The organism is Burkholderia sp. HI2500 (assembly GCF_002223055.1).
GTDB lineage: Bacteria > Pseudomonadota > Gammaproteobacteria > Burkholderiales > Burkholderiaceae > Burkholderia.
The window spans coordinates 1,477,926-1,532,948 of the sequence record NZ_NKFL01000004.1 but is presented as its reverse complement, the minus strand read 5'-3'; the positions used below and the strand labels follow the sequence as shown (position 1 = coordinate 1,532,948).

Genomic DNA, 55,023 nt, shown 5'->3' with positions numbered 1-55,023 from the left:
CGCTCGGGCATCCGCTGCTGCTGGTGTCGCGGCGGTTGGCGGAGCTGCAGGCGCTCGATTTGCCCAACGCCGCATGCGTTGCGGCGGACGTGACCGACGAATGTGCGGTGCGGGCCGCGGTGCAGGCCGCGCAGGCGCAGTTCGGCGGTGTCGACTGCCTCGTGAACAGCGCGGGAACGATGCTGCTCGGCGAGCCGCTCGAACAATCGGCCGACGAACTGCGAACCATGCTGGACGTGAACGTCGTCGGGACGATGAACGCGATTCAGAGCGTGCTGCCCGGCATGATCGAGCGGCGGCGCGGCAGCATTTTCAACGTCAGCTCGATCACCGGCCGCCAGGCCTTTCCATTTCATTCGGCGTATTGCGCATCGAAATTCGCGGTGCACGGCATGTCGGCCGCGCTGGGCGCCGATCTCGGCCAGCACAATATCCGCGTGTCGACCATCGCGCCGGGCGTGGTTGACACGCCCCTGCTCGACGCCACCACGTCGGAGTCCGCCAAGACGATGTTTCGCGAGTGGATGAGTTCGCTGGCTTCGGTGCTGCATCCCGACGACGTCGCACGCGCGGTGTGCTTCGCCTATGCGCAGCCGCAGCACGTCTGCATGAGGGAGATCTTCCTGACGTCCACCGCGCAAACGTCCTGAAGCCAACCCGCTCGCGATTCGTCGTGAGGTGTCGGGCAGGCGGATCGGGTGTCGGCTGCCGCAATCGTGAGGGAACTGCCGGCGGAGGTTGCCGGCTGGTCCGATCCTGCCAGTCGAAAACCCTCGAAACGCGACTCGATGAACTGCGCCCCAAAGGCCGGATAGCGATCCGGCTTTCGGGGCGCTTTTCGTGGAGCGCTGTCTGCCGGTCGCGGACAGGTGCCCCGCTCGCCTGCCGCCTCGCAAAGTATCCGGCGGGCGATGCTGACCGCGGCATGCTCGGCTACCGAGACTGACGCGTTTGCCGACTGGTCAGTTTTGAAATGAAATGACGCTATTGTGATAAGAAAAGTTATCTTGTCGGGCGTGAAATCTCTCGTATTCGCCTTGTTTCCGGCGACTCAGCATGACCTGCGCTGCCCGGATTTGCCCCAAGTATTCGGCAGCGGCGCCACTGAGCGGTGCTCACGGACGGCGCAACGGCGTTAAGATCGGGGCCGCGCATTCACCGGAGCCCTGCTCTATGCGATTTTTTCTCTTGATCATCGTGACAGCGCTGCTTGCGGCCTGTAGCCACGCTCCGCAAGTGGCCACGAAAGCAATGCCGCCAGCACCCGGCGCGGACCGCGACCGGACAGCCTTGATCGACGCTTTCGTGAAGCGGTTGGCCGATGTTGCGAATTCAGGAGAGATGTTTGACGTTGATGCGACGATGCACCGGCTCGATCTGCGCTACCAGGCGGACACCATCGGTAGTGCCCCGTTAGCACCGAACTGTCATGGCGACTGCAACGCCAGAAGGATCAATCGCACGACCGTCATCGCGGATACGCCAAATTGGTATCAACCCACCCAATTCACGTGGCTATCGAACGAATCGACCGTAAATGCGGCGCTTCCGCCAGCATTCGAATATGCCGTCGACCATCCACCGCAGGACACGACGCGTGCCATGCTGAAATTCGCGTCCCTGAGCCGGTTCGCCTGCATCACGGAGGCCGATGTCGTTCATGCACTGCCCACCGCTCATCAGACTGGCGGCAGCATTGGCGCACCGTTCGCAGTCAAGTTTTTCGGGACACAGGGGCTAACCAACGACGATTTCGGTACATGGCTCACCTTCTGGTTTGAGCGGGGTTCGCCATGTGCGCAAGAGGTCAAGATCGAGCAAGATCAGAAGCAGGGAATGCGGTTCAAGCGGGCAGTGTGGAATCACGACCTGTGTGTCGCAGAAGAACAGCATGACTATTGTGTGGCACACGGCGGCCTCGATGTCAGCGCAGCCGACCTTAAAGGGATCGACGCATACGTGAACGCGCATTGCCCGACCATCCAGGCAATGTACGCGAAGGAGCCGCACACCGGTCAGCCGCCGCCGAGTGGGCGGGTCGGAAACTGGAATCGCCGGAATCCATGCGGTTTTTAGCGGATGGTCACCGACACTGAGTTGGCGGGATCGCGTTCACGGTGGGCGGAGCAAGGTTGCTCGACCATGCGTATGTTGACAGTAGCGAAATGCGGCCTGATCAACCAGAGGACGCGTTCGATCCCGTGGTTTCCGGTCTAGTCAACGATCCGGATCCTCCGCAGTTAAGTTGAGAATATCGCCGGCATTTCGGCCGGTCTCCCAGTAAAGCGGCCGAGCTCGTACATCGGTCGGGCGACGCCAGGGCAATGCCCGACCTTGGTTCGTCCGAGTGAGCCACCCTGGCTGCCCCCTCCCCGCATTTGTTCCCCCGACGCAAGACTGTTGCTCCACGGTGGGTGTTCGAGATCGCAACCGGCGCGCCTACAGTTCGCCCATCGGATTCACGGATCCGGTCGGCACCGAAGCCGAGAACCCTTCACTTATCGAGGCAAATCATGAGCGCATCCAGAGTCATCATCGTCACCGGTGCATCGCAAGGCATCGGCGCGGCAACGGTCGACGCATTCCGGGCCCGCGGCCATCGCGTCGTCGCAACGTCACGTTCGATCGGGCCGTCGAACGATCCGGACCTCGTCACCGTCGCGGGCGACATCGGCGACGCGGCCGTCGCACGGCGCGTGGTCGACGCCGCGATCGAACGCTTCGGCCGCGTCGACACGCTCGTCAACAACGCGGGCATCTTCATCGCGAAGCCGTTCACGCAGTACACCGCGGACGACTACGCGCAGATCACGAACGTCAACCTGAGCGGCTTCTTCCACGTCACGCAGCATGCGATCGCCGCGATGCAGAAACACGGCGGCGGCCACGTGGTCAGCATCACGACGAGCCTGGTCGATCACGCGAACAGCAACGTGCCGTCGGTGCTTGCGTCGCTGACGAAAGGCGGATTGAATGCGGCGACGAAGTCGCTCGCGATCGAGTATGCGAAGGCCGGCATTCGCGTGAATGCGGTATCGCCCGGGATCATCAAGTCGCCGATGCACGCGCCCGAAACGCACGCGACGCTCGCGTCGCTGCATCCGGTCGGCCGCATGGGCGAAATGAGCGACATCGTCGACGCAATCCTGTACCTGGATTCGGCGCCGTTCGTCACGGGCGAGATCCTGCATGTCGACGGCGGCCAGAGCGCCGGGCATTGAGACGCGGCGTCGACACCGCGAGCCGGCGCGCCTAACGCGATGCGCCGGCTCGTTTGGCGCGTTTCTCGGCCGGCTGCCCGGCCGGCGCGCGCGCCAGATGCTCGACGAGAAAGTCGACGAACACGCGTACGCGCGACGACAAAAAGCGCGCATGCGGATACAGCAGCATGAACGGCAGCGACCGCCCGCCGAGGCCGGGCAGCACTTCCACGAGCGTGCCGGCCCGCAGATCCTGCTCGACGACGAAGCGATAGGTCTGGAACAGGCCCGCGCCGCTGCGCGCGAGCGTCACACCGGCGAGATAGTCCCCCGACGTGCCGTAACTGCCGGTCGTCGTGACGTCGATCCCCTCCGATCCATCGATGAACAGCCACGGAATCGTCCGCCCGCTGCTCGGCAGCTCGAACTGGATGCATTCGTGTGCATGCAGGTCGTCGACGGCGGTCGGCATGCCCGCGCGCTTCAGGTAGCCGGGCGCCGCGACGATCACGAGTTCGGCATCCTCCAGCTTGCGTGCGATCAGGTTCGAATCGGCCGGCGCGCGGCCGCGGATCGCGAGGTCGTAGCCTTCCTCGGCGAAGTCGATGTTGCGGTTGCTCAGGTGGGTGTCGACGCGCACGTCCGGATAGCGCTCGCGAAACGCTGGCAGCAGCGGCAGCACGCGATAGTGCCCGTACGGTGTCGGCATGCTGATCCGCAGCACGCCGGCGGGCGTTGCCTGCTGGCCGGTCGCCTCGCGCTCCGCGTCGACCAGTTGCGACAGCGCGTCGCGACATTGCTCGAAGTAGCGGCGGCCGGAATCGGTCAGGCGGATCTGGCGTGTCGTGCGCACGAACAGCCGCACGCCGAGACGCGCCTCGAGCCGCGCGACCGACCGGCTGACCGCGGCCGGCGTGACGCTCGCCGCGTTCGCCGCCAGCGTGAAGCTGCCGAGTTCGGCGGCGAGGCAGAACAGCTCGATGCTGCCCAGCAGCAGATCGTCGAATTGTCGTTGCATGAGGCGATTCCTGCCGTCTGCGGCGCGTGGCGCGCGATGACGCCGAGTGTGCATGAATCTCGTGGCGGAAACCAGCGGGCGCACACGACGCGATTCGTTACACCGCGTCGTGAATCAATTGCGCGGCTGACATTTACCGGCTTCGGCCGCCTGGCTACAGTGACTCACAGGCCGGACCGATCGCCGAACCCCTTTCCTGCAAGGAGCACGACATGACCGTCGAACAGAAACTGGCCGACCTCGGCCTCGCGTTACCCGAGCCGCCGAACCCGCTCGGCAGCTATACGGCCGCCAGCGAAGCCGGCAACCTGCTGTTCGTCTCCGGACAACTGCCGCTGGTCGACGGCAAGATTGCCTATACCGGCCGCGTCGGGGAGCAGTTGAGCGTCGACGAAGGCAAGCATGCCGCCCGGCTCGCGGCGCTGAACGTGCTCGCGCAGATTCGCCGGCACCTGGGCGGGTTCGAGCGCCTGCGCAAGATCGTGCGCGTCGAGGGGCACGTGAGTTCGTCCGACGGCTTTGTCGGGCAGCCGGCCGTGATCGACGGCGCGTCGGACCTGTTCGCCGCCGTGCTGGGCGAAAAGTCGGGCCACGCGCGCTCGGCGTTCTCCCAGCGCCAGTTGCCGGCCGATGCGGCCGTGATCCTCGTCGTGATCGCCGAGATCGACCCGGCCTGACCGATCGGCCGCCCTGCGCGGCGGCCAGCCGTTCCCGGGGCGTTTTCACCCGCCCTGCCCGGATGCGTCGCGCGTCGAATATCGGGGAGCGATCGCCGGAATGCCTTCTCCCGCAAGGCTGTACACGTTCCAGATACATTGAAATACAAAATATCGCATGCGATTTAATCGAATACGCTTGACGTGGGTGGTCGTCTCGACGAAACTCCATCGCATGCGATCGAATCGCATCTGAAACAAACCACCCAACTGACGGAGCAAATGATGAGCAAGATCGAAAAAGTGCTGTACACGGGCAAGACGCATACGACTTCGGGCGGCCGCGACGGCGCGGCGCGCAGTTCCGATGGCCGCCTCGACATCCAGTTGTCGTCGCCGGGCAGCGCCGGCACCGGCACCAACCCGGAGCAGCTGTTCGCGGCCGGCTGGTCGGCCTGCTTCATCGGCGCGATGCAGCTCGCGGCGCGTGCCGCGAAGGTGACGCTGCCGGCCGATCTCGCGGTCGACGCCGAAGTGGATCTCGGCACCGCCGGCAATGCGTACTTCCTGCAGGCCCGGCTGAACGTGAGCGTGCCGGGGCTCGATCGCGACGTCGCGCAGCGCATCGTCGATGCGGCACACCAGACCTGCCCGTATTCGAAGGCGACGCGCGGCAACATCGACGTCGACATCCGTATCGCTTGAACGATGCATCAGGCGGCCTGGCGCCGCCTTGCCGAATGCCCGATTTCCTTTCTTTCCTTTTGAGGTGAATGATGAATACCCGACTGATCGCCGCCCTTCTCGTCGCTGTTTCGGCCACGGTTGCCGCACCGGCGTTCTCCAGCGAATCCACCGTGACGCGTGCGCAGGTGCGCGCCGAGCTCGCGCAGTTGCAACAGGCCGGCTACCCGCTGAATCGCGCGACCGACGCCACCTATCCGAATGATCTCCAGGCTGCACTCACGCAGATCCATGCCACCGATGCGGTCGCCAGCAACGAGCAGGCGTCCGGCTACGGCAGCAACGGCGAGGCGGCAACGCAATCGGGCCGCCGGCATGCGGTCAGCGTGGCCGACCGCTCGGTGTATTTCGGTCATTGAGCGCGACGCATCGTCAATACGTGAACCCTGAATCCCTTCTATTTCTCTTCTGTCGAGGTAAATGATGAAAACCCAACTGATCGCCGCCCTTCTCGTGGCCGTTTCCGCCTCCGCTGCCGCACCGGCGTTCGCCGATGCAGCCGGCGTATCCCGCGCGCAGGTGCGTGCCGAGCTCGTCCAGCTCGAACAGGCCGGCTATCGGCCGGGCCGCGCGAACGATCCGCACTATCCGGACGATCTGCAGGCCGCACTGACGCGCATTCATGCGAACGACACCGCGGTGGCCGACGCAGCGACGTCCGGTTACGGCAGCGATGCCACCGCCGCGACGCAGTCGGGCAGCCGGCACGCGACGCGAATCGCCGAACGCTCGATCTACTTCGGTCATTGAACGACACCGCGAACGGCGCCGGTGGCTGGCGCACGATGCGTAACCCCTGAACTCCACTTTCTTGTCGAGGTAAATGATGAAGACCCAACTGATCGCTGCCCTTCTCGTTGCCGTGTCGGCTGCCGTTGCCGCGCCGGCGTTTGCGGGTGACAGCACCGTGACGCGCTCGCAAGTGCGTGCGGAACTGGCCGCGCTGCAGCAGGCCGGCTACCTGCCGAACCGGCCCAACGACCCGAACTATCCGGACAATCTCCAGGCTGCGCTGCGCCGGGTTCACGACAACACTGCGGTCGCGGTCGATTCGCAGGTGTCCGGTTACGGCAGCGACGCCGGCAGTGCAACGCAGTCGGGCAGCCGCAGCGCGGTTCGCACGGCCGAGCGGTCGATCTACTTCGGCCATTGAGCATGGCGCGTCGGAATCGTCGCGCAAGGCGGGGCAACGTATGGGAAACGGGGGCGCACGAGCACGGTGCGTTCCTCGTCAGCCAGCGATGGAACGTAGCGTCATTGACATGCCCTGCGCGTTTGCGTCCGTGCGGGATTCGACAGCGCGCGGCGCCCACGCCGATCCCGGTTTTCGCGACCAGCGGCCAGCCAGACAGTAACCCCTACCCGAACGCGCTCATGATGCTGGACGTCCATCCGTCGATGGCCCGACGCCGCTCGAATGGCGTGATGGCGTATGGGGAAACCGGGTGATATCGATGCCGCGCAACGTGGTTGTTTCCGCAATCACATCGAGCTGCGGCCGTGCACCCGGCCACTGAGGTCGGGTCGTGTCGATCCGGCGTTCGAACCGATACACGATGGCGGGCGGCAAGTTCATCCACGCGACGCCGACCCGGACGGCACGAATACGCATGGCCTCCAGATAGCGTGCCGGAATCGGGCAGCGCGGCACATAGGTGAACTGGTAGAACGCGCCGTCGGCAGCCAGATGACGCGCGAACGCGCCGTGAACGATCGCGACGGCCTGTTCGACCGGCATCGCGACGAGTGGCAGCCCGCTCACGATCGCATCCGCGCGCGCCCCGCCGAAGAAATCCCCTGTCATGCCGAGCTGCGCCGCATCCATCCGCATGATCCGCAACGCGGGAAACCGATGTCGCAACGCGTCCGCGAAAGCCGGATCGGCTTCCACCAGCACGAGCCGGTCGCTCGCGACACCGCGCGCGAGCAGCGCCCGTGTGAACACGCCGGTGCCCGCGCCGAGTTCGATCACGGCGGCGCCGTCGCGCGGGATATCGGCGGTGATCAGCGCGGCGAGCGCGGGGCTGGATGGCGCAAGCGCGCCGACCCGGCGCGGATTGCGCAACCAGGTACGCAGGAACAGCATCCATTCAGGGATTCGCATCGACAGGCTCCAGGCGGGATCGATCGGTCAACGACATGTCGGGCTAGGCGGCCGCTTGCGCGGCCAGGTAGCCCGCCGTGATGAACAGCGTGTTCCAGAGCGCGATGCCGGCTGCGGCGCCGGACGCGAATCGCACGAAACTCGTTTCCAGCAAGCCGGCGAGCGCCGGCGCGACGAGCCGGACGAACGGCACCAGTTGCGACCAGAGGGCGAGCCGCGTGGGCCGCGCGCGGATGCCGTCGATCAGCGCGTCCATTCGCGCGGGCTGCAGCCTGCCCAGCGGCGCGACGCGGCGCAGCAGGGCCAGCACGCTGTCTTCCGGCCACAGGTTGCCGAGCGCGTAATGCAACAGGCAGCCCGCGAAGCTGCCGAGCGCCGTGACGACGATGGCTTCCGGCAGTGTCCATGCGCCCTGCGCGCTGGCGACGCCGATCGTCGTGAGGAGCACGTGGGACGGCAGCACCGGAATCAGCCGCTCGATCAGCGACAGGCCGACGAGGCAGGCGATGCTGTTGGCGCCGGCCACGCTGAGCGCGACGCCGAACGGGACGAGCGTGGTGAGCTGGTTCATCGCGCCGCTCCCGCGCGGCGAGTGCGCAACGCGTACAACGCGCACAACGTGCACGACCTTCCATGCCAGAATGGCCCGCACCCGCACGGCGCGCAGGTGGAGCCTCGCGCCGCATTGCATTGCAGCAACGGAATTGATGGGTATGACACGGTCATCGCGAGCCTCTCGATAAAACGCCAGATGCATTGCACCGGCAATGCGGCGAATGGCACGCATCGTGGCCCCCGGGCTTTAAGAAGTTTTTAATCGCGGTCGGTCAGGCTGGCGACCTCGACAGTCGAGGAGCGAAACCGATGGATATCCTGCTGGTGGAAGACGATGTCATGCTGGCCGACGCCGTTTGCGCGGGCCTCAGGCAGAACGGCTGGCGCGCGGACTGGTCGGCCGACGTGCCGGCCGCGCGGCTCGCGCTCGTCGGCCACGACTACGACGCGGTGCTGCTCGACCTGCAACTGCCAGGCGCATCCGGCTTCACGCTGCTTGCTGCGATGCGCGCGAACTACGACCCGACGCCGGTATTGATCGTGACCGCGCGCGATCAGCTGAGCGACCGGATCCGCGGCCTCGACGCAGGCGCCGACGACTATCTCGTGAAGCCGTTCCAGCTCGACGAGCTCTATGCACGGCTGCGCGCGCTGACGCGCCGCAGCCAGGGCCGCGTGTCGGAGCGCCTGGTCTACCGCGACGTGCACGTCGATCCGGCGCGCAAGGAAGTCACGCGCGCCGGCGAACCCGTTGCGCTCAGCATCCACGAGTACCGCACGCTGCTCGCGCTGATGGAGCGGCAAGGCCGCGTCGTCACGCGCACGCAGCTCGAAGCGCGCGTCTACGGCAACGACAGCGAAATCGAAAGCAACACGATCGCGGTGTATATCCACCAACTGCGGCGCAAGCTTGGCGATGAGCTGATCGTGACGGTGCACGGCTTCGGCTATCGCGTCGGGGAGAACCCGGCATGAAGTCGCTACGCGTGCGCCTGCTCGCGACCGTGATGGCAGCGGTCGTCGTGTTCTGGGCGAGCTGGGGGGCGTTTCTCGGCATCGGCCTGTGGCGCGAGCAGCGCGGCTGGCGCGACGGCATGCTCGAGAGCGCCGCGCAACTGCTGCTGCTGTCGTTGCCGGATGCGATCGATCGCCTGCCCGAAGCGAACGCCCAGGCGGTGGTGCCGAACACCGCGTATGGCAAATACGACGTCGCGTTCCAGGTCTGGGTCGATGGCCGCAACGTGATGCACAGCGCGGATGCGCCGGGGCCGGCGCTCAAGGCGGACCTGCGGGACGGATACGGCGTGAGCACCGGGCGCGGCGCCGCGCAAGACGAGACCTGGCGGGTCTATTCGCTGTCGGATCCGGCGGGCCGGATTCACGTTCAGACGGGCGGCCCGGCCACGACCTGGCAGGAGAAGGCGAGCAACGCACTGCAACTCGGCCTGTTCAATACGGCGGTGATGCTCGGGATGCTGGGCGTCGTGATCTGGTGGGTGATCCGCTGGTCGTTCGGGCCGGTGCGCGAGGTCCAGCGAGCGATCCAGCACAAGGCCGCGTTCGATTTCTCGCCGCTGCCGCTGGTGACGCTGCCGCGCGAACTCCGCCCGCTCGTCGAGTCGTTCAATCGCCTGCTGGCGCGGCTGAGTCAGGCCGTCGACACCGAACGCCGCTTCATCGGCGATGCCGCGCACGAGTTGCGCACGCCGCTGGCAGCGTTGTCGGCCCAGGCGGAAGTCGCGTTGCAGGCGGATAGTCTGGCGGACAAGAACGCGGCATTGCGTCGGCTCGCCATGGGCGTCGAACGCAGTGCGCGGCTCTCCGGGCAATTGCTCGAGCTGGCGCGGCTGGATGCCGGATCGCGCGTCGACCAGCACGGGCCGGTAGACCTGTCGCGACTCGTTGCGCTGATCGCGAGCGACTTCGACGCGGGCGCGCATGCACGCCGACAGACGGTGCGGGTCGCGGTCGAACCGGTGCGCGTGTGGGGCGATCTGGACGAGATCGCGATTGCGGTGCGCAACCTGATCGACAACGCGCTGCGTTACGGCCGTGACGGCGGGCAGGTCGAGATCACGTGCGACGTCCCCGCCGATGCGGGCGGGACGCGGGTCAGGCTGCGGATCGCGGACGACGGGCCCGGCGTGCCGATCGGCGAGCGCGAGCGGATCTTCGAACGCTTTTATCGCGTACCGGGGACGGTGCAGCCGGGCAGCGGCATCGGCCTGTCGCTCGTCGCGCGAATCGCCGCGTCTCACGGCGGGTCGGTCGAGGTGACAGCCGGAATCGGGGGAAACGGGCTGGCGGTCGTCCTGTCGTTCCCGATATGGGTGGATCCGGAGCGCTGGCAGCGGTAGCGCGGGCCGCGGCAAGTCGCGCTGTGCAGGCCGTGCCCGGCCCGCCCGATCCCGGTCTATGCTGTGCGATCGAAACCTTCAATCGAGGAGCAGCCGATGTCCGATGCAACGACCGGAACCGCGCCGGGCCGTGCGCACCCGCTCGACCGTGTGGTGTGGAATGCGCTGACGGGCAGGCAGCGCCGCTTGGCGGTCGGCCACGACCGTGCATGGCGGTTTCCGGCGGCGGTCGCGCCGTTTGCCGCGACGGAGGATACGAGCGCGGCGTCGTTCGATGCATTGCGTACACTGATCGCCGCTCACGGGCCGGCGGCACTGGTCACGCCGGACGAGATCGAGCCGCCGGCGGGATTGTCGGTGATCCGGCGCGCGAACCTGTTGCAGATGGTCTGGCAGCGGACGCGCGACCCGGCGCCCGAATCGGGTTACGTCACGCTCGGCGAAGCCGATGTGCCGGACATGCTCGCGCTGACCACGGCCGCGCAGCCCGGCCCGTTCGGCCCGCGCACGTTCGAGCTCGGCCATTACATCGGCATTCGCAGCGACGGCAGGCTGGCCGCGATGGCCGGCGAGCGGATGCAGGTCGACGGGTATACGGAAATCAGCGCCGTCTGCGTGGATGCCGCATTCCGCCGGCAAGGGCTGGCGGCGCGGCTGATGCGGGCGTTGATTGCGGAGATCGATGCGCGCGAGGATACGCCTTTCCTGCACGTCCTCACGTCGAACCAGGTGGCGATCGAGCGCTATCTCGCACTCGGTTTCGTCGTCCGCCGCGACATGAACCTGCTGGTGCTGGGCGACGGGCACGCATGACGACGCGGCCGGCACGCGGGTCGTGTCGGCCGCAGTGTAACCGGGCGTTTATTCGTCGGTCGACCGGATCAGGTTGCCGCGCAGCGTGACGATCGCCTTCTGCATCTTCGCGAATTCGTCCGGCTTCAACCCGGTGGCTTCGACCAGGTTCATGTCGAGCCCCTTCTCGCGCACGCGGCGGCCGCTTTTCGTCAGGCTGACGAGCACCTGGCGTTCGTCCGACGGATCGCGGTGCCGCTCCAGGTAGCCCAGCGCCTCGAGCTTCTTCAGGATCGGCGTCAGCGTATTGGATTCGAGGAACAGCTTCTCGCCGAGCTGGCCGACCGTCTGGTTGTCCTGCTCCCACAGCGCAATGATCGTGATGTATTGCGTATACGTGAGGCCGAGCGATTCGAGGATCGGCTTGTACGCCTTGCCGAACGCGAGGTTCGTCGAGTAGATCGCAAAGCACAGGAACTCGGACAACTTCGGTGCGGTGTCGGATGGGGTTTCGGTCGGTTTCATGAACGTCCTCCAGCGACGCGAACGGCCGCAGATGGACGCATTATATATCGCGTGCGATCTTATCGGAAGCATGATAATCGGTCTCGATGAACCGGCGCGCCGTCAGGCCGCCCTGCGGCGCTTGCCGGTCGGTGGACGGCTGACCGACAGCAGCGTGCATTGCACCGGATGCGCGATTTCGGTCGCGAGCCCGCCCGCGGCAAACAGCAGGATCATCAGCCAGCGTTTCATGCGTCCTCCACGACCGAGAGGCTCGCGCCGTCGGCGACCGTCGCGTCGAGCGCATACGGGTCGACGCCATCGAGGCAGCCGAGATTGACGCGCCAGCAGGCGGGATCCTTGCGCGTCTGATGGAACGGATAGATGCCGCAATGGCTGCAGAAATAGTGACGGGCCGTGCGCGTGTTGAACTGGTAGCACGTCAGCGCGCCCTCGCCTTCGACAATCTTCAGTTCGCTGGCGGCGAACATCGGGCTCATCAATGCGCCGCGCCGGCGGCACAGGCTGCAGTTGCAGCGCGTCGCCGGCGTAATGGCCGTTCGGACTTCGAATTTGACGGCCCCGCAATGGCAGGACCCTTTGAACCAGGTTGCAGACATGGCGCACTCCCGAAGAGGTCATGCCTGCTTTATAGCGGACGCCCGAACTTGCGTTGTATCGCGATGTATCCGCAGTTCGTGCAGATACAGAACATTGCAAATTGACGGCGGGCGGCGACGTATCGGCGCGGCGACCAGGGTGCGTTCCCCGATCGCCGGCATGGGGCCGCGGCCCCATGCCCGCGAATCGTGCGATCAATCCAGCACGTGCTGCATCCGCTCGATCGCCGCCCGCGTTTCGCGTTCGAGCGCGGCGAACAGCTCGGCCGCCGGCAGCGGCCGCACGAGCGGCGCCGCCTGCCCGGCCCACTGCGCGCCGTAGCCGAATTCACCCTTTGCCTTCGCGGCCGCATGCAGTGCCTTGCCGGCGTCGTACGCGATTGGGTATGCGGGTATGGCCGGCACGCGCGGGTCGTCGCCGAGCGCGGTGAAGCGATTCGCGAGGCCGCGTGCGATCCGGCCCGAGATCGCGGCGGTGAACGTCGTATGGCGTGCCGCATCGCCCAGCAGCGCGCGGCGATAGCCGTCGTCGATCGACGTCTCCGGGCACGCGACGAACGCGGTGCCGAGCTGGGCGGCCTGCGCGCCGAGCGCGAGCGCGGCGGCGATGCCCTCGCCGTCCATGATGCCGCCGGCGGCGATCACCGGCAGCGCGCACTCGCGCACGATCAGGCGCGTGAGTGCGAACGTGCCGAGGCGATCGTCATGCGCGGTCGAATCGAACACGCCGCGGTGCCCGCCCGCTTCGATCCCCTGCGCGACGATCGCGTCGATGCCGGCGGCGGCGATCTGGCGTGCTTCGTCGAGGTTCGTCGCGGACGCGAACAGCGTGACGCCCGCGCGCTTCAGCGCGGCGATCACGTCCGCGGACGGCAGCCCGAAATGGAAGCTGACGACGGCCGGCTTTTCTTCGACGAGCAGCGCCTGCATGGCTTCGTCCGCGACGAAGCTCGTATAGATCTCCGACAGCGTGGCGGGCGGCGTCGCGCCGTATTCGCGGAACACCGGCGCGAGCCAGTCGAGCCACGCGCGTTCGACGGCCGCGTCGGCGTGCGCCGGCTGGTGGCAGAACACGTTGATGTTGAACGGCCGGTCGGTGAGCGCGCGCGTGTCGCGGATCATCTTGCGGGCGCCGTCGGCGTTCGTCGCGCCCACGCCGAGCGAGCCGAGCCCGCCCGCATTCGACACGGCGGCCGCCAGCGCCGGCGTGCTGACGCCGGCCATCGGCGCCTGGACGATCGGGGCGCGCATGCCGAGCGTGCGCAACAGCGTCCGGTGGTCGGTCGATGGATTCATGTCGCTTGTCTCCTGCAAGATTCGTCGTCGAAATGCGTCGGCCGGATGCGGGCCGACGCGCGTGGGTCGGGTTCGGATCGGTGCGCGTTCGTCGCGCGTTGCACGCGACCGGTCACGTGAGCGTCATGTCGGAAACGATGGGTAGCCGTGCGGTGCGGCGGTGTCTGCAATGCCGGCGACGCGACGGTGCTCGTTGTCGCCGCTTCCCGGTGCGGCACCGGTCACTGCGCCCATCCTACGCCAGCCCGCGCTCCGCCGGCCAGCCGCTATCGGCCGCGCGCCCAATGCGCAAGCCCCGCGCAGGGCGCCAGCAGCACGCCCGTCACGGAGAATACCGAATGCAGCCCCGGCGCGACGCCGATCTGCCCGCTGAACTGCGCGGGCCACGGCCGGATGGTGTTCGATGGTGACGCGCTTTGCCGGGGGATACTGCGCTTGTCGTTTTGGCCCTACAATGCGCAGGCGAAGAAACCGCATGATCGGCCGTCAGGGTGCCGCGTTCATCGAACGCAGCGTCCGACATTCAAGCGGTTCCGCTGAATAACCAACAACATCCAACAGCACACATGAAAAGAAGAACATTTCTCGCGCTGCCCGCCGTGGCAGCGTCCGGCATGCTCGCCGGCTGCGCCGACGCCGACATCGGCCCCATCACCAATCGCATGATGAAGGATCCGGAATACCATGAAACGCTCTCGGCATTTCTGATCAGCGCGGACGGAAAGAGCCTCGTCGTCATCGGCAAGCAGTATCACTACATTTTCGATGTGCCGCCGGCCCTCGCCGTCAATCTCACGGCACCCTATCGCTCCAAGCTGTATACCGATTTCGACGATTTCGAGACGCACGGCGACAAGATCTCGGGGCGTTACGTGTTGCGGCTCGCGCGCGAGGACGCACCGGCCGGCTCCGAGCTTCGCGAGCGCGCGCTTGCCGACGGTTTCAAGGACGGGCGGTTTGAGCTGACGGAGAGAGGCACGATCACCGGAAAGCGTTATCAGCCGAACGATGTCACGCCTTCGTCGATCCCTCAGGCGTTCAATCACGCGTACAACGTCACGGTGATCGAGCGACCGTCGGTGCTCGGTAAGGGGGCGAAGATCGCGCTGTCGCCGATCACGATTGCAGCCGATGGTGCGCTCGGCCTGCTGGGTGTCGCGCTGGCGCCGATCGCACTTACCACGCTCCTCGTGCTGGCTCACTAGGGCCACGGCGTCGCGGCGTCACTGAGCTGCACGCTTGCACGACGCAGCGGAATGCATCGCTGAAATGAAACGAGCCGGTACGCCGCGGTAAATTGCGGCGTACCGGCTCGTGTCGTGACGTTGCCGCATCAGACTTCATACCGCACTGCGTGCGCTTCGGTGGGCAGCGGCAAATCCCAGCGCAACAGCATCGCCTCGAGCGCGCGGTTCGTCAGCGACGTGTCGCGCCGCGCGTTGCGGCGCAACAGTTCCGCGCGCGGCTGTTCGAGGTAGACGAGCGTCACGTCGGCGTTGTATGCAAACAGCAGGTCGAGCGTCTTCTTGCGCATTAGCGGCGACAGGTTCGTCGCATTCCACACGAACGGTTGTTGCGCGCGCAACAGTGCCTTCGCGGCGTCGATAGCATGGTGCGCGACCGCGCCCTCGTTCTGCCCATGACGCAGACCCAATGCATCGCGCGCATCGTCGAACGACACGACCGGCAGATCCGGATGATGCCGCGCCACCCACGTGTTCTTGCCCGACGCAGGCAGGCCCGACATCACGACGACCTGCGCGCCCGGTGTGCGAAACAGCGGATAGTCGGGATGCACGTCCGCACCGCGGAAGTAGCTGAGCGCCGTGTGCGCATCGGCGAATGCACGCGGCTGGCCGTAGCAGCCCTCTTCCCGCGCGAGTTCGCGCAACAGTTCGATGTTGTCGAGCACGCGCTGCGTGTCGCCGCAGATGCGCCCGCGAATGTCGGCTTCTGCAAGCAGGCACAGCAGCGGCAGGCTGACCTGCCATGACAGCTCGCGCGCGATGAACTCCGGCGTGCCGCGGCGCGACCCGCTCATCGCGAAGAACGGCACCTGGTGCACGGCGATCATCCGGCAGATCGCTTCGCGCACCGCGAACGGCACGCCGGCATCCCACAGTGCAATCCGCGCATCGATCGCGCCCTTGCGCGAGTGGCCGGGATGGCCGATCGCACCGGTAACGGGATCGATGACCGTCGTGCCGTGCTTCGCGACGTCGTGCAGCAGCGCGGCCAGGAACACGATCTCCTGGTCGCCACGCGATGCGGCCTGGTACTCGGGCAGCGCGAGCAGCGCATCGATCACCATCATCGTATGCGTCCACACGTCGCCTTCGCCGTGGTGCGCGGGCTCCTGCGGTGTCGTCTTCGCGTGTTCGAGCGCGGGAAATGCCGCGAGACACGCGTGATAGTCCGGCTGCCGGCCGGGTGCGGGCACGAGTGCCTGCAATTGTTCGTACTTCATGATCAAGACTCCTCTCGAAACGGCACACGGCCGTTCCGAATTCATGGGTTCGGGCGCGCGGCGGGGATCGATGCCCACGTGACCGTCGGGCGCGGCGCATACAGGTCGACACCCGGCGCGAGCAGGTTCGGGATGAACGGCTGCTCCGAGTGATGGCGCGCCGATTCGAGAATGGCCTGCACGAAATCGTGGCGCACCCACTTCAGGCGCGCGGTCGTCGTGTCGTCCGTCTCGACCTTCACGTAGAGCCCTTCGGAGCGCTCCGACTTGTCGCACTGCTGCCATGCACGCGCGAGGTCGAGCCCCTGCCGCCGCACCGTTTCCTCGAACGCGCGACGCCAGTCCGGCGTCTTCGCGAGCGACGGGCCGAGCATGGCCTTCAGGTTCGCGAGTCGCGCCGGCGCGATGCCTTCGTACAGCACGGGCACCGACAGCACGGGCCCGTCGGCGAGCAGCGCGCGACGCGCGGGTGTCGACAGGAAACGGCCCGTTGCGCGATCGAACACGTCGAACTCGAAAAAGTGATGCGGCAGCGCGTCGTAGAACACCGCGTGCTTCTTGCTCATCGTCTCGCCGTACATCACGTAGCGATCGCCGAGGCGATCGAGCAGCCAGCCGGCATGGGCGGCGGCCCAGGTCTTCACGAACCCGAACTGCCGTTCGCGGCCGCCGCCGGCCAGATAGTGGCCGCGCGACTGCAGCAGCAGTTCGCCCGCGGGGCTGAAGCTGATGCCCGTGTTCGCGCCGTCGAGCTTTTCCTCGACGACGAGATGGGCGCCTGCGAGGGTGCGATAGGGAACGTGGTCGTGACCTTCGTCGCCGTCCTGCAGGCGCGAGCCTTCGAGGTGCGGCGTGCGCGGGTAGCGGGCGAGGTCGAGCGATTGCGCGTAGGCGCGGAAATCCAGCGTCATGGTCTTTCTCCGGAAACATCAGAAAAAGCCGACGACGTGAACGAACGATGGGGTGTGCGTTGCGGTGTCAGTGCGTGTCCGGGCGCGGCCCTGCGATCACTGTTCCGGTGCCGCGAGGCGGACGGGAACGGGCAGGACGACACGCGGCCGGGACGGCAGTCGTCGGCGTATCAGGCGAAGGGACGAATGTTTGCGGGCACTTGGATCACCGATTCGATGAGGGTTCAGGGATGAAGCAGGCGGATGCTACGAAACGGCATGTGTGCTGTCAAGCGCGGCCGGGTACGGCCGTTGCGGTTGTCGGCGTGCGTCGAATGCCTGCTGCGGCGTGCCACGCGCGCCATCGACATGGAAATGATCCGGATTCCTGTTTGTGTGTTTTTCGCCACATCGAGCCGTGATTCGATGGGCCACGCCGCGCCACCCGCTTGCTGCGCTCGTCGCGTGCATGCTAGAGTCGCCGCCATTCCGATCAACCCCTCACTCGCAAGGAGAAGAAATCATGACGTCACGCCAGCACTCCTCCCGTCGCGGGTCGTAGTTCGGGTTTTTCGCGTCCGTTCGTTTCATCGTTCACGCCAAGCAGCACCCCGTATCGCCGTCACGGCGATGAGCCGGGTCGTTCCGATCCGGTCGTGCCGCCCTCTTCCCGACTTCCGATGTCGGGCAGCGCATGTGTGCGCTGCCTGCACCATGGCCCGCCGTTCTTCCTTTTCATCGAACGGAAACCTCCATGGGCAATTCCATGCAATACCTGGGCGAGCGCATCACGTTGTGCGCTTGCGCCACCACCTGGATCGAAGGTGAGGCGATCCGGCAGCTCGAACACGCTGCCACCCTCCCCGGCATGCGGCGCGTCGCCGGCATGCCCGATCTTCACCCCGGACGCGGCTATCCCGTTGGCGCCGCGTTCTTCTCGACGGGCCGGCTGTATCCGGCGCTGATCGGCGGCGATATCGGCTGCGGGATGGCGCTGTGGCAAACCGCGCTCGATGCGCGGCGCGTCAGTGCGTCGAAGCTCGCGAGCCGGCTCGGCTCGATCGACGCCACGCCCGATGCAAGCTGGCAGCCGCTCGTCGCGGCCGCCGGGTTCGCGGATCACGCGTACGCGGCATCGCTCGGCACGATCGGCAGCGGCAATCATTTCGCGGAGGCGCAGCGGATCGACGCGGTGTACGACACCGATGCCGTCGCGGCGCTCGGCCTCGATCCCGATCGCCTGCTGCTGCTCGTGCATAGCGGATCGCGCGGCTTCGGCCAGTCGATCCTCGAGCAGCACATGCGCGAGCACGGCTACAACGGTCTCGTCGACACGGATGCCGCATGCACGGCGTACCTCGCGCGTCACGATGCGGCGTTGCGCTACGCGATCGCGAATCGCGACCTGATCGCGCGGCGCATGCTGGCGCGCTGGCGCACCGATGGCCGGTGCGTGCTCGACGTGAACCACAACCTGGTGAGCCGCGCGAGGGTCGACGGCGAGCCGGGCTGGCTGCATCGCAAAGGTGCGACGCCGGCCGATGCGGGGCCGGTCGTCATTCCCGGATCGCGCGGCGACTACAGCTACCTCGTCGCGCCGGTGCGGCCCGACGATGCGGCCAGCCTGGCGTCGCTGGCGCACGGTGCGGGCCGCAAGTGGGCGCGCGGCGACTGCAAGGGGCGCCTCGAACGGCGCTTCACGCCGTCGCAGCTCACGCGCACGCCGCTCGGCAGCCACGTGATCTGCGAAGACCGCGAACTGCTGTACGAGGAAGCGCCGCAGGCCTACAAGCCGATCGACAGCGTCGTCGACGCGCTCGAAGCGGCCGGGCTGCTGCGCAAGCTGGCGCGGCTCGCGCCGGTGCTGACCTACAAGACGTCCGGGGAGGCTGGCCGATGCTGATGCAGATTTCTTCGGCGCACGGCCCGCTCGAATGCCAGCTGGCCGCGGCCAATGCGTTGCGGCGGCTGCAGGCGGAAGCCGATGCGAAGCGCGTCGTCGTCACCGTGCTCGATGCGCAGCCGGGCGAACGGCCCGGCACGCTGCGCTCGGCGCTGCTCGACCTCGACGGTGAAGGTGCGCAGGCGCTCGCGGACCGCTGGACGGGCACGCTGCAATGGATTTGCGCGAGCCCGTACCGGTTGCGCCATCCGCGCAAGAACTGGTTCATCGGCGTCACGTGCTGCGCCAACGCGCAGCCGCTGCCGGATGGCGATGTGCGGTTCGAAGCGATGCGCGCACGCGGGCCGGGCGGCCAGCACGTGAACAAGACGAGCTCCGCGATTCGTGCGACCCATGTCGCGACCGGCCTGTCGGTGCGCGTGGAAAGCGAGCGCAGCCAGCACGCGAACAAGCGCCTGGCGCTGCAGTTGCTGCGGGTTCGACTGCAGCAGGAGGCCGACCGTCACGCGTCCGATGCGCGCCGGCAGCGGCGGATGCAGCACTTTGCGCTGGAGCGCGGCAACCCCGTGCGCGTGTTTTACGGGGCGGCATTCGTGCCGGCCGACTGAGCGCGAACGCGTGGCCGCCGGTGGTGTTCGCGCCGGCGGCCGGGCCATCGGCCTCATGGTTTTCCCGGCCTGCCGGTTGTGCGAGCGCGCAATCGGCTCCGGTGCATGACCGCGCGCCAGGCAGGCTGCACGGGCCTGCCGCGTGCATGCCGGTTGCCGCGTGTTCCGCACCCTTTCTGCGCAGGAAAGGACGCTTGAGGCATCCGCAATTATCACGTGCCGCGGATTTGCCCACCATGTGTCGAACGATCGGTACAGCCCGCCTATTCGGCCCTTTCACTGGCCTTGCGGTGCCTGCCGCCACGTCGTGCGACCGGATGCAGCGCGCCGGTTGCGAACGGCCGGGCCTCGCGCCACGGCGTATCGATAATCAGGAGACGCGATGAACAGCCATTCCCTCGATCTCGGCGGCAGCGCGGGCGAACCCGCGTTCGCACGGCCGCCGGCCACTGCCGCCGGCGCCGATGCGTCGGCCCTCCCCGCCCGCCGCGTCACGCTCGGCGATTTCATGGACGACCTGCCCGTCGGCGCGTTGCACCGGTTCGTCGTCTGGGTGATCGGCATCGGACTGTTCTTCGACATGTACGAGATCTTCCTCGTCAGCACGATCGGTTCCGCGTTGCAGAACGAATACGGGCTGAGCCGGCAGAGCACCGATTTCAAGCTGCTGCTCGCATCGGCGTTCATCGGCATGTTCGTCGGCGCGATGTGCCTCGGCAGCCTCGCCGACCGCATCGGCCGGCGCAAGGCGTTCCTGCTGACGCTCACGTGGTACAGCGCATTCTCGCTGGTCGGCGCGTTTGCGGTGAATGCCGACATGCTCGTCGCGTGCCGGTTCCTGACCGGCATCGGCGTCGGCGCGATCTATCCGGTTGCCGACAGCTTCCTGTCCGAGATCCTGCCTAAGGAAAAGCGCGGCAGGCTCGCCGCGTGGGCCTATACGACTTCCTATGTCGCGGTGCCGCTCGTCGGGTTTCTGGCGCTGTGGTTGAACCCGCTTCATGTCGGTGGCGTGGCCGGCTGGCGCATCATCCTCGCGATCGGCAGCCTCGGCGCCGGGTACGTGCTGTTCGTCCAGCATCGGCTGCCGGAGAGCCCGCGCTGGCTGCTCGCGCAGGGTCGCACCGCCGACGCGCATGCGGCATTGCGACGCTTCGCGGAAGGCACCGGCGTGCGCGTGCCAGAGCAATTCGCGGAGCCGGTCGAGCCGCAACGGCCGCTCGGGCTTGGCGAGCGTATCGCGCTGCTGCGACGCGAACCGTACGGCGCGCGCTACGTGATGCTCGCGATCTTTCACCTGTTTCAGGGCTTCGGTTATTACGGGTTCGGCACGCTGGCCGGCACGGTCGTGAAAAGTCGCGGCTTCGACGTGACGGACAGCACGCTGTTCATCGCGCTGTCGTTCATCGGCTATCCGGTCGGCTCGCTGCTGTCGATTCCGTTGCTCAACTGGATCGAGCGCCGCACGCTCGTGATCGTGTCGATCCTGTCGATCGCCGTGTTCGGGCTGTGCTTCGCGTATTCGGGCAATACCGCGCTGATCGTCGGCTTCGGGTTCCTGACGACCTGTGCGTCGAACGTGTTCAGCAACGCGTATCACGTGTATCAGGCAGAGATTTTCCCGGCGCGGGTGCGCTCGACGGCGATCGGCAGCACCTATGCGCTGTCGAGGATCGTCAGCGGGGTGTTGCCGTTCGTGTTGTTGCCGGTGCTCGGCAGTTATGGCGCGGGTGCGATGTTCGGGGTAATCTCGGTCGCGCTCGGTATCGTCGCGGTCACGCTGCGCGTGCTCGGGCCGCTGACTACGCGGCGCAGCCAGGATGAGATCAATCCGGTTTGAGCGGGGGAATGCGGGGCATGGGAACGTGCGCCCGCATCATTTTCGATGGCTGCTGGATTTCCTGGGCGATATGTCGCCAGTCATCTGTGGTGACACGTTTGCCCGATCCCCAAAGGGGCGCTCATGAATGCGCGAGCCGGTGACGCCTTGCTACTTGCGGAACAGGAAGCCCCACATGAGGACCGTACAGAACACCAGCCCTACCCACCCCTCGAATCGGGTGATTCGAATCATTCTGGCCGACATGATGTCTTCGGTCGACATGTTGTAAAAGAATTTGTACGTCCATCGCCAGGCCCTCGATCGGCAATGGAGGGCCAAGATCCGTTCCGGACGAAATGCCATGACGGCGGACATCGCGATGCCGTAAGCGACAACGACAAAGCCGACAACAAGGCGGTAGCTCGATTCGTTCATGTGGCGGCCCCGGATCCAGCGGTTGAGGAATTGGACAGAACGTCGGTAATCGGTGCGAACGTGAACCTATGATCGTGTTCTTCGGAATCCGGGCCAAAACGGCTTTGCGCACGCCGCGTCGCCTCACCGCGCCGACATGAAATCGAACAGCTTCGCGATATCGGTCGTCAGCACGGCGCCGGCCTTCACCCCCACCCACAGCGTTCTCGTCGCCCACGCATCGTCGAGCTTCACGACCCCGAGCCGCGCCGCGCGCTCGCCGGTCACCGCATCGCGCGGCAGGATGCCGATGCCGAGCCCCGCCTCGATCATCCGGCTCACACCGTCGAAATTCGATACCTGGATCCGCAGCTTCAGCGAGCGCTCGACCGCGAACGCCGCGTCGGTCATGCGCGCGAGCAGCGAGCTGCCGTCACTGAGCCCCACGTAGTCTTCGTCGAGCGTATCCGCGAAGCGGATGCTGTCGCGCGCGGCGAACCGGTGCGTGCGCGGCACGAGCAGCACGAGCTCGTCGCGCCGGTACAACCGCCGTTCGATGCCGGGGGCCGGCACGTTGTCGGCGAACACGCCGAGATCGGCCTTGCCGGATGCGAGCGCGTCGACGATCTCGTGGCTCAGCCGCTCTTCGAGGCTGACCTTGATGCCCGGATGGTCGGTGAGGAACGCGGCGAGATCGGCGGGCAGGAACTGCACGATCGCGGACGTGTTGGTCCACACGTGGATATGGCCGCGCACGCCGGCGACGTAATCGCTCATCTCGTGCGCCATCCGGTTGACCTGCTCGATCACCTTCGCCGCGTGGTCGAGCAGCGCGCGGCCCGCGGGCGTCAGCTCGACACCGCGCGCATGCCGGACGAACAATGCACTGCCCGTCACGCTTTCCAGCTCGGCGATGCGCTTGCTGACCGCGGACAGCGTGAGCTGGCCGTGTTCGGCCGCTTTCGTCAGGCTGCCGTGCTCGGCGACGAGCGCGAACACGCGCAGCGACTGCAGATCGAAATGAAGCGGATTCACCATGTCGTGGGTCCTGGGAAGGCGGTGCCGGCGCCTGCCGTCGGCGCGGCGGCCTGACGCCGATCATACGCCCGGCCGCCCCCGCGCGATACGGCGCGCCTAGCGTGGCGCGATCGACAGCAAGGCGGTGAGCATCGCACCGTCCGGCTTCTCGAGATCGTCGAGCACGTCGAAGTGCTGCATGCCGGGCAATCCTACGTGGATGATTCGTTCGCCGGCCGCTTCGCACGCCGTCGCGTAGTCGCGTGCTTGCCGCACGAGTTCGGGCAGCTCGGCTTCGCCGACCGCGACGACCGTCGGCGCGCCGGGCCCGACGTGGCGCAACGGGCTGTACGCGTCGACTTCGTGCGCGGTGAGCTGCAGCTTGTCGTTCAGGCAGCACAGCGAGATCGGTTCGAGATCGACGAGCGGACTGATCGCGAGCGCCGAGACGACGGCCGGATGCGCGCGGTGCACGGCCGTCAGATGGCCGCCCGCTGAATGGCCGCTCAGGTGGATCGGCCGCTTCGCGGTGCCGAGGCCGTCCGGGTCGTTCGCCAGGTAGTCGAGCAGCGCGCCGATCTCGCCGACGATGTCGGTCATCGTCGCGATCGGCGCGAGCGTGTATTCGGCGAGTATCACGTCGAAACCGCGCGCGAGCGGCCCGCGCGCCCCGTACGCGAAATCCTCTTTCGCGCAGTGCTGCCAGTAGCCGCCGTGAACGAACACGAACAGCGGCGCCTCGGGCTGGCCGCACGACAGCCAGTCGAAACGCTGCGCGGGTTGCGCGCCGTAACGCAGGTCGCGCCGGACGGACGCGGCTGCATAGAGCGCTGCGCTGCGCGCCTGCATCGACGCGAGCAACGCAGGGAAATCGGGTACCACCTTCGTGTTCAGATAAGCGGCGTCGAGCGCCGCGCGGTCCATGCCGCGGTAGAGGATCGTCATCGGGAATCGCCTCGGTCGGGTTGCGGAAGCGCGGACGCGAGCGTCGCGTCCGCTGCGAAGGCGGCTTCTCAGTCGCCGATGCCTGCATTATCCGCAGCGCGGCATGGGTCGGCTATCCGGAATCGGCGAGCGCGGAGGCCGGCTGTCCGATTTCGGCGGGAGATCGGCGCGGCATGCGGCCGCACCGTGATCAGGTCCGCTCGCGTGAGGGCGACGCGTCGATACGACGCGGTGGTGCGCCGGTGCTCAGATCAACTCGGAGATCTCGATCAGGTTCAGGTCGGGATCGCGCACGTAGACCGACCGGATCTTCTGCGTCGCGCCCGTGCGCTCGACCGGCCCTTCGACGATCGGCCAGGCGACGCGCTTCAGGTGTGCGATCACGTCGTCGAGCGGCACGGACGCGATGAAGCACAGGTCGAGCGCGCCGGGCACCGGCACATGCGCTTTCGGTTCGAATTCCGCGCCGCGCACGTGCAGGTTGATCTTCTGGTTGCCGAAGCGGAAGGCGATCCGGCCCGCGCCGAAGGTTTCGAGCCGCATCTGCAGCACCTCGGTGTAGAAATGCTTCGTCCGGTCGGGATCGACGCAGGTCAGCACGAGATGGTCGAGGTGATCGATCAGCGCCATGAGGTTCGCTCCTGTTCGTGGTTCATGAGAACGCGCGCTGCGCGGGCATGTCGCCGGCGTCCGCGCGCGGCGGCGGATGAAGGTCCGAGCGGCGCCCGGCTTTCAGGATCTGGCTCGGCACGTCATGCCCGATCAGTGCGGGCAGCCGTGCCGACGCGGCCAGCACGGCCGCGAGATCGATGCCCGTATCGAAGCCGTCGAGTTCGAGCATGTGCACGAGTTCTTCGGTGCACGCGTTGCCGGTCGCGCCCGGCGCGTACGGACAGCCGCCGAGCCCGCCGAGCGACGCGTCGAAGCGGTCGATCCCGGCGTCGAGCGCCGCGAGCGTATTCGCGAGCGCCATCCCGCGCGTATTGTGGAAGTGCAGCGTGAGCTGCAGCGCACCGAAGCGTTCGCGTGCCCGTGCCGACAGGTCGCGCACCTGCGACGGAAACGCCATGCCCGTCGTGTCGCACAGCGTGAAGCCGTGCACGCCGAGATCCGCGAAGCGCTGCATCCATGCGAGCACGCCTTCTGCTGCAACATCGCCTTCCATCGGGCAGCCCATCGCGGTCGACAGCGACACGTTGATCGCGACACCGGCGCCGCGTACCGCGTCGATCACGTCGCGCAGTTGTGCGAACGACTGCTCGCGCGTCATCCGCAGGTTCGCGCGGTTGTGGCTTTCGCTCATCGACATCACGAGGTTCACTTCGTCGACCCCGCACGACAGCGCGCGCTCCGCCCCGCGCACGTTCGGCACGAGCACCGTATAGACGACGCCGGGTGCGCGCGCGATGCCGTGCATCACGGCCTCCGCGTCGCGTAACGCAGGGATCGCCTTCGGCGACGTGAACGACGTGACCTCGATCTTCGCGTAGCCGCACGCGCTCAGCGCGTCGACGAGCGCGATCTTGTCGTCGGTGTCGACGAATGCCGCTTCGTTCTGGAGACCGTCGCGCGTCGCGACTTCGTGGAGGTAGAGGCGTTTGCGTTGGCCGCTCATGTTGTTTTCTCCTGTTTCCGCATCTCAGATCACGCCGCGCGTGCGCCAGTCGCCGCGCGTCGCCGCATCGATGCCGAGCGATTCGAGTACCGCGTCGGTATCCGCGCCGAGCGCGGGCGCCGCGTGTTCGATGCGCCCGGGCGTCGCGCCGAGCTTCGGTACGATGCCCGGCACGAGTACCGGCGTGCCGTCGGGCAACGCGGCATCGACGAGCATGTCGCGGGCGCGGTAATGCGGATCGGCCGCGATGTCGGCCACGTCGTAGATGCGCCCGGACGGAATGCGTGCTTCGTTCAGCGCGGCCAGTACGGCATCGAGATCGTGCTGCGCGCTCCATTCGCCGATTGCCGCGTCGATGCGCTCGACCTGCGCGACGCGCCCGTCGTTGTGCGCGAGCGCGGGGTCGTTGCCGAGATCGGGCCGGCCGATCAGCTCCATCAGGCGCCGGAAGATGCTGTCGCCGTTGCCCGCGATCAGTGCGTACTTGCCGTCGCGGCAGCGGTACGCGTTGGTCGGCGCGATGCCGGGCAGGCTGCTGCCGGCCGCCTCGCGCACGGCGCCGAACGCCGAGTATTCGGGCAGCAGGCTTTCCATCATGTTGAAGACCGACTCGTACAGCGCGACGTCGACGACCTGCCCCTTGCCGCCCTGCTGCTCGCGATGCCGCAGCGCAAGCAGCACGCCGATCACGCCGTGCAGCGCCGACAGCGAATCGCCGAGCGAGATGCCGACGCGCACCGGTGTGCGGCCGGGCTCGCCGGTCAGGTGCCGCAGGCCGCCCATCGCCTCGGCGATCACGCCGAAGCCGGGACGGTCGCGGTACGGGCCCGTCTGGCCGAAGCCCGACACGCGCAGCATCACGAGCCCCGGGTTGATCGCGGACAGCGCGTCCCAGCCGAGCCCCCAGCCTTCGAGCGTGCCGGGCCGGAAGTTCTCGATCAGCACGTCGGTCTCGGCCACAAGGCGGCGCACGACGTCCTGCCCTTCGGGCGTGCGCAGGTCGAGCGTGAGCGAGGTCTTGTTGCGCGACTGCGCGGCCCACCAGACCGACGTGCCTTCATGCAGCAGCCGCCATTTGCGCAGCGGGTCGCCGAGCCCGGGCGGCTCGACCTTGAGCACGTCGGCGCCGAATTCGGCGAGCATCCGGCCCGCGAACGGCCCGGCGATCAGTTGGCCGAGTTCCAGCACGCGGATGCCGTCCAGGGGGCGTGTCATGGCTGTCTCCGATGAAATCGTGGTGTCGATGAAGGCGATCATGACGGCGTTCGCGCCCGGCGAAAATCGATCGATGCTCAACCAGCCTTTCCGTTTCGGAAAGGCGCGCGTCACGCCCCTCGTGCAACGCGTAGCGTCAACCTTTCCATCCGGGAAAGCGCGCTCGCGCAACGGGCAAACGACGGCACCCGCGCCGCCGGCAGAATCGAACCCGTTCCGCGCCCGCCGGGCGCCTGTCAGCGAGACCCGCCATGTTTTCTGCTTCCTCTCCCGCGAAGATCGTGTTTCTCGACCGCGCGACGCTGTCGCCGCACACCGTGCTGAAGCCGTTTCCGTTCCCGCACGTATTGCAGACCTTCGACCGGACGGCCGCGCACGAGATAGCCGCGCGCATCGGTGACGCGGACATCGTCGTGACCAACAAGGTGCGGCTCGACGCGGCAGCGCTCGCCGATGCGCGGCGCCTACGGATGATCGCGATCGCCGCGACGGGCACCGACATCGTCGATCTCGACGCGTGCGCGGCGCGCGGCATCGTGGTGAGCAATATTCGCGGGTATGCGGTCCGCACGGTGCCCGAGCATACGTTCGCGCTGATCTTCGCGCTGCGCCGCAGCCTCGTCGCGTACCGCGACGCGGTGCGTGGCGGGCGCTGGCTCGACAGCGGGCAGTTCTGCTTTTTCGATCATCCGATTCGCGACCTGGCCGGCTCGACGCTCGGGATCGTCGGCGACGGCGTGCTCGGGCGCGCGGTGGCCGGCATCGCCCGCGCGCTCGACATGCGGGTGCGGTTCGCGGCGCACGGCGATGCGGCGGGAGACGACTACGCGCCGCTCGACACGCTGCTGCGCGACAGCGACGTGATCACGCTGCACTGCCCGCTCGCGCCGGCGACGCGGCACCTGATCGACGCGGCCGCGTTCGCGCGGATGGCGCGCCGGCCATTGCTGATCAATACCGCGCGCGGCGGGCTCGTGGATGAAGGTGCGCTGGTCGACGCATTGCAGTCGGGGCAGATCGCGGGCGCGGGGTTCGACGTGGTCACGCAGGAGCCGCTGCCGGCCGCGCATCCGTTCCACGCGATCCTGTCGCATCCGGCATTCATCCTGACGCCGCACGTCGCGTGGGCGAGTGACGAAGCGATGCAGGCGCTCGCCGATCAGCTCGTGGACAACGTCGCCGCGTTCGTGGGCGGCACGCCGCGGCATGTGGTGTAACGTGCGCGGCGCATGGCGCGGCTGAAGGTCATTCAACCCGCGCAAACAGAACGGCCCCGCTCGATGGCTCGAAGCGGGGCCGGCTGAATTCGGGGCTGCTTACGCCAGCGACTCGGCACGTTACGGGTTCGTGCATCCGCCCCATCTTGCGGCCGGTTTCTGAATGCCTGATGGGCTCTACTTTAAGGAATCCAGACGACCAGCGATATAGGACAAGTCCGAAACTGAATGGGGCCAATTCTGGAAACGGCCGTTTCGATCGCAGCGTACCGCGACCGACGCGAATCTCAGTAAGCCGACATCTCGACGCAAGGATCGACCTTGGACGGCGAGCAGATGACCGAGTACTTGGCGCTCTCGCGCATCAGCGCTTCGCCTTCGTGCAGCGCGATCTTGATCTCGGGGTGACGCTCGTACGCGAGGAAGGCCGAGCACACGACGGCGGACATCACGACGAGGGAAAACACAAATTTTTCAAGGGTTTGGAAACGTTCAGGCATGGTTCGACCTATCTCTTAGGCCGTGATTATATCTCGAAATAAGGGTTTTCCCTATAACGTGGCCCACATACCGAGGATGCGTTCGGTCTTTGGGGTCAGGTGTTCGCACCCCTTTTCAGTGAATCGGTGTCGAACGCGGGTCGCGCCGGTCGAATGGCGCCACCCCGCCGGCCGTGGTCGTGCCTCCACGGGGCGATGGTCATCGATGGCTTGAATAAACGGAACGATCGCGGCCCGCAAGGACGAAGCCGCGTGCCTGCGGAATCAGGGCGCGCCGTGCCGCCGGCGCGTCACTGCGGCGCCGACGCGCCGCTCGCCGCATTGCCCGGCCACGCCTTGCCGATTTCGTCGACCAGCGACTTCGCGGTGCCGGTTACGATCGCGGCGTCGACGCCGGACGTCTGCCACGCGCCGTCGGCGGCCTGCACGAAGGTCAGGTTCGCGCGCGAAGGCTTGTAGTCGGCATTGCGCCACGTGACCACGACGTCGCACGAGTAGGTGCGATCGCCGAGCTTCTTGCAGTCGCCGTCGGGTTTCGCCGACACGACATCGGCCGAGACGGGCAGCGGCTGGCCGAACAGCGCGTTCAGGCCGCCGTGGTTTTCCGCCTCGAGCGCGCGGCGCACGGCGGCGTCGACGTCGCTCGACCCGGGGCCGTCGTGGAGCAGGTTGCAGGCAGCCAGCAGCGTCGATGCACCGGCGAGTGTCAGCAGCGTGTGGAACTTCATGGATATCCGTTATCGGGGGAACGCCGCGTAGTCTGCAACGTCCGCGCGCGGTGCGCGGTATCCATTTGTAACCAATTGCACGGAGGCGCGAGCGGCATCGCGTGCCCGTGCGTCGCCCTCGCCTATTGCCGCTCCTGCTTCACGCGGCTGACGAGCTGCGTCGGGCTCACGAACTGCAGCGCGATCACGACCCACACGAGCGTGATGGCCATGTAGATCATCGCCATCGCGTCGATCGACTGCGGCGCGCGCACGCCGGTCGAGAACACCGCGTAATACAGCGCGACGACGAGCGTCTGCGTGCTCGGCCCCGCGGTGAAGAAGGTCAGCTCGAACATCCCGATCGTGCGCACCAGCACGAGCAGCCCCGCCGCGAGCATGCCGGGCACCAGCAGCGGCAGCAGCACGTAGCGGAAATAGCGCCACGTGTTCGCGCCGAAGATGCGCGCGGCGGCTTCGAGATTCGGGTCGATCTGCTCGATGAACGGCGTCATCACGAGGATCACGAACGGCAGCGCCGGCACGAGGTTCGCGAGGATCACGCCCGGCAGCGTGCCCGCGAGCCCGACCTTGTACATCACGGTGGCCATCGGGATCCCGTACGTGACGGGCGGCACCATCAGCGGCAGCAGGAACACCAGCAGCGCGAAGCGCTTGCCGCGAAACTGCACGCGCGCGAGCGCATACGCGGCCGGCACGCCGAGCGCGATCGACAGCAGCACGACCGCGCCGACGACCTCGACGGTCACCCACAGCACGCTCGCGAGCTGGAAGTCCTCCCACGCCTTCGCGTACCAGTGCAGCGTGAAGCCCTGCGGCAGCGGCGTGCCGAACCAGCGGGTCGCGATCGAATTCACCGCGACGGTCGCGATCAGCAGCATCACGTTCAGCAGGAAGAACGCCATCAGCCCCCACACGAGCGCCTTCCACGCGCGGCCGGCGAGATTGCTTGTCATCTTCTGCGGTTTCCTCGCGTCGACGGGGCGCGCATCGGGCGCATCGGGCGTGTCGTGCTTCGGCGGCCAGGTGCGCGCGGCATGATTGTCGGTCGCCATCAGCCCTTGCCTCCCGTCACCGCGCCCGTATAGAAGAAGCGGCGCGCGCCGAGCATCGACGCGACCACCAGCAACTGCACGAAGCCCATCACGATCGCGATCGCCGATGCGAGCGAATAGTCGTAGCTCTCGAACGCGGCTTCCGCCGCCGCGATCGAGATCACGCGCGTGGGTCCGGCCGGCGCGCCGAGCAGCACGGCCGACGGGAACACCGAGAACGCCTGCACGAACGACAGGCACGCGGCCATCGTCAGTCCCGGCACGAGCAGCGGCAGGTAGATCTGCCGGAACTGCTGCCACGGGTTCGCGCCGAGCGTCGCCGCTGCGCGCGCGAGCGTCGGGTCGATGCCGCTGATGTACGACAGCATCAGCAGGAACGCGAACGGAAAGCCCGACACGATCAGCGACAGCAGCACGCCCAAGTAGTTGTGGGTGAGGCGCACTTCGTCGGTGTACAGGTGCAGCCCCTGCAGCGCCTGCGGGAACCAGCCGTTCGGCCCGAAATACGTGAGCATCCCGTCGGCGACGAGCACCGTGCCGAGCGTGACGGGAATCACGAGCAGCGTCGTGACGAACTTCTGGTACGGCGAATGGCGGCGCAGCGCGAACGCGACGGGCACCGCGATGCCGACGTTGAGCAGCGTCGCCGGCACCGCGAGCTTCAGCGTGACGAGCACGGTCGGCCACATCGCCGTGTCGGTGAAGAACTGCACGTAGTTCGCGAGCGCGCCGCCGCCGTTCATCGGCTGGAACGACAGCACGAGGCCGTACGCGAACGGATAGATGAACAGCGCGACGATGAATGCGAGCGCGGGCGTGACGAGCCACGCTTTCGCGTCGCGCGGCGTGCCGCCGGATGCGACCGTGCTCATGCGGTCTCCCGGTATGACGGCGCGGCGGCCACGCCGCTCATGTCGGCGCTCCCGGGTAGACGAGCGTGCGTGACGGCGCAACGCGCAGCCGCAGCGGCTCGCCTTCCGTGAATTCGCCGGCGACGCGCGCCCAGATCGGGCCGAACGGCGTGACCGCGCGGATCAGCGAGTCGCGGCCGCCGTACTCGACCGTTTCGACGGTCGAGTCGAACGCGTTCGTGTTGTCGCCCGCATCGTCTGCCCGCTCGATGTCGTCGGGGCGCAGCGCGACCACGACCTCCTTCGTATCGAAGCCGGCCATCGGCACGCCCGTGACGCGCACGCCACCGGCCGCGACGTTCACGTAATCGCCGGCCATCCCTTCGAGCGTGAACGGCAGCACGTTGCGATAACCCATGAAGCGCGCGACGTGCAGGTTGTGCGGGCGCGTGTAGACGTCCTTCGGCGTCGCGACCTGCTGCACGACGCCCTCCTTCATCACGACGATGCGGTCGGCCATCGACAGCGCTTCGTCCTGGTCGTGCGTCACGTAGATCGTCGCGCGTTCGAGCTGTGTGTGGATGCGGCGGATCTCGGCGCGCATCTCGATGCGCAGCTTCGTGTCGAGGTTCGACAGCGGCTCGTCCATCAGCACGAGCGGCGGCTCGATCACGATCGCGCGCGCAATCGCGACACGCTGCTGCTGCCCGCCCGACAGTTGCCCGGGCAGCTTGCCCTCGTGGCCGACGAGCTGCACGAGTTCGAGCGCCTGCTGCGCGCGCCGCCGCGTTTCCTGCTTCGGCACGCCGCGCATCTTGAGGCCGAAGCCGACGTTGTCGAGCACCGACATGTGCGGAAACAGCGCGTAGTTCTGGAACACCATCCCGAAGCCGCGGCGCTCGGGCGGCAGCACGTCGATGCGCGTGTCGTCGAGCCAGATGCCGCCGCGCGTGAGCGGCTGCAGCCCCGCGATGCAGTTGAGCGCGGTCGACTTGCCGCAGCCCGACGGGCCGAGCAGCGCGATGAATTCGCCGCGCCGGATCTCGAGATCGAGACCGTTCAGCGCGGCGACCTGCGCGCCTTCCGCATTGGTGAAGCTGCGGCACACGCCATCGAGCCGCAGCCGTTCGAAACTGTGCTTCATTGCGCGAACTCCCTCGACGCGGGCGCCGCGGCGCCCGCCGGTTCCTGCGTCACTTCGACTTCTGCGATCCGATCTCGCGATCCCACTTCTGGAACGCGGCGACCATCGCCTGCGCGTTGAGCGGCTGCACGTGCGGGCGCTCCGCGAGCAGCTTCGCGTACTCGGGGCGGCCGAATTTCTTGATCACCTCCTGGCTGTGCGCGGGCGCCATCTCGAGCGTCACGCCCTTCACCGCCGGGCCCGGATAGAAGTAGCCGTCGTCGTAGGTCATCGCCTGTTGCGCCGGTTCGAGCAGGAAGTTCATCAGCTTGAACAGCACGTCGAGCTTTTCCTTCGGCACACCCTTCGGGATCACCATGTAGTGCGCGTCGTTGACCCACGTCATGTTGTCGAAGGCCTGGACCTTGAATTCCGCCGGCACGATGCCGAGGGCGCGCGGGTTGAGGTCCCAGCCGGTGACGGTCACGGTCATGTCGCGCGTGCCCTCGCCGAGTTCCTTCATCACCGCCGACGTGCCGCCCGGGTAGTACGGCACGCAGTCGTTCAGCGCCTTGAGGAACGCCCAGGTCTTGTCCCAGCCGTTGATCGGATCCTGCGGATTCTTGTCGCCGAGCACGTACGGCAGCCCCATCAGGAACGTGCGGCCGGGGCCCGAGTTCGCCGGGCGCGCATAGATCAGCTTGTTCGGGTGCGCCTTGCACCAGGCGAGCAGCTGATCGGGTGTCTTCGGCGGGTCGCTGACCTTCGCCGGGTTGTATTCGAGCAGCGGGCCAGCCGGCATGTAGGTGACTTCGAGGCCGTAGCCCTGCGCGAGATCCTGCATCTTGCGCGGGCCGGGCGCGTATTTGTCGAGCACGCCGGGGAGCGCGGCCGCGTCGTCGGGCAGCAGCTTCTGCCACAGGTTCTGCTCGATGCCGGCGGCCAGCGCGTCGGTGCCCGTCAGCACGAGGTCGATGTCGGCGCGCCCCGCCGCCTGCATCGCCTTGATCTTGCCCGGCAACTGCGGCGCGGGCGCGTTCGTGAACGTGACGTTCGAGACGAGGTTCGGGTTCTTGTCCTTGAAGGCTTCGATGGCCTTCTGCGTGAGCTGAAGGTTGCCCGCGACATCGACGATGTTCAACGAGACGGGGGCGGCGACGGCGGCCGTGGCAGACAGCGTGAAGCCCACGGCGAGTGCGATCCGGCGGACACGGCGAGCGATCGGGGTGGCGTTCATGTCTCCTCACTTCGGTCGGTGGATGGGACCTTTCTTTTCAGGAAATCATGACGGCGTTATACGATGTCGGTCAACAAAAAACCACGGCGCGCGGGGCGGGACTTTCCCTGACAAATACCTTCCGTTTGTTGACGATTTGGGTGCCGACCGATGCTGGGGCGTCGTGCCGGGCCGATTGTGCTGCGTGTTAAGACGTCGTATCTCGGCGAGCGGCGAAATGGAATCGGTTCGAGGCCGCATCGCGACCCGACGGTGACGGCGCGCGCGCCGGGCGCCCGGTCGGGCGCGGCGCGCGAAAGGCGGGAATATTCAGTCAGTCAGGCCGTGCCGAGAGCGGCCACTTCTTCGATCAACCGCTCTGCATCCCGCCACTCGCCATACCCCGACGCCGGGTTCAGGTGCCCGACCTCCCCCAGATCGACCAGCTTGCTGCCCCACCCTGCCGCCAGCGCCTCGACGCGTTCGAAACCTGCGAGCGGATCGTTGCGGCTCGCGGCGACGATGCTCGGAAACGGCAGCCGTCCGGTCGGTATCGGCGTCCAGCCGTTCGCGGCGATCGCATCGGGCGCCGGATAACCGGCGGGCATCGGCGACTCGAGATCGGCCGGCGCCGCGAGCAGCGCGCCGTGGATCTGGCGCGTGGCCTGCCGTGCCCAGTGCACCGTGATCATCACGCCCGCGCTGTGCGCGACGAGGATCACCGGGCCGTCGATTTCGGCCAGCGCCGCATCGAGCGCCGCGACGCGTGCGGCGCGGCTCAGCTTGTCGGCTTCGAGCGGCGCGACGGCGCGTGCGTTCGGCAGGCGCCGTTCGAGGTGCGTCTGCCAGTGGTCTTCGACGTGATCGCGCAAGCCGGGCACGATCAGGATGGTGGGGGTGGTCGTCAGGGTCATGCAGTCTCCGAAACGTTCAGGAAAGGTGGGACGCGCGCCGTTCGCGTTCGACGCGCGCGAGGTCGGACACATAGCTCGCGCGTCCGATGGCGAACAGCACGGCGGCCATGAGCGGCACGACGGGAATCCATTGCAGTGCGCCGACGAGCCCGGCGCGATCGGCGACCCACCCCGTCAGCAGCGGGCCCGGCGCCATGCCGAGCAGGTTGTTGGCGAGCGTGAGCGTCGCGAACGCCGACGCGTGGATCGCGGCCGGCGTCAGGTTCGCGACCATCGCGCCCGATGCACCGGACGCACCCGCGCCGACCAGCATCCCCGCGCAGATCAGCGCGAGCTGCAGCGGCCCGGGCGGCAGCCGGAACGCCATCGCGAGGCACACGCCCGTGAGGACGCAATACGCGATCGCGGTCAGCCACTTGCGCTTGCCGTCGGTCTTGCCGACGCGGTCGGTGACGATCCCGCAGCCGACCATCCCGACGCCCGCGAGCAGCACGAAGCCGGCCGCGAGCACCGCCGCGCGGTCGGGCGCCATCGCGTAGTAGCGGTTCAGGTAGCTCGGCAGCCACGCGAACAGCGCGCCCGGCACGAACAGGTGCAGCCCGCTGCCGAGGTACGCGCAGATCACCGAACGCGATGCGAACAGCCCCGACATCAGCGCGCGCACGTTGCCGCGCAGGTCGCGCGGCACGCCGGCGTCGCGCCGGCACGGTTCGATCCGATACGCGGCGAGCCGCCGTTCGGTCACGACGCAGCGATACGCGACGAGCAGCACGATGCCGAGCGCGGCCATCACGCCGAACGACCAGCGCCAGCCGAGATGCGCACCGACCAGCCCGCCGAGCGCCATCCCGAACACGGAGCCGAATGCGCCGCCGGCCATGAACGCGCCGGTCAGGGTCGCGCGCAGCCGTGCCGGAAAGATGCTGAGGATCAGCGCGACGCCGACGCTGCCGTACGCGGCTTCGCCGAGCCCGACGAGGCCGCGTGCGACGAGCATCTCCGCGTAGTTCGTCGACAGCGCGCAGCCGAGCGTCGCGATGCTCCACAACGCGGCCATCAGCACGATGCTGCGCACGCGCCCGAAGCGGTCGGCGAGTACCGACAGCGGGAACGTCAGCAACCCGACCAGCAGCGCGACGACGCCGGACAGCGAACCGAGCTGCGTGTCCGACAGCGCCCACGCGTGCTTGAGCAGCGGGAATACGGCATTGAGCACCTGCCGCGACATGTAGTCCGACAGCAGCAGGCCGACGGTCAGGCCGAACACGAGCCACGCATACGCGGGCGCGCGCCGGCCGGCGGCGGCGACGTCCTGCATCGACGGCTCGACTTGATGGATCAGCATGCGTGTCTCCTCCGGCGCCGGAGGTCGTGCTTCGGCGCGGCTTGCGTGGCACCGCTCCGTTGACCGGAGTCCGCTCCCGCGCGCTGCGCAGGGGTGGTGCCACGCCACAACGATCGGCGGGCGGCGGCCGTGACGACCGCCTGCCCGGATGCGCGGCGCGTCAGGCGGCCCGCAGCGGCACGTTCACCTGGCCGGAGCGGCGGTTCGGCGCCATCCCGAGGTGCGCCAGCGTTTCGTCGATGCCGTCGTACTGCACGCCGATCCGGTAGATCGCCTTCGCCTCCTTGCCGGTGGCGATGTCGCGGCCGAGTTCGCGCGCGATCCGTGCGCACTGCTCGACCTGCTGCACCGACGTCATCCGGTTGCCCTTCTGGTCGATGATCGTGTCCTCGATCCCGCAGCGCGGATGCAGGCCCAGCGCCATCGCGACCGTGTTGATCGGCAGGACGTTCTTCATCAGCGATTCGAGCGTGATGCACGCGCCGTCCGGGCAGCGCCGCACGAATTCCATGAAGTTGTACGGATTCGGGCCGTCGAAGCCGCCGCCGATGCCGACCCACGTGACGTTCAGCGGGCCGCGATAGACGCCGCGGCGGATGATCCGTTCGAGCGTTTCCAGCGCGTGCATGCCGGTGAGCTGGAAATGCGGCTGGATGCCGGCCGCCTGCAGGCGGCGCAGGTGCTCGTCGACCCAGCCGGGGCCGGCCGGCACGGTCATCTCGCGGTACGCGTCCCAGTACGCGGCTTCGTTCAACGACGTGCCGGCGATGTCCTGGCGGTTCATCAGCTCGGTGATGTTCATCTGCACGGTGTTGATCGCGACCGTCACCTGGTCGGGCTTCGGCGTCAATTCGGCAAGCATGTGGCGCGTGTCGTCGGACAGCCATTTCGCGTCGGCGCCCTCGCCTTCCGGCGCGAACGAGATCGAGCCGCCCACCTGCAGGATCATGTCGGGCACCGCCTCGCGCAGCCGGCCGAGCAGTTCGTTGAACTTCGACAGGCGCTTGCTGCCCTTGCCGTCGAGTTCGCGCACGTGCAGGTGCAGCACCGTCGCGCCCGCGTTGTAGCAGTCGACGGCCTTCTGCACGTGCTCGTCCATCGTCACCGGAATGTCTTCCGGAAAATCGGCCGGCATCCATTCGGGGCCGTACGGCGCGACCGTGATGACCACCTTGTCCTGGTTTTCCGGGTGCAGCGAATCGTCGAGAAATTGCATGTCGTCCTCCAGTGGAAATCGTTGTATTGCGGGCGTACGGGCGTGCGTATCCCGCCGCGCCGGGCGGCGGGCCCGGCGCGTTGCATGGGGTTTCAGAGATGGGCTACGGTGTTGGCGGGCTCAGAACGGCACGTCGCCGACGATGCCCGCGCGCTCCATCTGGCGCACGCACGGCGGGTAGTCCATCACCGCGTAGTGCTGGGTGCTGCGGTTGTCCCAGATCGCGACGCTGTGCCTCTTCCAGCGCCAGCGCACCTGGTACTCGGGGATGTACGCCTGGCTGACCAGGTATTGCAGCAACTGGCCGGCGCCGGGATTCGCGTCCTGCCCGACCCGCACGCGCGCCGGCGTGTGGAAGTTGGTGAAATGCGTGGTGAACGCATTCACGTACAGCACTTTCTCGCCGGTTTCAGGATGCGTGCGCACGACCGGATGCTCGGCGTCCGGGTACTGCGCCTTCAGCGCGAGGCGCTTGTCGATCGGCATCGCCGCGCCGAAGCTCGCCTCGATGCTGTGGCGCGCGCGCAAGTCGTCGATCTGCTGCTTCACGTGTTCAGGCAGGCGCTCGTAGGCGAGCACCATGTTCGCCCACATCGTGTCGCCGCCAACCGGCGGACCGTCGATGCAGCGCAGTACGCAGCCGAACGGCGGCGCCACGCGCCAGCTCGCATCGCTGTGCCACGCATTCTCGTAGCGGTCGTTCGGCTGGTCGGGCGACTTGTAGATCCGCACGAGCCCCGGATGCTCGGGATCGCTGCCGGCCACCGGATGATCCTCGAGCTCGCCGAAGCGCCGCGCGAACGCGACATGCTCGGCGCGCGTGATGTCCTGGTCGCGCAGGAACAGCACGCGATGGCGAAGCAGCTGCACGCGGATCTCGGCGAACAGGCCGTCGTCGTGCACGGCGTCGGCGAGGCTCACATCCAGCAGTTCCGCGCCGATCGCGCAGGTCAGGGGTTCGACTCGCATGCGCGTCTCCTCAGACCATGAACACCGACGAACCGGTCGTCTTGCGCGATTCGAGATCGCGATGCGCCTGCGCGGCGTCCTGCAGCGCGTAGCGCTGGTTGATCTCGATCCGGATCCGGCCGGCCGCGACGTGCGCGAACAGTTCGCCGGCCAGGTCGTTCTTCTCGGCCGGATCGGCGATGTAGTCGGCCAGCGCCGGGCGCGTCAGGTATAGCGAGCCTTTCATCGCGAGGCGCTGCGGATCGAACGGCGGGATCGGGCCCGACGCGGTGCCGACGCACACCATCAGCCCGCGCCGCTTCAGCGAATCGAGTGAGCCTTCGAAGGTGTCCTTGCCGACGCTGTCGAACACGACGTCGACGCCCGCACCGTCCGTCAGCTCGCGCACGCGCTTCGCGACGTCCTCGCGGCTGTAGTCGATCGTGTGATCGCAACCGTGTGCGCGGGCGATTTCGGCCTTGTGCTCGCTGGAGACGGTGCCGATCACCTTGAGCCCGAGCAGCTTCGCCCATTGCGACACAATCAGCCCGACGCCGCCGGCGGCCGCGTGCAGCAGGATCGTGTCGCCCGGTGCGAACGCATGGATGCGGCGCAGCAGGTAGGCCGACGTCAGGCCGCGCATCGTCATCGCCGCGGCCGTTTCGCACGTGATGCCGGCCGGCAGCCGCACGAGCGGCGCGGCGGGAATCAGCCGTTCGGTGCTGTACGCGCCGAGCGTGTTCAGGAAGCCCGTGTAGGTCACGCGGTCGCCGACGGCGACGTTCGTCACGCCGGGGCCGACCGCTTCGACCACGCCGGCCGCCTCGACGCCGAGGCCGGCAGGCAGCGGCACCGGATACAGGCCGCTGCGGAAGTACGTGTCGGCGAAATTCAGGCCGACCGCGTCGTGGCGCAGGCGGACCTGGCCGGGGCCCGGGTCGCCGACGTCGACTTCCTCCCAGCGCAGGACCTCGGGGCCGCCGGTTTCGTGGAATCGCACTGCATGTGCCATGGTGTTCTCCGTAGGGTGTCAGTCGGATGCGCGCCGCGCATCGTCGGGTTCGTTCGGTTCGTTTGCGCGTGGCGGCGTCGCGGCTGCGCCGTCCGCCAGCGATTCATCTAGCTCTGCCCAGTCCGCGTCGCCGAGATAGCGCCGCGCGGCCGGGAAAATCACGCCTTCCATCCGTCCCATCTGCTCGAACGCGCCGTGCGCATAGCGGGCGAGCGCCGTGTCGAACGCGGCCGACGGCAGCCCTTCCGCGGCGATCCGCATGAGCGCATCGAGGGCTTGCGCGTCGCGCTGCCGCTGGCGGTCGAGTTCGTCCAGTTCGGCCGCGACGCACTCCGCACGGATGCGCAATGCCGCGAACAGGCGCGCTTCGGCGGCCGTGCCGACCCGGGCGTGCTGCAAGGCGGCGAGCGATGCCAGCGCCTCCTGCATATCGGCCGCTTGCCGCTGCGGCGCGTCCACGTTTGCGGGTACGCCGGTCGTCATCAACGCATGCAGCCACCCTTCGACCGCACGATGCGCATCGAGGCAACGCGCCATCACGCGCGCCTCGGCAGGCGTGCGCCGCGACGTGCACACGAGCACCGGCACGCCGCTCATCGCGAGCAGGTGCTGCCGTTGCGCGCAGGCCGCCGCATCGGCATCGTGCGGCAGCGCCGCGACGCCGATCAGGTCGCAGCCGAGTTCGGCCGCCAGCGCACCGGGCGCTGCGTCGCCGGCCCCCGGATGGCCGGCCCCCGGATGGCCGGCCCCCGGATGGCCGGCCCCCGCGATCGCATGAGACAACCCCTGTGCCCGCGCGGCGGCTTCCACTTTCGCACCGTGCTCCGGCAGCCGCGCTCCGGATAAACGCGAGTCCGGCGCGGCGCCGGTCAGCATGAACGTGACCCGGGCGCCGACCGCACGCGCCAGTTCGAGCGCATGGCCGATCGCGTCGATGCCGCCGGGCGAGCCGTCGACCGTCACGAGCAGATGGCGGTACATCGTGCCGCTCCGCTTATCCGGCGAGCGCCGCGCTGCGCCGCGTGCCGGTCGATACGATCTTCATGGGTGGGCTCCTCGTGGTGTTCGTCTTGCATCGGAACCCATGCTATCGACGCCGTGCCGGCGCGGCCCCACTCGTCGCGGGGGGGATTGACGCGCGAACGCGGTTCGGCCGATCCTTCCCCCCACACCCACCCCGGACGCTGGCCCCCACGGCACCGCCGGATTCCGACTGCTGCCCCGATGGCTCACCCACCCGATCGCGCCGACGCGCCTCCCACCGAACTGGTCCTGAAGACGACCGCGCCGCGCGTGCCGGCGCAGTTGCTGGCCCGCGCGCGGCTGAGCCTTGCCGCACCCGCTTTCGACGGCCGGCCGGTCACGCTGGTGCAGGCGCCGGCCGGTTACGGCAAGACGTCGCTGCTCGCGCAATGGCGCCGCGAAACCCTCGCGCTCGGCCGTGCGGTCGTATGGCTGTCGGCCGACGAGCGCGACGATGCGGCGCGCTTGCTGCAAGGGCTCGTGCAGGCGGTGCGGACCGGTTGCGCGCGGCCCGGCTTCGGGCGCCTGATCCCGGTCGGCACGGCCGACGCGGCGCGCGCGCTGGAAGGCGTGACGGCGTGGCTGGCCGAGGTCGCGCAACTGTCGATCGATGCGCTGCTGATCGTCGACGATGCGGAGCGGTTGCCGCCCACCGGCCTCGATGCGCTGACCTACGTGCTGCACAACGCGCCGCAAAACCTGCATGTCGTGGTTGCCGCGCGGCGCGGGCTCGATCACGTGGCCGGCGACCTGCTCGCCGGCGGGCAGTGCACGCTCGCGGGCCCGGACTGGCTGCGCTTCACGCTCGACGAGACGATCGCGCTGGTCGGCGGGCGCTTTGCGCAGCGGGTCGACGCCGACGCGTGCGCGCGGCTGTTCGAACGCGTCGACGGCTGGCCGCTCGGCCTGCAGCTCGCGATGGCCGCGATGGCGCGCTCGGCCGATCCGCGCCAGGCGGTCGACGCACTCGCCGCCCGCGTGGACGGCACGCGCGACCGGCTCGTCGAGCTGCTGCTCGCGAACCTGTCGGCCGACGACACTGTGTTCCTGACGCGCACGAGCGTCGCCGATCGCCTGCATCCGTCGCTGTGCGCCGCGTTGCTCGACGACGCAGGCGCACCCGACCGTCTCGCCCGACTCGCACGCGACACGCCGCTGTTCATTGCGTCGGACGATTCGGACTGGTGCCGGCTGCATCCGCTCGTGCGCGACACGCTGCGCGACCGCCTGGCCGCGGGCCCGGACACCGAGCGCAGCGCGCTGCATGCACGGGCGGCTGCCTGGCTCGACGCGCACGGGATGACCGAGGAAGCCGCGCGCCACGCGTATGCGGCCGGCCAGTTCGAGGTCGCGTACGCGCTCGCGCAGCGCTGCCTCGAGGATGCGATCAAGCAGGGCCGCATCAACGACGTGCTCGACTGGCTCGCGCTGCTGCCCGACGCGGAGCTCGACAAGCGCCCGACGCTGCGTGTCGCGGTGGCCTGGGCGCTGGCGCTCGGCGAGCGCCATGTCGAGGCGCAACGCCAGATCGCGGGCATCCTCGCGGACTCCGGCACGCCCGCGGCGATGCGCTACGAATGCGCGCTGATCCTCAGCGCGGCCGCGTATTACGCCGACGAAATCGACCGCTTCGTCGAGCTGTTCGAGCCGTGGGCCGACTTCACGCCGCCGGCGGCGACGTGGCTCGCGCAAATGCACGCGAACCGGCTGTCGGCGCGCGCGATCATCGTCGGCGAACCGGCGCAGGCGCGCCGCTTCCAGCACGCGGCGCCGCGCGGCGAGACGGCGGCCGGGTTCGGCTACGTCGCACGCTGGGGCGAGCTGATCACGGGCCTGAGCTACCTGCGCGAGGGCCAGGTGCGGCTGGCCGACGACGCGCTGTCTCCGGCGCTGGCGCGTGCGGAAGCCGATCTCGGGCGCCGCCATCCGCTCACCTGCATGCTCGCGGCGATGTGCGCGGCGCTCGCGTACGAGGCCGACCGTGTCGACCAGGCCGCCGCGCTGCTCGCGAACCGCCTCGATGTGCTCGAACATGCGGGCACGCCTGACACCGTGCTGCTCGGCTATCGCACCGCCGCGCGCATCGCGCTGCTGCGCGGCGTCGAGCACCGCGCGATCGACCTGCTCGAAGCGCTCGACGCGATGGGTGTCGCGCGCCGCCTGCCGCGCCTGTCGGTCGCGAGCCTCGCCGAACAGGTGCGCATTCATGCGGCGCGTTATCGCGAGGCGACCTGCCACGCGCTCGTCGAGCGGATCGATGCAATCGCCGCGGCCGAGTTTCCGTCGCACGGGCCGTTGTGGCGGCGCCCCGTCGTGCTGCTTCAGGCCACCGCGCACGCGGGTGCCGCGCTGGCCGCGCGCCGCTGGGACGACGCAAGCGCAGCGCTCGACGAAGCCGCCGTGCTGGCCCGCGAAATGAGCATGGGGCAGGCGCGCATCGAGATCATGGCGCTCAGCGCGTTCGCGCGCGAACAGTCGTGCGGCGGCGGCCGTGCGTTGCTCGACGAAGCGATGAACCTGGCCGACCTGTTCGGGCTGACGCGCACGCTCGCCGACGCGCATCCGGCCATCGCCGACTGGGCGCGCCGTGCCGGCGACGAAGCGGTCGCCGGCGCCGGCCCCGCGCGGCACGCGCTGCCGCAGCCACGCATCGTGCCGCCGGCCCCGCGCGTCGCGGCCAGCCCGCGCGCGGTGCCGAGCGTCGTGCTGACGCCCAAGGAGCGCGCGATTCTCGAGCTGCTTGCGCGCAACCTGTCGAACAAGGAGATCGCGGTGGCGCTGGCCGTTGGCGAGGAAACCGTGAAGTGGCACCTGAAGAACCTGTTCGGCAAGCTCGACGCCAGTTCGCGCAAGCATGCGGTGCGCCGCGCGCTGGTGCTCGGCCTGCTCGAAAGCGCGCCCTGACGTCGTAACGCCGGTTTCGCCAGTCGGGCGCATCGTCGCGCCCGCTTTCCTTCGATTCTCCGCAACCCTGCCCCCCGCGCATGGGGGGGAGCGGCCGCCCGCCGTTGCGTAGTCTTTCCGCACGGCTCAGGCGGGCGTCGCCTGTCACACCCTCCCGCTAGCCTCCCTGCTTCACCCGGACGGGCTCGACCCCGTCCGGTCCAATACGACCCTGGAGACTTCGATGAAGACGAAACTGGCCGCGCTCGCGGCGCTTGCCGGCTGTTCGGCGCTCGCGCATGCCCAATCCTCCGTCACGCTCTACGGCGTGATCGACTCGGGCCTGCTGTACCAGAGCACGTCGGCGGCGTCGTTCAGCCCGACCGCGCCGAATACCGGCAAGGTGTTTCGCATGAAGGACGGCGGCATCTACTCGAGCTTCTGGGGCATCAAGGGCAGCGAGGACATCGGCGGCGGCTACAAGGTCAACTTCAAGCTGCAGGGCTCGTTCGACAGCGGCAGCGGCAAGCTGCAGTTGAGCGACACGCCGGGCGCCGTCGCGATCTTCAACCAGGTCGCGTCGCTCGGCGTGTCGGGCCCGTTCGGCACGTTCACGGCCGGCCGCCAGATCGTGCCGATGATCTACGCGATGGCCGACACCGACGTGCGCAACGCGCAGTTCTTCGGCAGCGTGCTGATCGCGTGGCTCGGCCTGAACACGGCAGCCGGCTGGTCGGGGACGAGCACCAACGCAGCGATCGGCGCGCTGTACGACAGCAATGCGCTCGTCTACCAGTCGCCGACCTTCGCGGGTGCGTCGATCGCGCTCGAATACGCGCCGGGTGGCGTGGCCGGGCAGTTCCAGGGCGGCACGCGCGAGTCGGTCGTGCTCAGGTATGCGAACGACGGGCTGAACGCTTCGGCCGCCTACTACAACGGCCACGACACGAGCCCGGTGCCGGGCGTCGCGCCGACCGGCGTCGACAACAACCGTTTCATCTACGTCGGCGCGAAGTACACGATCCACGGTTTCTCGGTGTCGGCGTCGTACGGCAACGGCAGGAATCCGTCGCATGCGGACAAGGTGAACCTCGACATGCTGTCGGCCGGCATCGGCTATCGCTTCACGCCCGCGCTGCAGGTGACGTCCGCGGTGTATTACCTGAAGGATCGCAACGTCTCGACGAACAAGTCGACGGCGGTCGTGCTCGCGGCCGACTACAGCCTGTCGAAGCGGACGATGGTCTATGCGCAGGTCGGCCACGTGAACAACCGCGGCACGATGGACCAGATGCTCGTGTACGGGCAGCCGGTTGCGCCGGGCGTCGGCACGACGGCCGCGATGATCGGGCTGCGGCACACCTTCTGACGGTTGCCGGCGGCGCCTGACGATGCCGCGGCGGTCGCGCGTGGCCACCGCCTGCATCGATCCGCGGGATCGGCTACAGTGGGCGTTTTCGGCGCGCTCCGCCGTGCCGTCTCGCCATCGACCGTGGCGCGTGCGGCGGCAGGAACGGGGCGCGGATCCTTCACTTCGACGAGCGACCCTCCATGTCCGACCTGTCCGCCTTCCCGATCACGCAAAAGTGGCCGGCCCAGCATCCCGACCGTCTCCAGCTCTACTCGCTGCCGACGCCGAACGGCGTCAAGGTGTCGATCATGCTCGAGGAAACCGGCCTGCCGTACGAGCCGCACCTCGTGCGCTTCGACACGAACGACCAGCTGTCGCCCGCGTTCCTGTCGCTGAACCCGAACAACAAGATCCCGGCGATCATCGATCCGAACGGCCCGGACGGCAAGCCGCTGCCGCTGTTCGAATCGGGCGCGATCCTGATCTATCTCGCGGACAAGACGGGCCAGTTGATCCCGAAGGATCTCGCGGGCCGCTACGAGACGATCCAGTGGGTGATGTTCCAGATGGGCGGCATCGGGCCGATGTTCGGCCAGGTCGGGTTCTTCCACAAGTTCGCCGGCCGCGACTTCGAGGACAAGCGTCCGCGCGACCGCTACGTCGATGAGTCCAAGCGCCTGCTCGGCGTGCTCGACGCGCATCTCGCGAATCGCCAGTGGGTGATGGGCGATACCTACACGATCGCCGACATCGCGATCTTCCCGTGGGTGCGGAACCTCGTTGGCTTCTACGAAGCGGGTGATCTCGTGGGCTTCAGCGAATTCCGGAACGTCAAGCGGGTGCTCGACGCGTTCGTTGCGCGTCCGGCTGTCGAGCGTGGGCTGAATATTCCGGCACGGGGCTAAGAGGCTACGCGGGCGCACGTTGCGCGGGCCGCGATCTGAAAAACCCGCCGCATTGTGAACTGCACCCCAAAAGTTGGACATCGATCCAACCTTTGGGGTGTTTTTCATGAGCAAGTACACGGAGCAGTTCAAGGTATCCATTGCAGAGGAGTACGAGTCCGGCCACGCTGGGTTCCGTGAGATGTCCAAGCGCCACGGCGTCGATGAGGCGACGATCCGCAAGTGGGTGGCGGCCCATCGCATACATGGTCCGGCGGGCTTGAAGAAGAAGTGCGAGCGCTACAGCGCAGAGTTCAAGTTGCTTGTACTGCAGCAAATGCGTAGCGAAGGGTTGTCAGCGCGTGAGACGGCTGCACGCTTCAACATTAGGAACCGTACGGCCATCGGCCAGTGGAAACGCCAGTATGATGAAGGCGGTATAGACGCACTGTCGCCGCGCCAGCGGGGGCGCCCCAGGAAGATGCCCAAGCCACCGCTCACGCCACCGCCGCTACCCGAGGACGATACGCGCTCCCGACAGGAACTACTCGACGAGTTGAACTTCCTGCGCATGGAGAACGCGTACTTAAAAAAGCTCGAAGCCTTGGCTCAAGCGCAGCAGCGATCAGCGCAACGCAAAAAGCGCAAATCGTGCTCGAGCTAAGGCAGCAATATCCGCTTGCGGGCTTGTTGAAGGTTGCCGGCTTGGCGCGCAGCACGTTCTACTATCATCAGAAATTGCTCGGAGCAGCCGACAAGTATGCCGATACAAGGGCAAGAATCTGCTCGCTGTTCGAACGGCACAAGGGCCGCTACGGCTATCGACGCATCACGCTCGCTCTACGTAATCTGGGACAGGTGATTAACCACAAGACTGTGGCGCGTCTGATGGGTGAGTTGCGGCTGAAGTCTTGTGTGCGCCCGAAGAAATACCGCTCCTACAAAGGTAGCGTCGGACGTGTTGCACCTCATGTTTTACAGCGTCGGTTCTACGCAAAGCGTCCGAACGAGAAGTGGGTAACGGATGTCACGGAATTCAACGTGGGCGGCCAGAAGCTGTACCTGTCACCAGTGCTCGATCTGTACAACGGCGAGATCATTGCTTATGAAACCGCGAGGCGCCCGGCGTTCGAGATGGTCAGCGCAATGCTTCGCAAGGCATTGGCGCGCTTGAAGTCACACGAGCGGCCTCTCTTGCATTCGGATCAGGGCTGGCAGTACCAGATGCCTGCGTATCGCCGCCTACTGCAGCAACGAGCGCTCACGCAAAGCATGTCGCGTAAAGGGAATTGCCTGGACAACGCCGCCATGGAGAGCTTCTTCGGCACGCTGAAATCCGAGTTCTTCCATCTGAATCGGTTCCGCAACCTGGACGAACTGCAAACCGGCTTGGCAAGCTACATCCACTACTACAATCACGACCGCATCAAACTGAAACTAAAAGGGCTGAGTCCCGTGCAATACAGAACTCAGCCCTCTCAGCCCTAGCCGTCATAACCCGTCCAACTTTACGGGGTCAGTTCATTGCGCGGCGGGTTTTTTATTTGAAGGTCTTCGCGAATTTTCCGGGAGCGCCGTGAAGAATGTCGTTGTTCGGCGCGGCGGCGAACGTCCGAGTTGCCGAGGTAGCGGTGCCAGTCACGCCAGCGCGTCACGTGGGCCACCGCCACGACGGATCGGACAGGTGTTCCGCAAAGTAATCGGACAGCGCCGCCACCTTGGCCGGACGGGCGCGCGCGGACGGCGTGACGAAGTAAAGGCCGCCCTTCGTCAACGACCAGTCGGTCAGGAGCGCTTCGAGGCGGCCATTGGCCAAATATTCGCCGGCGATGAATTCGGGCAGCTCTGCAATCGCGAGGCCATCGAGCAGCGTGGGCAGCAACGCATCGGCATTCGTCACGCGCAGCGGTCCGGTCGGCATGACCGGTTCCTCCTCACCCGCGTCGTTCGTGAACCGCCACACATCGCCGCGTGCGCGATACGCATAGGAAAGGCACGGCCGATCCACCAATTCGCGCGGATGGGCGGGCCGTCCTTCCCGCTTCAGATACGCGGGCGACGCCACGACGAACTGGGTAACCGCGCACAGCCGGCGCGCGACCAGCGACGAATCCGGCAGCGCGGCGATGCGCAGCGCGGCGTCAAAACCGTCGGCGACCAGATCGACCGACGCATCGGAAAGATGCAAGTCGATCGACACCTCGGGATACGTGCGAAAGAAGCCGGGTAACAGTGGCGCAACCCAGCGCAGCCCGAACGACATCGGCACGGCGAGCCGCACCAATCCACGCGGCTGCGACGACATTTCGCGCGCGGCGTTTTCCGCCTCCTCGGCCCGACGATAGATCTCGCCGGCCGTCTCGCAAATGGTCCGGCCGAACTCGGTCAGCGCGAGCTGTCGCGACGTGCGATTGAAGAGCCGCGCACCCAGCCGGTCTTCCAGACGGGCGACGCCCCGCGAGACCGTCGCGACGGACACCCCCATCGCACGCGCCGCCGCCGCGAACGATCCTTCCTCGGCGACCTTCGCGAACATCGCGAGCCCTTCGAAATCCGGCAGCTTGGCCATCGCCCCTCATCTTTTCATTTATGCAACGTTAGGTTGCAATCAATTCTATTTCGAAATGATCGGGGCGTCGATATTCTCCTCACATCGCAGCACACAACACCGAACGCAGTCCCACTTATCGAACGCAAGGAGAAGCAAAATGGCACGCAAACTCGACAGCAAGATCGCCCTCGTGACCGGCGCAACCAGCGGCATCGGCCTGGCCACCGCCCAACGTTTCGCGGCAGAAGGCGCGCACGTCTATCTCACCGGTCGCCGTCAGGCCGAACTCGATGCCGCCGTGAACGGGATCCAGGCCGCGGGCGGGAACGCGACCGGCGTCCGCGTCGACTCCACGAAGCTCGATGAACTCGACGCGTTGTACGCGCAGATCAAGGAAGAACAGGGGCGCCTCGACGTGCTGTTCGCGAACGCCGGCGGCGGTTCGATGCTGCCGCTCGGCGACATCACCGAAGAACACTACGACGACACCTTCGATCGCAACGTGAAGGGCGTGTTGTTCACGGTGCAAAAAGCGCTGCCGCTGCTCGCCGAAGGCGCATCGGTGATTCTCACCGGCTCGACCGCCGGCAGTGCCGGCACCGCTGCCTTCAGCGTGTATTCGGCGTCGAAGGCAGCGGTGCGCGCCTTCGCACGCAGCTGGATTCTCGACCTGAAGGACCGCCGCGTCCGCGTGAACACGATCAGCCCGGGGGCGACCCGCACGCCCGGCCTGCTCGACCTCGCCGGTGACGACGCCGCCCAGCGCCAGGGTCTCGCCGATTACCTGGCGGCCCAGATCCCGATGGGGCGCCTCGGCGAACCGGGCGAGATCGCGAGTGCCGCGCTGTTCCTCGCGTCGGACGACGCGAGCTTCGTGAACGGCGTCGAGCTGTTCGTCGATGGCGGCCAGCAGCAGATTTAAGCATTGCGCCGGGCGCGGATGCGATCGTCGATGATCGAGCCCGCGCCCGGCGCATACGCGCATTTGAACCCGGACCCCTCATGATCGAACATCGATCGTTTCAGTTGCTTGGCGCGACCCGCAGCGACTGGCGCGACACGCGGATGCATTTCCGCGTCGGCGCCTGCGGACGCCCCGATCACGGTTCGCTCGGCGCGCTCTACGCTTGGGATGACGAAGCGATCGCACCGCATGCCGCCTTTGGCCTAGACGCTCACCGGAACGTCGAGATCGTGACCTGGGTGCGCTCGGGCGCGATCACGTTCGAAGACGACGCGGGCAATCGCACGCGGCTGGTCGCCGATTCCATGCAGGTGATGCATGCCGGCGCCGCTATCCACCTTGCCGAGCGCAACGAGGAGAACGTCGCTGCGCGGCTGTTCCGGATCTGGCTGCATCCGCGCACGCCCGGCGGCACGCCGCGTTCGGCGACGCGAACCTGTTCGCGCGAATGTCGCGAAGGCCGCTTCGTCACGCTGGCGAGCGGCGATCCCGATGACGTGTGCGCGGGTGCGCTGCCCATCCACGCCGACGCGCGCGTGCGCATCGCGACGTTACGCCAGGGCACGACGGTGCAGCACGTGTTGCCGGGGTCAGGCGTGGCGTATCTGGTTGCAGATCATGGCCGGCTCGATGTCGGCGAAGTCCGGCTCGCGCCGCGCGACGGGGTTGCCGTTCGCGACGAAGCGCGGCTCACGTTGGTGGCACGAGACGACACCGATGTCGTGATGGTCGAGCTTTTGCGGTAAGGGAGCCGTACCTTCGGGCTCGACCGCAACGACATGCTTCAATGGTTATGCGTCGTACGAAAAGCTCGGTTGGGTCGCTTTATGGGCCGTTTTGCGGTGAGGGGCAGACGTGGATCCGCGTGACGGGGTGTCCGCCACCGGGCGGCAAGCGGCGTCCACGTAAATCATGACGATTTTTTTGCCCGCCTCGTGCGTTCGCCTCACGCATGCTGCGGTGCTACTTCCCCTCCGCCCCTTTCGACGCCCCCTCTCCCAACCCCGCCAGCAACTTCCCCAGCAGTTCAGACAACTGCGCCTGCTCCGCATCCGACAATACGGCCAGCAACTCCCGCTGGTTGTCGATGTGCGCGACGACTGCCTCATCGATCAGCGCGCGGCCGGTCTCCGTCAGTGCGACGAGCGTGCCGCGCCCGTCGGCCGGGTTCGGCCGGCGCTCCACCCACCCGGCCTTCTGCAACCGGTCGATGCGCGCGGTCATCCCGCCCGACGACATCATCAGCGCGTCGTACAGCGCCGTCGGCGTCAGCGCGAACGGCGCTCCGCCGCGCCGCAGCGTGGCCAGCACGTCGAACTCACCCGGCTGCATCCCGTAGCGCGCGAACAGCGGATTGAGACGGTCGCGCGCGATCACGAGCGCCGCCTCCTGCAGGCGCCCCATCACCACCATCGACGACGCGTCGAGATCCGGACGCTCGGCGCGCCATTGCGCGAGCGCATGCGCGGCTCGATCCATTAACCCTCCTCGGCTCACTAGTTATCTTGACGTCGAGATAAATCAGCATTTATCTTGATGTCGAGATACTTTACATGAAAAGCGCGGCACCTCACCGGAGGGCGCCGCGCACCGATATCGAGGGCCTTGCAATGAATCGCTTCACTTCCCCCGGATGGCGGCTTGCCGCCATCGTCCTGGTCGGGCTGAACCTGCGGCCGGCGCTCGCCGCGGTTGGCCCGTTGCTCGACATGATCCAGCGCGCGACCGGCATCAGTGACGGCGCGGCGAGCCTGCTGACGACGATCCCGATCCTGCTGATGGGCCTCGGCGCACTGAGTGCGCGGCGCCTGCAGCGCCTGACCGGCATCGCGGGCGGCGTCTGGCTCGGCGTCGCGTTGATCGGGCTCGCCTGCGTGTCGCGCATCGGCGCGCAGCATGCGTGGCTGCTGCTCGCGAGCGCCTGCTGCGCGGGCGTCGGGATCGCGATGGTGCAGGCGCTGCTGCCCGGCTTCGTGAAGGCGCATTTCGCGACGCGGATCGGCGGTGCGATGGGCGTCTACTCGACGTCGATCATGGGCGGCGCCGTGCTCGCGAGCGTCGTCGCGCCGTTCGCCGCGGCCCAGTGGGGCTGGCTCCCCGCGCTCGCGGGCTGGGCGCTGCCGGCCGGGGTGGCCGCGCTGGCGTGGCCGCTGGCCAGTCGCGGCGGCGACGCGCTCGCCGCCGGGCCGACGTCGGCGTCGAACGCGCAACCGTCGCGCTCGCCGCGCGCGTGGCGACTCGCGCTGTTCTTCGGCATCGCGACGGGCGCGTACACGCTCGTGCTCGCGTGGCTGCCGCCGTATTACATGCGGCTCGGCTGGTCGCCGACGGCGGCCGGCAGCCTGCTCGGCGGCGTGACGCTCGCGGAAGTCGTCGCGGGGCTGACGATCTCGGCGACGATCGACCGCCTGCCCGATCGCCGGCCCGCGCTGCATGCGGCGATCGCGTCGCTGTTCGTCGGCTTGCTGGTGATGCTGGCCGCACCCGAGGCGCTGGCGTTGCCGGCCGCGCTGCTGATGGGCGCGGGGATCGGCGCGCTGTTTCCGCTGTCGCTGATCGTCACCGTCGACCATGCGGCGACGCCGGCCGATGCCGCGTCGCTGACGGGGTTCGTGCAGGGCATCGGCTACCTGATCGCCGGGCTGTTTCCGTTCGCGGCGGGCATCGTGCGCCAACACCTCGCGGATCTGACGCCCGCATGGATCGCGATGGCCTGCCTGTGTGTCGCGCTGTTCGCGCTGGCGGCGGGGTTTGCGCCGAAGCGGGTGCTGCACGCCGCGCGTGCGTAGCGCGTGTCCCGCGCAATGTTGCCCCGCCGCGATCGGACAGGGCTGTGGTCGTGCTCAACTGCTCAACCTGATCCCTGTCGTCGGCATCGCCGCGTCGATCCTGATCCTCGGCGAATCGGCGTCGCCGATCTGCTTCGCCGGCGGCGCGATCACGATCCGCGCGGCGCGCCCCTGCGTGAGCGCCGCACCGAACCCGGGCCGGCCCGCGCGTGATCAGCCCGCGCTCGCGTACAGCGTCGAATCCGCGAACCCTTCGGCGTCCAGCACGCGCCCGATCAGGATCAGCGCGGTGCGCTCGATCTGCGTGCCCTGCACCTGGCCGACGATGTCGGCGAGCGTGCCGGTCACGCGTTCTTCATCCGGCCAGCTCGCGCGATAGATCACCGCGACCGGGCAATCGGCGCCGTAGTGCGGCAGTACTTCGTCGACGATACGGGCGAGATGGCGCACGCCGAGATGGATCGCGAGCGTCGCGCGGTGCGCGGCGAGCGCGCCGAGCGCTTCGCCTTCCGGCATCGTCGTCTTGCCCGCGAAGCGCGTGAGGATCACCGTCTGCGCGACACCGGGCAGCGTCAGCTCGACGCCGAGCGTTGCCGCGCACGCGGCCGTGGCCGTGACGCCGGGTACGATTTCATACGGAATCCCGAGCGCTTTCAAGCGGCGAATCTGCTCGCCGATCGCACCGTACAGCGACGGGTCACCCGAATGCACGCGCGCGACGTCCTGCCCTTTCGCATGCGCGTCGGCGAGCAACGCGACGATGGCGTCGAGGTCGAGTTCGGCGGTATTGACGACCTGCTCCGCGCGATGGCCGTCGAGCACGGCCGCCGGCACGAGCGAACCCGCATACAGGATCACCGGGCACGTGCGCACGAGGCGCTGGCCCTTCACCGTGATCAGCTCCGGGTCGCCGGGGCCCGCGCCGATGAAATACACCGTCATCGAAAAATCTCCGTCAATTCATGGGGTGACCGGCCGCGCGGCGTCATGCGCGCGCGGCCGGATCGAGCGCGTCGATGAGCGCCGCGGCGGAATCGAACGCGCGGTCGGCGTCGGGTAGCGGCGGCCGGCGCAGCATCACGACCGGCAGCCTGCGTTCGCGCGCGACATCGAGCTTGGCTTCCGTGGCCGCGCCGCCGCTGTTCTTGCTGACGACGACGTCGATGCCCATCAGCGCGAACAGCGCGCGCTCGCCGTCGAGCGTGAATGGCCCGCGCGCGGCGACGATCTGCGCATGGGCATTGCCGGGATGCGCGTCGAGGCAGCGCACGAGCCAGAACTGGTGCGGCGGGATCGCGTCGAGATGCGCGAGCGGTTCGCGGCCGAGCGTGAACAGCGGCCGCCTGAACGGCGCGAGCGCGGCCTCGATGCCGGCCCAGTCGTCGACCATGCGCCAGTCATCGCCGGGTTGCGGCACCCACGGCGCGCGGCGCAGCGCCCACAGCGGCACGCCCGCTTCACGCGCAGCGGCTGCGGCATTCGCGCTGATTTGCGCCGCATACGGATGGGTCGCGTCGATCACGAGGCCGATGCCGGCGTCGTGCAGATACGCGGCCAGGCCGGCCGCGCCACCGAAGCCGCCGACGCGCACGTCGCAGCGCAGGTCGTCGGGCACCTTGCCGAGGCCGGCCAGGCTGTACACGTGGTGAGGACCGAGTGCACGCGCGATCTTCAGTGCGTCGCCGGTGCCGCCGAGCAGCAGGATGCGCACGCTCATCGCGCCTCCCCGACGAAGCGGCCCTGCCGGTCGATCGCGAACATCTCGACGGCGACCGACGGCGGCACGATGTCGCGCGCGACGCGCAACGCCTGTGCACAGACGAGATCGCCGAGCGGCACGCCGTCGGCGTGCGCGAGCTTCAGTGCTTCCTGGCTCGTGTTCGCGGCGCGCATCGCGGCCTGCAGCGTGTCGCTTGCGCCCGCTTCGGCCGCCCACTGCGCGAGCAGCGGCAGGTCGATGCTCGAATGGCGGCTGTGCAGGTCGAGATGGCCGGCCGCGAGCTTGCTGAGCTTGCCGAAGCCGCCGCACATCGACAGCCGCGCGACCGGCGCGCGCCGCAGGTGCTTGAGCACCGCGCCCGCGAAATCGCCCATCTCGATCAGCGCCATGTCGGGCAGTTGATAGTGCGCGCGCATCGCGTCCTCGCTCGCGTTGCCGGTGCAGGCGGCAATGTGCGCGATGCCGTTCGCGCGGGCGACGTCGATGCCCTGGTGGATCGACGCGATATAGGCCGAACACGAGAACGGCCGCACGATGCCGGTCGTGCCGAGGATCGACAGGCCGCCGACGATGCCGAGGCGCGGGTTCATCGTCTTCAGCGCGAGCGCTTCGCCGCCTTCGACGCCGATCGTCACGTCGAAGCCGCCCGCATAGCCGTGCTCGGCCGCCAGCGCGTCCAGGTGCGTCGTCATCATCTGGCGCGGCACCGGGTTGATCGCCGGTTCGCCGACCGGCAGCGTCAGCCCCGCGCGCGTGACCGTGCCAACGCCCGGCCCCGCATGAAACCGCACGCCGGGCGCCGCCGCGAGCGCGACGCGCGCGAAGATCAGCGCGCCGTGCGTGACGTCCGGATCGTCGCCGGCATCCTTGATCGTGCCGGCTTCCGCACCGTCGGCGGTCGCCCGGCAGAACTCGAGCCGCATCATCACGCGCTGCCCCTTCGGCAGCACGATCTCGACCGCGTCGTCCGCACTACCCGCGAGCAGCAGTCGCGCGGCGGCGAGCGACGTCGCGGTCGCGCAGCTGCCGGTCGTATAGCCGAAGCGTAGCGGTGCGGGCTGTTCGGGAGTCTCGTCGCGCATCACGCGTCCGTTGCGTTCGTCGTGGCCGGCGCTGCGGACGTGTCGGCCGCGTCGGGCTTGCGCACGTCGTACAGCGTGACCGGCAACGGTTGTCGCCACGTATCGAAGCGGCCGAGCGGCTCGGCGTGGGCGAGCGACACGCGCGTGAGCGTGCCGCCGTGCGCCTCGCGCCAGGCGGCGAGCGTCATCTCGCCCTGCAGCGTGACCGCGTTCGCGACCAGCCGGCCGCCGGGCTTCAGCGTTGCCCAGCACGCGTCGAGCACGCCGGGCGCGGTCGCCCCGCCGCCGATGAAGATCGCGTCGGGCGCGGCGAGCCCCGCGAGCGCGTCGGGCGCGCGGCCCGCGACGAGCTGCAGGCCCGGCACGCCAAGCGCGTCGCGGTTGTGCTCGATGAAGCGCTGCCGCTCCGCATGCGCTTCGATCGCGATCGCCTGGCATGACGGATGCGCGCGCATCCATTCGATGCCGATCGAGCCGCTGCCGGCGCCGACGTCCCACAGCAGCTCGCCGGGCGCGGGCGCGAGACGCCCGAGCGTCATCGCGCGCAGGTCGCGCTTGGTGAGCTGGCCGTCGTGACGGTACGCATCGTCGGGCAGGCCGGGCGTGAGCGCGCGGCGCGGCGCGTCACGGCCGGCCTGGCAATCGAGCGCGACCAGGTTGAGCGCGGCCGTTTCGTCGATGCGCCAGTCCTGCGCGAGAGCGTCGAGACGCCGCTCGAGCGGGCCACCGAGATGTTCGAACACGCTGATGCGCGTCGGCCCGAAGCCGCGTGCGACGAGTTCGGCCGCGACGGCGGCCGGCGTGCGGCCGTCGGCGCTCAGCACGAACAGGCGGCGCCCGGGCAGCAGATGACGCGCGAGCGTCGCAAGCGGCCGGCCGACGAGCGAGACCGCGCCGACCTCCTGCAGC

General features: G+C 67.9%; 55 protein-coding genes and 1 pseudogene (2 of these 56 running past the window's edge). 23 read left to right on the top strand and 33 right to left on the bottom strand.

Annotated elements, in window-relative coordinates; all coding sequences use genetic code 11:
* The 3 genes from CFB45_RS09865 to CFB45_RS09855 form a co-directional block, all read left to right on the top strand.
* Positions 1 to 650, top strand: the 3' portion of a protein-coding gene (locus tag CFB45_RS09865) for an SDR family oxidoreductase (RefSeq protein ID WP_217481523.1). The gene continues 76 nt to the left of window position 1, outside the view; 650 of the gene's 726 nt are visible here — the last part of the coding sequence; its start codon lies off the left edge, out of view; it ends in the stop codon at positions 648 to 650.
* A gap of 523 nt (positions 651 to 1,173) precedes the next feature.
* Entirely contained in the window at positions 1,174 to 2,076 is a 903-nt protein-coding gene (locus tag CFB45_RS09860; protein ID WP_089425470.1) for a hypothetical protein, read from the top strand.
* A 437-nt stretch (positions 2,077 to 2,513) separates the two neighbouring features.
* Positions 2,514 to 3,221 (top strand): SDR family NAD(P)-dependent oxidoreductase, encoded by a 708-nt coding sequence (locus CFB45_RS09855; RefSeq protein WP_089425469.1) that lies wholly within the window; start codon positions 2,514 to 2,516, stop codon positions 3,219 to 3,221.
* Between the two features lie 31 nt (positions 3,222 to 3,252).
* On the opposite strand, the gene CFB45_RS09850 is transcribed toward CFB45_RS09855, so the two are convergent.
* Complete coding sequence (locus CFB45_RS09850) at positions 3,253 to 4,218, bottom strand: LysR family transcriptional regulator (RefSeq protein ID WP_089425468.1); 966 nt, start codon at positions 4,216 to 4,218, stop codon at positions 3,253 to 3,255.
* A 212-nt stretch (positions 4,219 to 4,430) separates the two neighbouring features.
* Between CFB45_RS09850 and CFB45_RS09845 the strand changes: the two genes are divergently transcribed.
* The 5 genes from CFB45_RS09845 to CFB45_RS09825 all read left to right on the top strand — a co-directional run bounded on the left by CFB45_RS09845 (position 4,431) and on the right by CFB45_RS09825 (position 6,771).
* Complete coding sequence (locus tag CFB45_RS09845) at positions 4,431 to 4,895, top strand: RidA family protein (protein ID WP_089425467.1); 465 nt, start codon at positions 4,431 to 4,433, stop codon at positions 4,893 to 4,895.
* A 264-nt stretch (positions 4,896 to 5,159) separates the two neighbouring features.
* Positions 5,160 to 5,579 carry an organic hydroperoxide resistance protein gene (locus CFB45_RS09840; protein ID WP_011352035.1) on the top strand — a complete coding sequence of 140 codons (420 nt, stop codon included), beginning with the start codon at positions 5,160 to 5,162 and terminating at the stop codon, positions 5,577 to 5,579.
* Positions 5,580 to 5,650: 71 nt separating this feature from the next.
* The gene (locus tag CFB45_RS09835) at positions 5,651 to 5,977 is read left to right on the top strand and encodes a DUF4148 domain-containing protein (protein WP_089425924.1); all 327 of its coding nucleotides are present in this window, start codon (positions 5,651 to 5,653) and stop codon (positions 5,975 to 5,977) included.
* A 61-nt stretch (positions 5,978 to 6,038) separates the two neighbouring features.
* The gene (locus CFB45_RS09830; RefSeq protein WP_089425466.1) at positions 6,039 to 6,368 is read left to right on the top strand and encodes a DUF4148 domain-containing protein; all 330 of its coding nucleotides are present in this window, start codon (positions 6,039 to 6,041) and stop codon (positions 6,366 to 6,368) included.
* Positions 6,369 to 6,441: 73 nt separating this feature from the next.
* Complete coding sequence (locus CFB45_RS09825; RefSeq protein ID WP_089425465.1) at positions 6,442 to 6,771, top strand: DUF4148 domain-containing protein; 330 nt, start codon at positions 6,442 to 6,444, stop codon at positions 6,769 to 6,771.
* Positions 6,772 to 7,113: 342 nt separating this feature from the next.
* Here the strand turns inward: CFB45_RS09825 and CFB45_RS09820 are convergent.
* Together CFB45_RS09820 and CFB45_RS09815 are read right to left on the bottom strand one after the other, a co-directional pair.
* A pseudogene (locus CFB45_RS09820) lies at positions 7,114 to 7,722 on the bottom strand (class I SAM-dependent methyltransferase); the annotation flags it as partial.
* 43 nt (positions 7,723 to 7,765) lie between these two features.
* The gene (locus CFB45_RS09815; protein ID WP_089425463.1) at positions 7,766 to 8,293 is read right to left on the bottom strand and encodes a DedA family protein; all 528 of its coding nucleotides are present in this window, start codon (positions 8,291 to 8,293) and stop codon (positions 7,766 to 7,768) included.
* A gap of 293 nt (positions 8,294 to 8,586) precedes the next feature.
* On the opposite strand from CFB45_RS09815, the gene CFB45_RS09810 reads away from it, so the two are divergent.
* The 3 genes from CFB45_RS09810 (at position 8,587) to CFB45_RS09800 (ending at position 11,447) form a co-directional block, all read left to right on the top strand.
* Positions 8,587 to 9,252, top strand: a complete 666-nt coding sequence (locus CFB45_RS09810; RefSeq protein WP_089425462.1) for a response regulator transcription factor — start codon at positions 8,587 to 8,589, stop codon at positions 9,250 to 9,252.
* Complete coding sequence (locus CFB45_RS09805) at positions 9,249 to 10,634, top strand: ATP-binding protein (protein WP_089425461.1); 1,386 nt, start codon at positions 9,249 to 9,251, stop codon at positions 10,632 to 10,634. The genes CFB45_RS09810 and CFB45_RS09805 overlap by 4 nt, the downstream gene beginning before the upstream one ends.
* A 96-nt stretch (positions 10,635 to 10,730) precedes the next feature.
* Entirely contained in the window at positions 10,731 to 11,447 is a 717-nt protein-coding gene (locus CFB45_RS09800; protein WP_089425460.1) for a GNAT family N-acetyltransferase, read from the top strand.
* A gap of 48 nt (positions 11,448 to 11,495) precedes the next feature.
* Here the strand turns inward: CFB45_RS09800 and CFB45_RS09795 are convergent, their stop codons facing one another.
* The 4 genes from CFB45_RS09795 to CFB45_RS09785 all read right to left on the bottom strand — a co-directional run bounded on the left by CFB45_RS09795 (position 11,496) and on the right by CFB45_RS09785 (position 13,846).
* The gene (locus CFB45_RS09795; RefSeq protein WP_089425459.1) at positions 11,496 to 11,951 is read right to left on the bottom strand and encodes a MarR family winged helix-turn-helix transcriptional regulator; all 456 of its coding nucleotides are present in this window, start codon (positions 11,949 to 11,951) and stop codon (positions 11,496 to 11,498) included.
* 102 nt (positions 11,952 to 12,053) lie between these two features.
* Positions 12,054 to 12,182, bottom strand: coding sequence for a hypothetical protein (locus CFB45_RS39410; RefSeq protein WP_256976606.1), 129 nt, complete (start codon positions 12,180 to 12,182; stop codon positions 12,054 to 12,056).
* On the bottom strand, positions 12,179 to 12,550 hold the full coding sequence (locus tag CFB45_RS09790) for a GFA family protein (RefSeq protein WP_089425458.1): 372 nt from the start codon (positions 12,548 to 12,550) through the stop codon (positions 12,179 to 12,181). The genes CFB45_RS39410 and CFB45_RS09790 overlap by 4 nt, the downstream gene beginning before the upstream one ends.
* A 195-nt stretch (positions 12,551 to 12,745) precedes the next feature.
* Positions 12,746 to 13,846: an NAD(P)H-dependent flavin oxidoreductase gene (locus tag CFB45_RS09785; RefSeq protein ID WP_089425457.1), complete on the bottom strand. Its 1,101-nt coding sequence runs from the start codon at positions 13,844 to 13,846 to the stop codon at positions 12,746 to 12,748.
* A gap of 599 nt (positions 13,847 to 14,445) precedes the next feature.
* On the opposite strand from CFB45_RS09785, the gene CFB45_RS09780 reads away from it, so the two are divergent.
* Complete coding sequence (locus tag CFB45_RS09780; RefSeq protein ID WP_256978193.1) at positions 14,446 to 15,051, top strand: 5-formyltetrahydrofolate cyclo-ligase; 606 nt, start codon at positions 14,446 to 14,448, stop codon at positions 15,049 to 15,051.
* Between the two features lie 128 nt (positions 15,052 to 15,179).
* On the opposite strand, the gene CFB45_RS09775 is transcribed toward CFB45_RS09780, so the two are convergent.
* Both CFB45_RS09775 and CFB45_RS09770 read right to left on the bottom strand, forming a co-directional pair.
* Complete coding sequence (locus tag CFB45_RS09775; RefSeq protein ID WP_089425455.1) at positions 15,180 to 16,313, bottom strand: AAA family ATPase; 1,134 nt, start codon at positions 16,311 to 16,313, stop codon at positions 15,180 to 15,182.
* Positions 16,314 to 16,354: 41 nt separating this feature from the next.
* A complete protein-coding gene (locus tag CFB45_RS09770; RefSeq protein ID WP_089425454.1) occupies positions 16,355 to 17,224 on the bottom strand; it encodes an RNA ligase family protein in 870 nt (289 codons plus the stop codon).
* Positions 17,225 to 17,957: 733 nt separating this feature from the next.
* Between CFB45_RS09770 and CFB45_RS09765 the strand changes: the two genes are divergently transcribed.
* The 3 genes from CFB45_RS09765 (at position 17,958) to CFB45_RS09750 (ending at position 21,554) form a co-directional block, all read left to right on the top strand.
* Positions 17,958 to 19,106 carry an RNA ligase RtcB family protein gene (locus CFB45_RS09765; protein ID WP_089425453.1) on the top strand — a complete coding sequence of 383 codons (1,149 nt, stop codon included), beginning with the start codon at positions 17,958 to 17,960 and terminating at the stop codon, positions 19,104 to 19,106.
* Positions 19,106 to 19,714 (top strand): peptide chain release factor H, encoded by a 609-nt coding sequence (gene prfH / locus CFB45_RS09760; protein WP_306427028.1) that lies wholly within the window; start codon positions 19,106 to 19,108, stop codon positions 19,712 to 19,714. Before CFB45_RS09765 ends, prfH begins: the two co-directional genes overlap by 1 nt.
* A gap of 382 nt (positions 19,715 to 20,096) precedes the next feature.
* A complete protein-coding gene (locus CFB45_RS09750) occupies positions 20,097 to 21,554 on the top strand; it encodes an MFS transporter (protein ID WP_089425450.1) in 1,458 nt (485 codons plus the stop codon).
* Positions 21,555 to 21,704: 150 nt separating this feature from the next.
* On the opposite strand, the gene CFB45_RS09745 is transcribed toward CFB45_RS09750, so the two are convergent.
* The 6 genes from CFB45_RS09745 to CFB45_RS09720 all read right to left on the bottom strand — a co-directional run bounded on the left by CFB45_RS09745 (position 21,705) and on the right by CFB45_RS09720 (position 26,742).
* Complete coding sequence (locus tag CFB45_RS09745; RefSeq protein WP_089425449.1) at positions 21,705 to 21,971, bottom strand: hypothetical protein; 267 nt, start codon at positions 21,969 to 21,971, stop codon at positions 21,705 to 21,707.
* Positions 21,972 to 22,094: 123 nt separating this feature from the next.
* Positions 22,095 to 22,988 (bottom strand): LysR family transcriptional regulator, encoded by an 894-nt coding sequence (locus CFB45_RS09740; RefSeq protein WP_089425448.1) that lies wholly within the window; start codon positions 22,986 to 22,988, stop codon positions 22,095 to 22,097.
* Between the two features lie 96 nt (positions 22,989 to 23,084).
* Positions 23,085 to 23,912 carry an alpha/beta hydrolase gene (locus tag CFB45_RS09735; protein WP_089425447.1) on the bottom strand — a complete coding sequence of 276 codons (828 nt, stop codon included), beginning with the start codon at positions 23,910 to 23,912 and terminating at the stop codon, positions 23,085 to 23,087.
* 246 nt (positions 23,913 to 24,158) lie between these two features.
* Entirely contained in the window at positions 24,159 to 24,542 is a 384-nt protein-coding gene (locus CFB45_RS09730) for a VOC family protein (RefSeq protein ID WP_089425446.1), read from the bottom strand.
* Positions 24,543 to 24,564: 22 nt separating this feature from the next.
* Positions 24,565 to 25,527: a hydroxymethylglutaryl-CoA lyase gene (locus tag CFB45_RS09725; protein WP_089425445.1), complete on the bottom strand. Its 963-nt coding sequence runs from the start codon at positions 25,525 to 25,527 to the stop codon at positions 24,565 to 24,567.
* Between the two features lie 24 nt (positions 25,528 to 25,551).
* A complete protein-coding gene (locus tag CFB45_RS09720) occupies positions 25,552 to 26,742 on the bottom strand; it encodes a CaiB/BaiF CoA transferase family protein (RefSeq protein WP_089425923.1) in 1,191 nt (396 codons plus the stop codon).
* A 251-nt stretch (positions 26,743 to 26,993) separates the two neighbouring features.
* On the opposite strand from CFB45_RS09720, the gene CFB45_RS09715 reads away from it, so the two are divergent.
* Positions 26,994 to 27,959 carry a D-2-hydroxyacid dehydrogenase gene (locus CFB45_RS09715; protein ID WP_089425444.1) on the top strand — a complete coding sequence of 322 codons (966 nt, stop codon included), beginning with the start codon at positions 26,994 to 26,996 and terminating at the stop codon, positions 27,957 to 27,959.
* A gap of 287 nt (positions 27,960 to 28,246) precedes the next feature.
* Here CFB45_RS09715 and CFB45_RS09710 read toward each other — a convergent pair whose 3' ends face one another.
* From CFB45_RS09710 to CFB45_RS09655, 12 genes are all read right to left on the bottom strand, one after another.
* Positions 28,247 to 28,459, bottom strand: a complete 213-nt coding sequence (locus CFB45_RS09710) for a hypothetical protein (protein ID WP_006497261.1) — start codon at positions 28,457 to 28,459, stop codon at positions 28,247 to 28,249.
* 290 nt (positions 28,460 to 28,749) lie between these two features.
* The gene (locus CFB45_RS09705) at positions 28,750 to 29,187 is read right to left on the bottom strand and encodes a hypothetical protein (RefSeq protein ID WP_089425443.1); all 438 of its coding nucleotides are present in this window, start codon (positions 29,185 to 29,187) and stop codon (positions 28,750 to 28,752) included.
* A 122-nt stretch (positions 29,188 to 29,309) separates the two neighbouring features.
* Positions 29,310 to 30,242: an ABC transporter permease gene (locus CFB45_RS09700; protein ID WP_089425442.1), complete on the bottom strand. Its 933-nt coding sequence runs from the start codon at positions 30,240 to 30,242 to the stop codon at positions 29,310 to 29,312.
* Positions 30,242 to 31,114, bottom strand: a complete 873-nt coding sequence (locus tag CFB45_RS09695) for an ABC transporter permease (RefSeq protein WP_089425441.1) — start codon at positions 31,112 to 31,114, stop codon at positions 30,242 to 30,244. Before CFB45_RS09695 ends, CFB45_RS09700 begins: the two co-directional genes overlap by 1 nt.
* A 37-nt stretch (positions 31,115 to 31,151) precedes the next feature.
* The gene (locus CFB45_RS09690) at positions 31,152 to 32,237 is read right to left on the bottom strand and encodes an ABC transporter ATP-binding protein (RefSeq protein ID WP_089425440.1); all 1,086 of its coding nucleotides are present in this window, start codon (positions 32,235 to 32,237) and stop codon (positions 31,152 to 31,154) included.
* Between the two features lie 49 nt (positions 32,238 to 32,286).
* Positions 32,287 to 33,453, bottom strand: coding sequence for an ABC transporter substrate-binding protein (locus CFB45_RS09685; protein ID WP_089425439.1), 1,167 nt, complete (start codon positions 33,451 to 33,453; stop codon positions 32,287 to 32,289).
* A gap of 317 nt (positions 33,454 to 33,770) precedes the next feature.
* On the bottom strand, positions 33,771 to 34,346 hold the full coding sequence (locus tag CFB45_RS09680; protein WP_089425438.1) for an RBBP9/YdeN family alpha/beta hydrolase: 576 nt from the start codon (positions 34,344 to 34,346) through the stop codon (positions 33,771 to 33,773).
* Between the two features lie 16 nt (positions 34,347 to 34,362).
* Complete coding sequence (locus tag CFB45_RS09675; protein WP_089425437.1) at positions 34,363 to 35,691, bottom strand: MFS transporter; 1,329 nt, start codon at positions 35,689 to 35,691, stop codon at positions 34,363 to 34,365.
* 160 nt (positions 35,692 to 35,851) lie between these two features.
* The gene (locus tag CFB45_RS09670; protein WP_089425436.1) at positions 35,852 to 36,907 is read right to left on the bottom strand and encodes a 3-keto-5-aminohexanoate cleavage protein; all 1,056 of its coding nucleotides are present in this window, start codon (positions 36,905 to 36,907) and stop codon (positions 35,852 to 35,854) included.
* A 120-nt stretch (positions 36,908 to 37,027) separates the two neighbouring features.
* Positions 37,028 to 37,876 (bottom strand): TauD/TfdA dioxygenase family protein, encoded by an 849-nt coding sequence (locus tag CFB45_RS09665; RefSeq protein WP_089425435.1) that lies wholly within the window; start codon positions 37,874 to 37,876, stop codon positions 37,028 to 37,030.
* Positions 37,877 to 37,886: 10 nt separating this feature from the next.
* Positions 37,887 to 38,867 carry a quinone oxidoreductase family protein gene (locus tag CFB45_RS09660; RefSeq protein WP_089425434.1) on the bottom strand — a complete coding sequence of 327 codons (981 nt, stop codon included), beginning with the start codon at positions 38,865 to 38,867 and terminating at the stop codon, positions 37,887 to 37,889.
* Positions 38,868 to 38,885: 18 nt separating this feature from the next.
* Positions 38,886 to 39,848: a universal stress protein gene (locus tag CFB45_RS09655; RefSeq protein WP_089425433.1), complete on the bottom strand. Its 963-nt coding sequence runs from the start codon at positions 39,846 to 39,848 to the stop codon at positions 38,886 to 38,888.
* Positions 39,849 to 40,091: 243 nt separating this feature from the next.
* Here CFB45_RS09655 and CFB45_RS09650 point away from each other — a divergent pair, with 243 nt between their 5' ends.
* The 4 genes from CFB45_RS09650 (at position 40,092) to CFB45_RS09635 (ending at position 46,496) form a co-directional block, all read left to right on the top strand.
* Complete coding sequence (locus CFB45_RS09650) at positions 40,092 to 42,794, top strand: LuxR C-terminal-related transcriptional regulator (protein WP_089425432.1); 2,703 nt, start codon at positions 40,092 to 40,094, stop codon at positions 42,792 to 42,794.
* A gap of 223 nt (positions 42,795 to 43,017) precedes the next feature.
* A complete protein-coding gene (locus tag CFB45_RS09645; RefSeq protein WP_089425431.1) occupies positions 43,018 to 44,142 on the top strand; it encodes a porin in 1,125 nt (374 codons plus the stop codon).
* Positions 44,143 to 44,324: 182 nt separating this feature from the next.
* Positions 44,325 to 45,029, top strand: coding sequence for a glutathione binding-like protein (locus CFB45_RS09640; RefSeq protein ID WP_089425430.1), 705 nt, complete (start codon positions 44,325 to 44,327; stop codon positions 45,027 to 45,029).
* A gap of 106 nt (positions 45,030 to 45,135) precedes the next feature.
* Positions 45,136 to 46,496, top strand: a protein-coding gene (locus CFB45_RS09635; RefSeq protein WP_089425429.1) for an IS3-like element ISBam1 family transposase whose coding sequence is annotated in 2 segments (ribosomal slippage) — positions 45,136 to 45,595 and positions 45,595 to 46,496 — 1,362 coding nt in all. Because the reading frame shifts where the segments join, the coding sequence is not laid out codon by codon here.
* A 163-nt stretch (positions 46,497 to 46,659) separates the two neighbouring features.
* Here the strand turns inward: CFB45_RS09635 and CFB45_RS09630 are convergent.
* The gene (locus CFB45_RS09630; protein WP_089425428.1) at positions 46,660 to 47,577 is read right to left on the bottom strand and encodes a LysR family transcriptional regulator; all 918 of its coding nucleotides are present in this window, start codon (positions 47,575 to 47,577) and stop codon (positions 46,660 to 46,662) included.
* 139 nt (positions 47,578 to 47,716) lie between these two features.
* Between CFB45_RS09630 and CFB45_RS09625 the strand changes: the two genes are divergently transcribed.
* Both CFB45_RS09625 and CFB45_RS09620 read left to right on the top strand, forming a co-directional pair.
* Positions 47,717 to 48,481 (top strand): SDR family NAD(P)-dependent oxidoreductase, encoded by a 765-nt coding sequence (locus CFB45_RS09625; protein WP_089425427.1) that lies wholly within the window; start codon positions 47,717 to 47,719, stop codon positions 48,479 to 48,481.
* Positions 48,482 to 48,561: 80 nt separating this feature from the next.
* The gene (locus tag CFB45_RS09620; RefSeq protein WP_089425426.1) at positions 48,562 to 49,269 is read left to right on the top strand and encodes a pirin family protein; all 708 of its coding nucleotides are present in this window, start codon (positions 48,562 to 48,564) and stop codon (positions 49,267 to 49,269) included.
* Between the two features lie 217 nt (positions 49,270 to 49,486).
* On the opposite strand, the gene CFB45_RS09615 is transcribed toward CFB45_RS09620, so the two are convergent.
* A complete protein-coding gene (locus tag CFB45_RS09615; RefSeq protein ID WP_089425425.1) occupies positions 49,487 to 50,002 on the bottom strand; it encodes a MarR family winged helix-turn-helix transcriptional regulator in 516 nt (171 codons plus the stop codon).
* A 131-nt stretch (positions 50,003 to 50,133) separates the two neighbouring features.
* Here CFB45_RS09615 and CFB45_RS09610 point away from each other — a divergent pair, with 131 nt between their 5' ends.
* A complete protein-coding gene (locus CFB45_RS09610; protein WP_089425424.1) occupies positions 50,134 to 51,312 on the top strand; it encodes an MFS transporter in 1,179 nt (392 codons plus the stop codon).
* Between the two features lie 213 nt (positions 51,313 to 51,525).
* Here the strand turns inward: CFB45_RS09610 and cobM are convergent, their stop codons facing one another.
* The 4 genes in view from cobM to cbiE are tightly spaced (at most 43 nt apart) and all read right to left on the bottom strand, a layout consistent with a single transcriptional unit that may run on beyond the window.
* Positions 51,526 to 52,254 (bottom strand): precorrin-4 C(11)-methyltransferase, encoded by a 729-nt coding sequence (cobM, locus tag CFB45_RS09605; protein WP_089425423.1) that lies wholly within the window; start codon positions 52,252 to 52,254, stop codon positions 51,526 to 51,528.
* A gap of 43 nt (positions 52,255 to 52,297) precedes the next feature.
* Positions 52,298 to 53,029 carry a cobalt-precorrin-6A reductase gene (locus CFB45_RS09600; RefSeq protein WP_089425422.1) on the bottom strand — a complete coding sequence of 244 codons (732 nt, stop codon included), beginning with the start codon at positions 53,027 to 53,029 and terminating at the stop codon, positions 52,298 to 52,300.
* Positions 53,026 to 54,114, bottom strand: a complete 1,089-nt coding sequence (locus tag CFB45_RS09595) for a cobalt-precorrin-5B (C(1))-methyltransferase (RefSeq protein ID WP_089425421.1) — start codon at positions 54,112 to 54,114, stop codon at positions 53,026 to 53,028. Before CFB45_RS09595 ends, CFB45_RS09600 begins: the two co-directional genes overlap by 4 nt.
* On the bottom strand, positions 54,114 to 55,023 hold the 3' portion of the coding sequence (cbiE, locus tag CFB45_RS09590) for a precorrin-6y C5,15-methyltransferase (decarboxylating) subunit CbiE (protein ID WP_089425420.1). Its footprint extends 344 nt past the window's final position; only the last 910 of its 1,254 coding nucleotides appear in the window; its start codon lies beyond the right edge, outside the window; its stop codon occupies positions 54,114 to 54,116. The genes CFB45_RS09595 and cbiE overlap by 1 nt, the downstream gene beginning before the upstream one ends.

Coding starts and splice junctions, on each gene's coding strand:
- CFB45_RS09860 (WP_089425470.1), top strand. CDS start 1,174: ATGCGATTTTTTCTCTTGATCATCGTGACAGCGCTGCTTGCGGCCTGT.
- CFB45_RS09855 (WP_089425469.1), top strand. CDS start 2,514: ATGAGCGCATCCAGAGTCATCATCGTCACCGGTGCATCGCAAGGCATC.
- CFB45_RS09850 (WP_089425468.1), bottom strand. CDS start 4,218: ATGCAACGACAATTCGACGATCTGCTGCTGGGCAGCATCGAGCTGTTC.
- CFB45_RS09845 (WP_089425467.1), top strand. CDS start 4,431: ATGACCGTCGAACAGAAACTGGCCGACCTCGGCCTCGCGTTACCCGAG.
- CFB45_RS09840 (WP_011352035.1), top strand. CDS start 5,160: ATGAGCAAGATCGAAAAAGTGCTGTACACGGGCAAGACGCATACGACT.
- CFB45_RS09835 (WP_089425924.1), top strand. CDS start 5,651: ATGAATACCCGACTGATCGCCGCCCTTCTCGTCGCTGTTTCGGCCACG.
- CFB45_RS09830 (WP_089425466.1), top strand. CDS start 6,039: ATGATGAAAACCCAACTGATCGCCGCCCTTCTCGTGGCCGTTTCCGCC.
- CFB45_RS09825 (WP_089425465.1), top strand. CDS start 6,442: ATGATGAAGACCCAACTGATCGCTGCCCTTCTCGTTGCCGTGTCGGCT.
- CFB45_RS09815 (WP_089425463.1), bottom strand. CDS start 8,293: ATGAACCAGCTCACCACGCTCGTCCCGTTCGGCGTCGCGCTCAGCGTG.
- CFB45_RS09810 (WP_089425462.1), top strand. CDS start 8,587: ATGGATATCCTGCTGGTGGAAGACGATGTCATGCTGGCCGACGCCGTT.
- CFB45_RS09805 (WP_089425461.1), top strand. CDS start 9,249: ATGAAGTCGCTACGCGTGCGCCTGCTCGCGACCGTGATGGCAGCGGTC.
- CFB45_RS09800 (WP_089425460.1), top strand. CDS start 10,731: ATGTCCGATGCAACGACCGGAACCGCGCCGGGCCGTGCGCACCCGCTC.
- CFB45_RS09795 (WP_089425459.1), bottom strand. CDS start 11,951: ATGAAACCGACCGAAACCCCATCCGACACCGCACCGAAGTTGTCCGAG.
- CFB45_RS39410 (WP_256976606.1), bottom strand. CDS start 12,182: ATGAAACGCTGGCTGATGATCCTGCTGTTTGCCGCGGGCGGGCTCGCG.
- CFB45_RS09790 (WP_089425458.1), bottom strand. CDS start 12,550: ATGTCTGCAACCTGGTTCAAAGGGTCCTGCCATTGCGGGGCCGTCAAA.
- CFB45_RS09785 (WP_089425457.1), bottom strand. CDS start 13,846: ATGAATCCATCGACCGACCACCGGACGCTGTTGCGCACGCTCGGCATG.
- CFB45_RS09775 (WP_089425455.1), bottom strand. CDS start 16,313: ATGAAGTACGAACAATTGCAGGCACTCGTGCCCGCACCCGGCCGGCAG.
- CFB45_RS09770 (WP_089425454.1), bottom strand. CDS start 17,224: ATGACGCTGGATTTCCGCGCCTACGCGCAATCGCTCGACCTCGCCCGC.
- CFB45_RS09765 (WP_089425453.1), top strand. CDS start 17,958: ATGGGCAATTCCATGCAATACCTGGGCGAGCGCATCACGTTGTGCGCT.
- prfH (WP_306427028.1), top strand. CDS start 19,106: ATGCAGATTTCTTCGGCGCACGGCCCGCTCGAATGCCAGCTGGCCGCG.
- CFB45_RS09750 (WP_089425450.1), top strand. CDS start 20,097: ATGAACAGCCATTCCCTCGATCTCGGCGGCAGCGCGGGCGAACCCGCG.
- CFB45_RS09745 (WP_089425449.1), bottom strand. CDS start 21,971: ATGAACGAATCGAGCTACCGCCTTGTTGTCGGCTTTGTCGTTGTCGCT.
- CFB45_RS09740 (WP_089425448.1), bottom strand. CDS start 22,988: ATGGTGAATCCGCTTCATTTCGATCTGCAGTCGCTGCGCGTGTTCGCG.
- CFB45_RS09735 (WP_089425447.1), bottom strand. CDS start 23,912: ATGACGATCCTCTACCGCGGCATGGACCGCGCGGCGCTCGACGCCGCT.
- CFB45_RS09730 (WP_089425446.1), bottom strand. CDS start 24,542: ATGGCGCTGATCGATCACCTCGACCATCTCGTGCTGACCTGCGTCGAT.
- CFB45_RS09725 (WP_089425445.1), bottom strand. CDS start 25,527: ATGAGCGGCCAACGCAAACGCCTCTACCTCCACGAAGTCGCGACGCGC.
- CFB45_RS09720 (WP_089425923.1), bottom strand. CDS start 26,742: ATGACACGCCCCCTGGACGGCATCCGCGTGCTGGAACTCGGCCAACTG.
- CFB45_RS09715 (WP_089425444.1), top strand. CDS start 26,994: ATGTTTTCTGCTTCCTCTCCCGCGAAGATCGTGTTTCTCGACCGCGCG.
- CFB45_RS09710 (WP_006497261.1), bottom strand. CDS start 28,459: ATGCCTGAACGTTTCCAAACCCTTGAAAAATTTGTGTTTTCCCTCGTC.
- CFB45_RS09705 (WP_089425443.1), bottom strand. CDS start 29,187: ATGAAGTTCCACACGCTGCTGACACTCGCCGGTGCATCGACGCTGCTG.
- CFB45_RS09700 (WP_089425442.1), bottom strand. CDS start 30,242: ATGGCGACCGACAATCATGCCGCGCGCACCTGGCCGCCGAAGCACGAC.
- CFB45_RS09695 (WP_089425441.1), bottom strand. CDS start 31,114: ATGAGCACGGTCGCATCCGGCGGCACGCCGCGCGACGCGAAAGCGTGG.
- CFB45_RS09690 (WP_089425440.1), bottom strand. CDS start 32,237: ATGAAGCACAGTTTCGAACGGCTGCGGCTCGATGGCGTGTGCCGCAGC.
- CFB45_RS09685 (WP_089425439.1), bottom strand. CDS start 33,453: ATGAACGCCACCCCGATCGCTCGCCGTGTCCGCCGGATCGCACTCGCC.
- CFB45_RS09680 (WP_089425438.1), bottom strand. CDS start 34,346: ATGACCCTGACGACCACCCCCACCATCCTGATCGTGCCCGGCTTGCGC.
- CFB45_RS09675 (WP_089425437.1), bottom strand. CDS start 35,691: ATGCTGATCCATCAAGTCGAGCCGTCGATGCAGGACGTCGCCGCCGCC.
- CFB45_RS09670 (WP_089425436.1), bottom strand. CDS start 36,907: ATGCAATTTCTCGACGATTCGCTGCACCCGGAAAACCAGGACAAGGTG.
- CFB45_RS09665 (WP_089425435.1), bottom strand. CDS start 37,876: ATGCGAGTCGAACCCCTGACCTGCGCGATCGGCGCGGAACTGCTGGAT.
- CFB45_RS09660 (WP_089425434.1), bottom strand. CDS start 38,867: ATGGCACATGCAGTGCGATTCCACGAAACCGGCGGCCCCGAGGTCCTG.
- CFB45_RS09655 (WP_089425433.1), bottom strand. CDS start 39,848: ATGTACCGCCATCTGCTCGTGACGGTCGACGGCTCGCCCGGCGGCATC.
- CFB45_RS09650 (WP_089425432.1), top strand. CDS start 40,092: ATGGCTCACCCACCCGATCGCGCCGACGCGCCTCCCACCGAACTGGTC.
- CFB45_RS09645 (WP_089425431.1), top strand. CDS start 43,018: ATGAAGACGAAACTGGCCGCGCTCGCGGCGCTTGCCGGCTGTTCGGCG.
- CFB45_RS09640 (WP_089425430.1), top strand. CDS start 44,325: ATGTCCGACCTGTCCGCCTTCCCGATCACGCAAAAGTGGCCGGCCCAG.
- CFB45_RS09630 (WP_089425428.1), bottom strand. CDS start 47,577: ATGGCCAAGCTGCCGGATTTCGAAGGGCTCGCGATGTTCGCGAAGGTC.
- CFB45_RS09625 (WP_089425427.1), top strand. CDS start 47,717: ATGGCACGCAAACTCGACAGCAAGATCGCCCTCGTGACCGGCGCAACC.
- CFB45_RS09620 (WP_089425426.1), top strand. CDS start 48,562: ATGATCGAACATCGATCGTTTCAGTTGCTTGGCGCGACCCGCAGCGAC.
- CFB45_RS09615 (WP_089425425.1), bottom strand. CDS start 50,002: ATGGATCGAGCCGCGCATGCGCTCGCGCAATGGCGCGCCGAGCGTCCG.
- CFB45_RS09610 (WP_089425424.1), top strand. CDS start 50,134: ATGAATCGCTTCACTTCCCCCGGATGGCGGCTTGCCGCCATCGTCCTG.
- cobM (WP_089425423.1), bottom strand. CDS start 52,254: ATGACGGTGTATTTCATCGGCGCGGGCCCCGGCGACCCGGAGCTGATC.
- CFB45_RS09600 (WP_089425422.1), bottom strand. CDS start 53,029: ATGAGCGTGCGCATCCTGCTGCTCGGCGGCACCGGCGACGCACTGAAG.
- CFB45_RS09595 (WP_089425421.1), bottom strand. CDS start 54,114: ATGCGCGACGAGACTCCCGAACAGCCCGCACCGCTACGCTTCGGCTAT.